General features: G+C 38.7%; 51 protein-coding genes and 1 pseudogene. 19 read left to right on the top strand and 33 right to left on the bottom strand.

Annotated features, from left to right (window positions below; all coding sequences use genetic code 11):
• Positions 1-161: 161 nt before the first annotated feature.
• Positions 162-404, bottom strand: coding sequence for a cold-shock protein (locus H4O18_RS19880; RefSeq protein WP_222942480.1), 243 nt, complete (start codon positions 402-404; stop codon positions 162-164).
• A gap of 482 nt (positions 405-886) precedes the next feature.
• On the opposite strand from H4O18_RS19880, the gene H4O18_RS19875 reads away from it, so the two are divergent.
• Together H4O18_RS19875 and H4O18_RS19870 are read left to right on the top strand one after the other, a co-directional pair.
• Complete coding sequence (locus tag H4O18_RS19875; RefSeq protein ID WP_187587926.1) at positions 887-1,051, top strand: DUF1328 domain-containing protein; 165 nt, start codon at positions 887-889, stop codon at positions 1,049-1,051.
• A 78-nt stretch (positions 1,052-1,129) separates the two neighbouring features.
• Positions 1,130-1,333, top strand: a complete 204-nt coding sequence (locus H4O18_RS19870) for a hypothetical protein (protein ID WP_187587924.1) — start codon at positions 1,130-1,132, stop codon at positions 1,331-1,333.
• 277 nt (positions 1,334-1,610) lie between these two features.
• On the opposite strand, the gene H4O18_RS19865 is transcribed toward H4O18_RS19870, so the two are convergent.
• The 6 genes from H4O18_RS19865 to H4O18_RS19840 all read right to left on the bottom strand — a co-directional run bounded on the left by H4O18_RS19865 (position 1,611) and on the right by H4O18_RS19840 (position 9,460).
• On the bottom strand, positions 1,611-3,548 hold the full coding sequence (locus tag H4O18_RS19865; protein WP_187587922.1) for a heparinase II/III domain-containing protein: 1,938 nt from the start codon (positions 3,546-3,548) through the stop codon (positions 1,611-1,613).
• Positions 3,549-3,938: 390 nt separating this feature from the next.
• Positions 3,939-4,535, bottom strand: a complete 597-nt coding sequence (locus tag H4O18_RS19860) for a DUF6515 family protein (RefSeq protein ID WP_187587920.1) — start codon at positions 4,533-4,535, stop codon at positions 3,939-3,941.
• A gap of 492 nt (positions 4,536-5,027) precedes the next feature.
• Entirely contained in the window at positions 5,028-6,476 is a 1,449-nt protein-coding gene (locus tag H4O18_RS19855) for a CotH kinase family protein (protein ID WP_187587918.1), read from the bottom strand.
• Positions 6,477-6,781: 305 nt separating this feature from the next.
• A complete protein-coding gene (locus H4O18_RS19850) occupies positions 6,782-7,417 on the bottom strand; it encodes an SDR family oxidoreductase (protein ID WP_187587916.1) in 636 nt (211 codons plus the stop codon).
• 247 nt (positions 7,418-7,664) lie between these two features.
• On the bottom strand, positions 7,665-8,486 hold the full coding sequence (locus H4O18_RS19845; RefSeq protein ID WP_187587914.1) for an SDR family NAD(P)-dependent oxidoreductase: 822 nt from the start codon (positions 8,484-8,486) through the stop codon (positions 7,665-7,667).
• Positions 8,483-9,460, bottom strand: coding sequence for an LLM class oxidoreductase (locus H4O18_RS19840; RefSeq protein ID WP_187587912.1), 978 nt, complete (start codon positions 9,458-9,460; stop codon positions 8,483-8,485). Before H4O18_RS19840 ends, H4O18_RS19845 begins: the two co-directional genes overlap by 4 nt.
• A gap of 244 nt (positions 9,461-9,704) precedes the next feature.
• On the opposite strand from H4O18_RS19840, the gene H4O18_RS19835 reads away from it, so the two are divergent.
• Positions 9,705-10,001, top strand: coding sequence for a helix-turn-helix domain-containing protein (locus tag H4O18_RS19835; protein WP_246474479.1), 297 nt, complete (start codon positions 9,705-9,707; stop codon positions 9,999-10,001).
• An 85-nt stretch (positions 10,002-10,086) separates the two neighbouring features.
• On the opposite strand, the gene H4O18_RS19830 is transcribed toward H4O18_RS19835, so the two are convergent.
• Positions 10,087-11,742: a BACON domain-containing protein gene (locus H4O18_RS19830; protein WP_187587910.1), complete on the bottom strand. Its 1,656-nt coding sequence runs from the start codon at positions 11,740-11,742 to the stop codon at positions 10,087-10,089.
• 218 nt (positions 11,743-11,960) lie between these two features.
• Entirely contained in the window at positions 11,961-13,262 is a 1,302-nt protein-coding gene (locus H4O18_RS19825; RefSeq protein WP_187587908.1) for an MFS transporter, read from the bottom strand.
• A gap of 273 nt (positions 13,263-13,535) precedes the next feature.
• Here H4O18_RS19825 and H4O18_RS19820 point away from each other — a divergent pair, with 273 nt between their 5' ends.
• On the top strand, positions 13,536-14,642 hold the full coding sequence (locus tag H4O18_RS19820) for a Gfo/Idh/MocA family protein (protein ID WP_187587906.1): 1,107 nt from the start codon (positions 13,536-13,538) through the stop codon (positions 14,640-14,642).
• Between the two features lie 67 nt (positions 14,643-14,709).
• Here H4O18_RS19820 and H4O18_RS19815 read toward each other — a convergent pair whose 3' ends face one another.
• Together H4O18_RS19815 and H4O18_RS19810 are read right to left on the bottom strand one after the other, a co-directional pair.
• On the bottom strand, positions 14,710-15,180 hold the full coding sequence (locus H4O18_RS19815; RefSeq protein WP_187587903.1) for a RidA family protein: 471 nt from the start codon (positions 15,178-15,180) through the stop codon (positions 14,710-14,712).
• A gap of 18 nt (positions 15,181-15,198) precedes the next feature.
• A complete protein-coding gene (locus tag H4O18_RS19810; protein WP_187587901.1) occupies positions 15,199-16,212 on the bottom strand; it encodes a zinc-binding alcohol dehydrogenase family protein in 1,014 nt (337 codons plus the stop codon).
• 394 nt (positions 16,213-16,606) lie between these two features.
• Here H4O18_RS19810 and H4O18_RS19805 point away from each other — a divergent pair, with 394 nt between their 5' ends.
• Positions 16,607-16,822: a hypothetical protein gene (locus H4O18_RS19805; protein WP_187587899.1), complete on the top strand. Its 216-nt coding sequence runs from the start codon at positions 16,607-16,609 to the stop codon at positions 16,820-16,822.
• A gap of 21 nt (positions 16,823-16,843) precedes the next feature.
• Positions 16,844-17,209 carry an arsenate reductase family protein gene (locus H4O18_RS19800; RefSeq protein WP_187587897.1) on the top strand — a complete coding sequence of 122 codons (366 nt, stop codon included), beginning with the start codon at positions 16,844-16,846 and terminating at the stop codon, positions 17,207-17,209.
• A gap of 86 nt (positions 17,210-17,295) precedes the next feature.
• Here H4O18_RS19800 and H4O18_RS19795 read toward each other — a convergent pair whose 3' ends face one another.
• The 10 genes from H4O18_RS19795 to H4O18_RS19750 form a co-directional block, all read right to left on the bottom strand.
• Positions 17,296-18,399 (bottom strand): acyltransferase family protein, encoded by a 1,104-nt coding sequence (locus H4O18_RS19795; protein ID WP_246474477.1) that lies wholly within the window; start codon positions 18,397-18,399, stop codon positions 17,296-17,298.
• A 196-nt stretch (positions 18,400-18,595) separates the two neighbouring features.
• The gene (locus H4O18_RS19790) at positions 18,596-19,018 is read right to left on the bottom strand and encodes an OsmC family protein (RefSeq protein ID WP_187587893.1); all 423 of its coding nucleotides are present in this window, start codon (positions 19,016-19,018) and stop codon (positions 18,596-18,598) included.
• A gap of 66 nt (positions 19,019-19,084) precedes the next feature.
• The gene (locus tag H4O18_RS19785) at positions 19,085-19,537 is read right to left on the bottom strand and encodes a carboxymuconolactone decarboxylase family protein (RefSeq protein WP_246474468.1); all 453 of its coding nucleotides are present in this window, start codon (positions 19,535-19,537) and stop codon (positions 19,085-19,087) included.
• 160 nt (positions 19,538-19,697) lie between these two features.
• Entirely contained in the window at positions 19,698-20,147 is a 450-nt protein-coding gene (locus tag H4O18_RS19780; protein WP_187587889.1) for a KTSC domain-containing protein, read from the bottom strand.
• A gap of 117 nt (positions 20,148-20,264) precedes the next feature.
• The gene (locus tag H4O18_RS19775; protein ID WP_031444295.1) at positions 20,265-20,459 is read right to left on the bottom strand and encodes a cold-shock protein; all 195 of its coding nucleotides are present in this window, start codon (positions 20,457-20,459) and stop codon (positions 20,265-20,267) included.
• Between the two features lie 320 nt (positions 20,460-20,779).
• Positions 20,780-21,163, bottom strand: coding sequence for a DUF3037 domain-containing protein (locus tag H4O18_RS19770; RefSeq protein WP_187587887.1), 384 nt, complete (start codon positions 21,161-21,163; stop codon positions 20,780-20,782).
• Positions 21,153-21,932, bottom strand: coding sequence for a HipA family kinase (locus H4O18_RS19765; protein ID WP_187587885.1), 780 nt, complete (start codon positions 21,930-21,932; stop codon positions 21,153-21,155). The genes H4O18_RS19770 and H4O18_RS19765 overlap by 11 nt, the downstream gene beginning before the upstream one ends.
• A 111-nt stretch (positions 21,933-22,043) precedes the next feature.
• The gene (locus tag H4O18_RS19760; RefSeq protein ID WP_187587883.1) at positions 22,044-23,594 is read right to left on the bottom strand and encodes an SDR family NAD(P)-dependent oxidoreductase; all 1,551 of its coding nucleotides are present in this window, start codon (positions 23,592-23,594) and stop codon (positions 22,044-22,046) included.
• Positions 23,595-23,642: 48 nt separating this feature from the next.
• The gene (locus H4O18_RS19755) at positions 23,643-24,956 is read right to left on the bottom strand and encodes a DEAD/DEAH box helicase (RefSeq protein ID WP_187587881.1); all 1,314 of its coding nucleotides are present in this window, start codon (positions 24,954-24,956) and stop codon (positions 23,643-23,645) included.
• A gap of 5 nt (positions 24,957-24,961) precedes the next feature.
• The gene (locus H4O18_RS19750) at positions 24,962-26,302 is read right to left on the bottom strand and encodes a DEAD/DEAH box helicase (protein ID WP_187587879.1); all 1,341 of its coding nucleotides are present in this window, start codon (positions 26,300-26,302) and stop codon (positions 24,962-24,964) included.
• Positions 26,303-26,543: 241 nt separating this feature from the next.
• Here H4O18_RS19750 and H4O18_RS19745 point away from each other — a divergent pair, with 241 nt between their 5' ends.
• The 4 genes from H4O18_RS19745 to H4O18_RS19730 all read left to right on the top strand — a co-directional run bounded on the left by H4O18_RS19745 (position 26,544) and on the right by H4O18_RS19730 (position 29,821).
• Entirely contained in the window at positions 26,544-27,239 is a 696-nt protein-coding gene (locus H4O18_RS19745) for a dioxygenase family protein (protein ID WP_187587877.1), read from the top strand.
• A 255-nt stretch (positions 27,240-27,494) separates the two neighbouring features.
• On the top strand, positions 27,495-28,073 hold the full coding sequence (locus H4O18_RS19740) for a TetR/AcrR family transcriptional regulator (RefSeq protein ID WP_187587875.1): 579 nt from the start codon (positions 27,495-27,497) through the stop codon (positions 28,071-28,073).
• A 24-nt stretch (positions 28,074-28,097) separates the two neighbouring features.
• Complete coding sequence (locus H4O18_RS19735; protein ID WP_187587873.1) at positions 28,098-29,096, top strand: NADP-dependent oxidoreductase; 999 nt, start codon at positions 28,098-28,100, stop codon at positions 29,094-29,096.
• Positions 29,097-29,143: 47 nt separating this feature from the next.
• Positions 29,144-29,821: a type 1 glutamine amidotransferase domain-containing protein gene (locus H4O18_RS19730; RefSeq protein ID WP_187587871.1), complete on the top strand. Its 678-nt coding sequence runs from the start codon at positions 29,144-29,146 to the stop codon at positions 29,819-29,821.
• 86 nt (positions 29,822-29,907) lie between these two features.
• On the opposite strand, the gene H4O18_RS19725 is transcribed toward H4O18_RS19730, so the two are convergent.
• Positions 29,908-32,028 (bottom strand): M3 family metallopeptidase, encoded by a 2,121-nt coding sequence (locus tag H4O18_RS19725; protein WP_187587869.1) that lies wholly within the window; start codon positions 32,026-32,028, stop codon positions 29,908-29,910.
• Between the two features lie 134 nt (positions 32,029-32,162).
• Here H4O18_RS19725 and H4O18_RS19720 point away from each other — a divergent pair, with 134 nt between their 5' ends.
• Positions 32,163-32,555, top strand: a complete 393-nt coding sequence (locus H4O18_RS19720) for a DUF2784 family protein (protein WP_187587866.1) — start codon at positions 32,163-32,165, stop codon at positions 32,553-32,555.
• A 76-nt stretch (positions 32,556-32,631) separates the two neighbouring features.
• A complete protein-coding gene (locus H4O18_RS19715) occupies positions 32,632-33,369 on the top strand; it encodes a phytanoyl-CoA dioxygenase family protein (protein WP_187587864.1) in 738 nt (245 codons plus the stop codon).
• 79 nt (positions 33,370-33,448) lie between these two features.
• Here the strand turns inward: H4O18_RS19715 and H4O18_RS19710 are convergent, their stop codons facing one another.
• The 3 genes from H4O18_RS19710 to H4O18_RS19700 form a co-directional block, all read right to left on the bottom strand.
• Positions 33,449-34,837, bottom strand: a complete 1,389-nt coding sequence (locus H4O18_RS19710) for an FAD-binding oxidoreductase (RefSeq protein WP_187587862.1) — start codon at positions 34,835-34,837, stop codon at positions 33,449-33,451.
• Positions 34,838-34,894: 57 nt separating this feature from the next.
• A complete protein-coding gene (locus H4O18_RS19705; protein WP_246474466.1) occupies positions 34,895-35,377 on the bottom strand; it encodes a cupin domain-containing protein in 483 nt (160 codons plus the stop codon).
• A 394-nt stretch (positions 35,378-35,771) separates the two neighbouring features.
• Entirely contained in the window at positions 35,772-36,878 is a 1,107-nt protein-coding gene (locus tag H4O18_RS19700) for a nickel-binding protein (RefSeq protein WP_187587860.1), read from the bottom strand.
• A 159-nt stretch (positions 36,879-37,037) separates the two neighbouring features.
• On the opposite strand from H4O18_RS19700, the gene H4O18_RS19695 reads away from it, so the two are divergent.
• Complete coding sequence (locus H4O18_RS19695; RefSeq protein WP_187587858.1) at positions 37,038-38,348, top strand: MFS transporter; 1,311 nt, start codon at positions 37,038-37,040, stop codon at positions 38,346-38,348.
• Between the two features lie 134 nt (positions 38,349-38,482).
• Here the strand turns inward: H4O18_RS19695 and H4O18_RS22305 are convergent.
• A pseudogene (locus H4O18_RS22305) lies at positions 38,483-38,662 on the bottom strand (hypothetical protein); the annotation flags it as partial.
• 168 nt (positions 38,663-38,830) lie between these two features.
• Between H4O18_RS22305 and H4O18_RS19690 the strand changes: the two are divergent.
• The gene (locus H4O18_RS19690) at positions 38,831-39,670 is read left to right on the top strand and encodes a sugar phosphate isomerase/epimerase family protein (protein ID WP_187587856.1); all 840 of its coding nucleotides are present in this window, start codon (positions 38,831-38,833) and stop codon (positions 39,668-39,670) included.
• Between the two features lie 140 nt (positions 39,671-39,810).
• On the opposite strand, the gene H4O18_RS19685 is transcribed toward H4O18_RS19690, so the two are convergent.
• Together H4O18_RS19685 and H4O18_RS19680 are read right to left on the bottom strand one after the other, a co-directional pair.
• A complete protein-coding gene (locus H4O18_RS19685) occupies positions 39,811-41,799 on the bottom strand; it encodes a heavy metal translocating P-type ATPase (RefSeq protein ID WP_187587854.1) in 1,989 nt (662 codons plus the stop codon).
• 55 nt (positions 41,800-41,854) lie between these two features.
• Entirely contained in the window at positions 41,855-42,268 is a 414-nt protein-coding gene (locus tag H4O18_RS19680) for a Fur family transcriptional regulator (protein WP_187587852.1), read from the bottom strand.
• 262 nt (positions 42,269-42,530) lie between these two features.
• Between H4O18_RS19680 and H4O18_RS19675 the strand changes: the two genes are divergently transcribed.
• The 3 genes from H4O18_RS19675 (at position 42,531) to H4O18_RS19665 (ending at position 44,953) form a co-directional block, all read left to right on the top strand.
• The gene (locus tag H4O18_RS19675; protein ID WP_187587850.1) at positions 42,531-43,838 is read left to right on the top strand and encodes an alpha/beta hydrolase family protein; all 1,308 of its coding nucleotides are present in this window, start codon (positions 42,531-42,533) and stop codon (positions 43,836-43,838) included.
• A gap of 65 nt (positions 43,839-43,903) precedes the next feature.
• Positions 43,904-44,272, top strand: a complete 369-nt coding sequence (locus H4O18_RS19670; protein WP_187587848.1) for a DoxX family protein — start codon at positions 43,904-43,906, stop codon at positions 44,270-44,272.
• A gap of 93 nt (positions 44,273-44,365) precedes the next feature.
• Entirely contained in the window at positions 44,366-44,953 is a 588-nt protein-coding gene (locus H4O18_RS19665; protein WP_187587846.1) for a pseudouridine synthase, read from the top strand.
• 117 nt (positions 44,954-45,070) lie between these two features.
• On the opposite strand, the gene H4O18_RS19660 is transcribed toward H4O18_RS19665, so the two are convergent.
• Positions 45,071-45,769, bottom strand: coding sequence for a protein-L-isoaspartate(D-aspartate) O-methyltransferase (locus tag H4O18_RS19660; RefSeq protein WP_187587844.1), 699 nt, complete (start codon positions 45,767-45,769; stop codon positions 45,071-45,073).
• A gap of 170 nt (positions 45,770-45,939) precedes the next feature.
• Complete coding sequence (locus tag H4O18_RS19655; protein ID WP_187587842.1) at positions 45,940-46,635, bottom strand: 3-keto-disaccharide hydrolase; 696 nt, start codon at positions 46,633-46,635, stop codon at positions 45,940-45,942.
• A 253-nt stretch (positions 46,636-46,888) separates the two neighbouring features.
• Between H4O18_RS19655 and H4O18_RS19650 the strand changes: the two genes are divergently transcribed.
• Entirely contained in the window at positions 46,889-49,186 is a 2,298-nt protein-coding gene (locus H4O18_RS19650; protein ID WP_187587840.1) for a DNA topoisomerase 3, read from the top strand.
• 148 nt (positions 49,187-49,334) lie between these two features.
• On the opposite strand, the gene H4O18_RS19645 is transcribed toward H4O18_RS19650, so the two are convergent.
• From H4O18_RS19645 to H4O18_RS19635, 3 genes are all read right to left on the bottom strand, one after another.
• Positions 49,335-49,763, bottom strand: coding sequence for an FKBP-type peptidyl-prolyl cis-trans isomerase (locus tag H4O18_RS19645; RefSeq protein WP_187587838.1), 429 nt, complete (start codon positions 49,761-49,763; stop codon positions 49,335-49,337).
• A gap of 160 nt (positions 49,764-49,923) precedes the next feature.
• The gene (locus tag H4O18_RS19640) at positions 49,924-51,207 is read right to left on the bottom strand and encodes a serine hydrolase domain-containing protein (protein ID WP_187587836.1); all 1,284 of its coding nucleotides are present in this window, start codon (positions 51,205-51,207) and stop codon (positions 49,924-49,926) included.
• A gap of 412 nt (positions 51,208-51,619) precedes the next feature.
• Complete coding sequence (locus H4O18_RS19635) at positions 51,620-52,075, bottom strand: cold-shock protein (RefSeq protein ID WP_187587834.1); 456 nt, start codon at positions 52,073-52,075, stop codon at positions 51,620-51,622.
• Between the two features lie 488 nt (positions 52,076-52,563).
• On the opposite strand from H4O18_RS19635, the gene H4O18_RS19630 reads away from it, so the two are divergent.
• The gene (locus H4O18_RS19630; RefSeq protein ID WP_187587832.1) at positions 52,564-55,422 is read left to right on the top strand and encodes a TonB-dependent receptor; all 2,859 of its coding nucleotides are present in this window, start codon (positions 52,564-52,566) and stop codon (positions 55,420-55,422) included.
• Positions 55,423-55,574: the final 152 nt, after the last annotated feature.

The raw sequence follows: 55,574 nt of genomic DNA, 5'->3' as shown, positions 1-55,574 counted from the left end.
TTACTTAACACCACAACAGATGCACGGCCAACAAGAGATAACAATGAGAACATATAAATCACAAAAGCTCAACGGCACTATGGCCGTTGAGCTTAATTAACTATTTTTAATCCTATAAACCGTAACGCTATTTCAGGACTAGACAATATGGGCTTAATGTATTACACCACACGTACGTTTACGGCAGATAATCCTTTTTCCCCTTTTTCTATTTCAAATGTTACCTTATCATTTTTTTTGATTTTACCATTGACATTTGATGCATGTACAAAGTATTCTTCATCAGAATCCTTTAGACTTATAAAACCAAATTTTTTGGTTTTATTGTAAAATTTTACAGTACCCTCTTTTATTTCATTACCCTTATTGATATTCAATAATTTATAAAAAAATTGTTTGATCATTATTCCTTAATTTTTTTCAAATTTATGCTTATTTATTTTATATAGCAATTACATCTTCCTTCTTTCCCAAGAAACGTAACATCTTCATATGGTCCCAAATGGCATGATTACTTACCTATTATGATCGCTCACAGGAAAAAAAAGGGACATTACCATTCCACCAAACGGGTATTTTTCCAATGGCTTATCCTTGGTCCATGGGTCTGCTTTATGTTAACAAGCTAAGTAGAAAGCTTTTCCTGTTATTTTGTTACAACCCTTTTATACAACCTGTCCTTAAATCCAACTACCTACTCAGGAGATGTTGCCGAGGATTCTGAAATGGAAAAGTTGCCAAACCCGTCTTTACTTATAACTTGAAAGGCACAAACTATTGATTTGTGCTAATTTTCCATTTGATAGAGATATATTTTTTAATTATTTTCTAATAAATTGGTCCAATGGAGAGTAGTATCTGGAAGTAAGAACTTAAAAGTCTCATCATGTTGAAGTGGACTATTATTTTTGTTATACTGGCCTTTATTGCCGCATTTTTCGGGTTCGGAGGAATTTCGACGGCTACGGAGACCATAGCCAAAATTCTATTCTTTGTCTTCTTGGTATTAGTAATCATATCTCTAATAACCGGAAGAAGCAACAAAGTATAACACCTTGTCAAAAACTACACAAACGGTTATTTATGATAAAGTGTTTGGTCGTTTATTATCAACCTAAAACAATTAACCATGGATGCAGATTCTCTAAGAACCAAAACTTTTATCGAGACCTATAGAATGATGCGATCCAAAAAGCGAATTCCCAGTCTATTTACCGATTTTGATAATTCCGGAACGGAAAATTGGCAACCCCACACCAATGAAAATAATATTGTTCTTCCCCAACCCAAAAACACTTTTCTTACGGCCTACGATCCGCTAGAAAGTTTATAACCAAAGACACGGACCACAACTCCCCTAACGACAATTTATCTTCCATTTAAACCCTTTCAATAGCACCTTATGACCATAATGCTAACAGCTACTGGCACCAACACATTATATTGTTTAGAGAGTGCTATCATCATGGACCTGGATTAATTGGACGGCCATAAAATCAAAAAAAAATAGATTAGAAACTTGAGATATTATATAAAAAAGCCCCCGATATGGGGGCTTTTTGTCTGTACCAGCTAAATCGTTATTCTTCTACATTAGTGTAGGTTGTATGTTATATTTCCGGTTGTACGGTAATATTTAAATCTTGTACAGTACTGTTGCCCAACACCTGAAACCTTATACGATATAACTTCTCTCCCCAGGTAGTGTACAATTTTGAGTCGGTTTCAATGGTTATATTTTCTACCGTAGGTTGCAAAATTTCAGGGTCATACTTCAACGACAAGCCTCCCTTTCGATGTCCAAGTCTTAGCAGGCCGGGTTTTATAATTTTGGGTTCTAGCGCAGCCATAAGATTAAGTTGGGTATCCCCCGTATTTTCCAAAAGGGAATACGAATCGGAAATTTCAAATTTTTCACCTCTAAGCAAAGTATAACTACGTTGCCATTGCTCCACTTTAGCTTCTTTGGGATATGCTCCTGAGATATCTAGCGAATACGAAACTTTATCTTTTTCTGACTTATAGGAACTGTTTTTAGCTTTGTACTCCAAACCGTCTTTTTGATCCATACCATTTATGGTAGGGAGGTTATGATAACCCGATTGCATGGTCCATATAGAATATCTCTCCTTACCAAAGGTCTTGGCGGTATAAGTATCTACTCCAACATCGATCAAAGCAGGCTTACCATTATAGTATAAAATAAAAGTGCCCACATCATTGTGATTGTGGCTTTCTGCGTTATGGCCACCTTTTGCGGCAAAATAAAAACCATCATGGTTTTCCTCTTGTTCACGTGCAGCCATTATCTGCGTATCCGGAAGACAGAAATCCGCCAACAGGGGCTCCACGGCTTTGGCATTTTTAATTTCGTCCAAATTGAATAGGTCATCCAGTGCCAATTCTATTTTACCCTTAAAAGTACTTTCCCCAAAATGTTGTTTTTGGGCCAGAAAAGCTCCAAAACCGGTCATGATCGAATCGTTTATCCGTTTGCCGTAGCGGTAAATAGTGCCGGGCCGCGATTTCAGTTTAGCCGAGGCGTCTGCAAAATTCACAAAATACTCGCCATTGATATAGGCCTTATAAATGTACTTACCTATATTTTGCACAAGCTCTTCATTATAGATATCTATTTTACCATTGCTTCCTTTATACAGTAGTTCCAAATAATCGAACAACTTACCGCCCGCATGGCTCCAGTACGATGGACCTTCCTCACAGCCCCCGTCATCTTTATAATAATTCATAAACTCATCAACGGAAAGCATACTCTTTTGCACATTTATACTTCTGGTAATGGAATCATTCTCCATAAGCATAATACAATTTAGAGCGTTATAGTTACACCAAGGGTTCCAATTGTTTACACTCTCATTGGTATAGCCCATCCACCCAAAATCATTTCTGGTGTAATAAGGCTTTAATACCTTTTTATCGATTTCAAATCTTAACCTTTTTAATATCAATGGGTTCACCTTATTTATTTCCTCTTCTAGAAAATGATGTGTCCATGCCAAATTGGCCGCCACTTTTCCCACACCCAGGTCAATCGTAGGTTCCAAAACATCGGGAAGTCCCGCTCCGGCACGTTGAAGGGATAAATGTGCCGAATTGCCCCAATAGGTTTGTTCACTATAGTAGAATATGCCGTTAATTATGTCCTTTAAAAACCGCCCCTTTCCTTCCATCAATTCGGCCAGCACCAGCGCTTCAAAAGCTTGAATGTTGTCCCTATAAGGTTTCTCCATAATCATTCGGCTTCCACTCTTGGTGAATTCCAAGTAGTGTGAAACTGGAATATATTTCCAGCCGTAATCCAGATAACCCTCCCCTTCCTCTATATAGGCCTCTCTTAGGTTTTGGGGAATCTTTTCCCATTCAGCCCGGTTATTATATCCGGGATAAGGCACCCAAGATTGGTCTTTTACCACATATTTTTTAATGGTATCGTAGGAATAGTTCCTGCTCAATAAATTTCGGTAGGCCTGGGCGTTGGTAAACTGAATGCTGATAGTAAGAATGAAAGAAAATAGTAATGTTCTCATGGTATATTTTGGTTGGTTTTAAGTTTAGAAGAGCAAATTCCATTGCAATCTTCCTGGTCCCTTCTGGAAAGATGGGAATAATAATTTAATTGTCATTAAAAATTTCCGAATTATCGATTTCCAATATCATGAAAAAATCTGTTTGGGGGTTAAAATAGGAAGTATTCCGATCTTTAAGAATTACTTAATTATGAGTTGATATATTGGCTTAAATACAAAACAGTAAATTTCTCCGGGGCAAGCCCACGGAGCATTTTAAAGGAACACGTTTTCAAACTTTAGCCACTTACTAACGAGACAAGTCTCGGGGTATTCACCCCTCTAGAATAAAAAGAGGATAATTATAAAATAATTACCCTCCCTTTCACTAATTAACCAATCTAACTATCCTTATTCCATATCAATAATACCTACAACCTGATATGCCCTGGTACCATCTACCTGTATTTTTTCGTAAATTATATTAGCATATTCGTAATAGGCCAAACCATCTATGGCTATTTTCTCATAATCTTCCGGAAGTTCATAGACTATGGTTCCTATTTCTGGTTCTACAACTTCATAATCATTATTTATTTGAATATAAAATATCCCTTGGGCATTAAAATAATTATGATTATTAAACCTAACCCGTTTATAATTTGGCGGTAAGCTATTAATTCTAAATCCAATTTTTGGAGCAATTACAATATACCGTCCTCTAGATTGGGTGTAATACTTGTTGTTGGCATAATAGTAATCCTGACCTCTATATTTTATAACTTTTCTATTGGGTACCGAACGAACTGACACTACTTTCCGCACTGGAGTTTTATAGGTGACCTTTGTACTTGGCACTCTTTTGTTTACCGTTTTTTTGATCGTTGTGGTTTTGGTAACGCTTGTGGATTTAGAAATTGAGTTACCGCGCGATTGCCCTGAAGCTTGTGTTGCAAAAGCTATTATGACTAATGATGATAAGGTGTATCTTTTAATAAATGTTTTCATAATCTCTAATATTTAAGGTTCAAATTGCTTTCAATTCTTTGACTCCGTTTTCTATTAATAGTTTAAAGATATATGTAGACCACCTATTTAAAAAAGCAAATAGACGTTTGCTGGATTTCTATCTATGAATAATAAGATTTAACAGATTTAAAGGGAAAGGCCCGTTTAAAAGTGATGTGAATTGCTGATTAAGACTTTGTTGATTTTGGTTTGTATTTTTCGGATACCATATATCCCTATTGACTGTAAAACAAAAAGTAAGGGTCGGTCACTTTGTATAGTGTATTAGAAGTTGTCCGCAAAGAAGCAATAAAAGGGTTGCTTGAAACCAAAGGGTTAACAATATTCGCTTTTATTATTTAGCTATAGTAGGAAACCTTTTTTTTGGGCAATGTAAAAACCAAAAAATCCAGCCACTTTTGCAAGTAGCCGGATTTTAATTGGGGGAACTATAAAAATTAATAAACCTGTAGGTTCATCAACTCAAAAAAACTATTTATTTAAATAACTGCTCACTGCTGTGGCACGGGCGCTAACGTGACTATTCAACTGGCTTATGGCAGCTTGAAAATCCGAACTTGAACTAAGAAATGTATAACCGGAAACTTCAAGGTTCGCAAAAGGTTCTACCAATGTCCCATAGGTTACATATTTTGCTTGCATGGTACCAACACTAAAAGCATTATCCACCACTTCCTGTAGATAAGCATCGTACTGTGCCCTATAGGTTGCATCTTGATATAGATAGCCGATCAATGGCCATTCCGTAGCATTTAAGTCAGAGAAATCCAAGGCTAAAGCCCCTTCTCTAGTACCCTCTTGCAAAGCCTCATTATTATCCCAAGGAATCCATGATAATTTTTCCGTATCGGGATTATTGTACAGATAATAATTATGCGTCATTCTTCCGTAAGTATCCCAATTTTGAATGACCGTATTTACCGCCAAATATTTTAAGAAGGTATCGGTATCAAAAACAGTCTCTAAATTGGCACGCCATGTTTCGGGATCCGTTGTTCTGTTCTCTGCATGCAAAGCTGCGAAAACACTCTCTATATCCGAAAAATCGGCCTCATCTTCATTGGTTTTCTTTACAAACACATCTTCGGTAAATGTGCCTTCGGCAAAACTGGCTCCGTCACCATCCGGTTTGTACAGATTACCATCATTATCCGAAAATTGGGTATCGATCACCGTATCGTCCACCTCTTCCACCATGGTGTATACTCCAAAATAAACCGGTCCCTCACCATGATCCACATAAACGGCATAAAATGCTGCGTGCGAACTTGCTATACCGGCATCCCTAAAAATATCCGTGGCAACCTTTTCCCGTAACATAGATTTATCATTGTAATTATTTTTTAAACTCAATTTCTTAAAACCGTAAAAGCGCTGATTGTCTATTTGAGGGTATTGATCTTCAAATTCATCAAAATCCAACTTAAAGGATAGCTTTAAGATGCCTCCCGTCCAGCTGGCCTGTAAACTTGAGTTGCCTTTAAAGCGCACACCAACCCTGTACCATTCTTTGCCGTTGTACAACACCTCTCCGGGTACAAAAATAGGATCCTCATCAACCTCTACCAATCCTCCTCCTCCAGGACCACCTGCACCTGGTCCTCCACTACCACCAAATGTACCATAAAGAGAGGTCATATCGTCCAACATACTCTGCCAACGTTCTTCGGTAATTACAATATCCAATCGCTTTACAGCCTCATCCTCAAAAACTTCATCAAAGTTGGGGTCGGCCGATTTACTATGGGTATCATCTGTCCAATCAGAAGCTTCAAAATCCGTATCCCCATAGGTTTCAACATACGCTTCGCTGTCTATTACTTCTAATTCATCACCCGTTGTTTCTGCAACATCGTCAGAACAGGAAAACACAAACAATAGTTGCATTGCTAAAAAAAATAGTATGCTTACTTTTTTCATTATAAAATTCATTTTAGGTTATTATTACCCTACAAAGATGTGGATTGGAACAACATGAATTTTAAGGAATCAGTGAATGGCCTATTCTTTTAAGTGAAACACAAGGAATATCCAAAGAGTAAAATTTGATGGCCTTAATTGGTATTCTGTAGAAGCTTGATGATGAACAGATTATAATTCTATGAGCATTTGATCAGTATTTTTCAATGTTTTCCAGAAAATGCCAAGGAACCATTTTTGAAGTTCTTGGGTATTTAAAAATTTTTATGAGAACTGTCGCTACCCGTTTAATTAAATTGTGTGACTTATCTGTTGGATATGCTGTCCAACGCCTTACCAATTAAAACATCTCCGGATAATATCTCGAAACTTCTATTGGCTGCAGAATCGTCATGCAAGGTCCGCGTAAGTACCAGGGCAACATCATCCCTGCTAATGGAACCTTGTTTCTGCAAAGCTTGTCCAATTTCTATCTTACCCGTTCCTTTCTCATTTGTGAGGGAACCTGGCCGAACTATGGCATAGGGAACATTGCTTGCTTTAAGATATTCGTCTGCATTGTGTTTTGCCTGTAGATAGTCTTTAAGTTCGGTCGCCTTTTCGGGTTGATCGGCGCCCATGGAACTTAGCATTACAAATTTCTTAATGGTGTGATTTTTTGAGGCGTCGATTATTTTTTTTGCACCTTCCTGATCCACTTCAACAACCTTTTTGCCACCAGATCCTGCCGCAAAAACAACTTTATCGATATTGGACAAAGTATGGGATACATCTTCTTCAAGATTTCCCAAAACTGTTTTAATATCCTGATCTGAGAATTCTTTAATTTGACTTTCTTTTCGGACCATGGCAATAGGTTCAAAATATTGTGATGTCCTTAGTAAATTAACTATTTTTCTTCCTGTAGTGCCCGTAGCGCCAACAACTAGTATATTTTCCATAGTTTTTTTTACAAATTTCAACTTAAGCGACAACATAAATTGATAAAATATAATAAATAATTGCCTCGTATGACCAAGATGGCCATATCTCATCTATTTCAAATTTCAAAACAATCTCTGGGCTTGAAATTATCCATGGGTAAGCCATGATGTATGAAATACCAATAGTCCTTGAAATTTAGAATTGGAAGCGCTCCAAAGGTCAGAAGACAATGGTAGCACAATTAATTTGTTAATATTCTTTTATTTAGTTTATTATACCGGCCATAACTCTATTGGTATAAGCTATAAGTGTGTTTACTTTAGTTTCATCATAGGCATCTGGATGTGCTGCGGAAAAATGACCTCTGTGCTCACCTTTGTCGTTATCAAAATACTTCCCGGAATCGTTTTTAAACTCATCGGAAAGGCTTAAATCCGTTAAAATGTTAACTCCTTTTTCCGCTGGGGCCCAATGTTGCCCATAAGCTTCCTTCGCCATTTTGGTGTTTAATAACGAACCTGGATTTACTGCAATTACTGTAATTGCTGGTTCTTCTTTGGCCAAATTGAAACTCCACATGGTCAAGGCCAATTTGCTCTGTGCATAGGTTTCGTTTTCGGATAGCCGCGTTTTTCCAATTACAACATCCTCTGATACAGCGGATTGAGCAGCAGAGCTTAAATTAATAATTCGTGCTTCTTTCGATTTTCTTATAATGGGAAGAATGGCATTCGTCAACATATAAGGTGCCAGATAATTAACCACTATTCTGGTATCCAATCCATTTTTGTTGGTAGCGGTCTTGCTTTTAAAAATACCGGCATTATTAATGAGAACATCAATTTTGGGGATTTCGTTTTTAATTTGTTCGGCCATTAAAGAAACCTCATCCAGATCTGAAAAATCGGTCACAAACCCTTTTACATTTTCATTTTTTGAAAGTTCTTTAATTTCTGAAATCACCGCAGTGAGTTTTTCTTTATTTCTACCATGTAGGTAAACTTCGTGGCCTTTTTTAGCCAATTGTATAGCGGCCAATTTTCCTATGCCGTCCGTGCTACCTGTAATTACTATTGTTTTGCTCATATTATCGCTTTCTCTTTTTTAGTGGTATGAAATTCCGGCAATACTTTTTCTGCCAGTCGCTCCAAGGTGCCTTCCATACTATTGGAATTGAACCTTAAATTTATACTTACATGATTTACGCCAATAGTTTTTAATTGATGTAAATAAGTATTTAAATAATTAACTCCTGTCCTAAACCCTAAATGAATAGGTTGTGGCATAAAATTATCGTCTTCCTGAAGATCCACATATAAAGGTTGCATAAACGGTTTGTCGAATTCGCCCGATTCGGCCACCAGTGCCCGCCATTCTTCAATTCTGTATTTCTGTTGTCGGGGATCCCTGGGGTAGTACATCCATCCATTTGCGTTTTTGGCGTTCCACTCCAAGGACTGCTGACTAAAACCGGTCATCAACAAAGGAATTTTATGGTTTTTAGCTTTTGGAAGTATATCTATATGCCCTTTTAAATCACCAAAGTTTTTAGTTTCCAATACAGGAAAACTCTCCTGCGACCTACGAATGTATTGGAAGGCTTCCCGAAATAATTCCCCGCGATTATCATAATCGATGCCCATGGCGGGATATTCGTCAAATCGATCACCAGAAGCCACCCCTAAAAGCAACCTCCCGCCTGATAATTGATCTATGGTAGCAGCGGATTTCGCCACATGCACCGGATGGTGCAAGGGCAAAGCGATACTGGAAACACCCAATGCTATTTTCGACGTCTTGCCCGCCAAAAATCCCAAATAGGTAAATGGATCATACATTTGACCCGCATCGCCAAAGGAAGGCACATTAAAAGGTACATCCCTAATCCACAATGATTTAAAGCCTAGATCTTCAATAAGTTCTACACGTTCCAAGTGATGCTCCATGGTAGGCATTAGCCCTTGGTCGTAGTTTTCTATAGGCACTACTATTCCAATGCTCAATTCATCAACTTGAAATACACTGTTGTAGGCTTTATTTATGGGTTCGAATTCTCTCATATTAAATTGTCTTGTTAAAAAGCCAACTATCTACCATAAGCTTATATCTACTATAGAAAGATTTAGCTAACTTACTATGCTATATTAAAAACCAAAATATCAATACTGCAAAGGTGTGAATTGTAAGCTCTTGAATATCAAGAAATCGGCCAATAGCCCAATATCTTAAGTGAATCAAGGCTAATTTCCAATATGTAAAATTTGATGATTATTATTTACCGAGAATATTGATAAGTCCGAGCTATTGAAGGTAGAAAACTTGGCTGATGTTTTTATGATGTCAACGACCTACGTTAGTGAATATTTTAAAAAACAAGTGAATATGCCTTTGCGGGAATACATAATCAAGGCTAAGTTGAAATTGGTAGAAATTCGTTTACTAAACTCCGATTTCACGCTTACCAAAATTGCCCATGAATTAGGATTCACAGATGTTAGCCATCTATCAAAAACCTTTAAAGAATATGCAGGCTCCTCCATACGCGAATTTAAAAACAATGGAGAGTATAGGCTTTTAACGCGAAATGCCTGTACTGCATAACTTTCAATATTCATTCCTGCACATTCTTCATGCCGAAACTTCAAAGTTAATACCAAATGGTATTGTTGTTAAATGCGCTGCCTTATTAATCCAATAATACAGTGGCCAGACTCCACTTGCTTGTCAAATTAGCCTCCTCCGGAGCTTTTAACACCGAATAAAAAGCAGTACCCGCATTATTGAAAAAGCCAAAATGCGCTTCCGAATCATAAATTGAGCCATCTCCGGTGCCATCGGGAACCAAATATCCTGGTAACAAAATAGTCCCAATCATTTCATGATACTCCGCATCAAATATATTGATGATATTGGACGGCACTTCCTGATAAATTGTACCAGTTTCCATTACGGCGCAAATTTTATTTGCAACTGTATGGATATCCAAGGTAGCTATTTTCTGATTTCCCATTAATTGTCCATTATAACGAATATCAGTAGCTTGGTCCTCAGACAATTTAAATATATTTCTGCTTCTCGAAAACAATTTATCACCAGCATCAGACATCCAAATATCACCATCAAAAGAATAATCTCCGTGATAGGGTGAATCGTACAAATAATGGGCGGTCCCAGCATTAATATCATATTTCTCTACATCCGAGGGAGAAACATTGTTATCCGATCCGTAAATAAAATTGCCCGAAGGGTGCAACTTGGCCTTGGTGCCCTCACGTATTTGATTGCCCGTAGAGATGGTTTCGGTTCCAGTCATCATATCTATGCAATGAATCCTTTGCCACTGACCCGACCTAGGAAAAGCATAAGCCCAATTATTTGGGGCCAAAACAATGTCGAAAACATCTGTGGCAACATCAAAAATATTAAGCAATTTCATAGTATTTAAATCAATGTAGGAAACTCGGGCATCGTGACCCACTACGGCAAAATTACCATCCTGGCTTACCGAAAGACAGGTAGGGGTTATGTTTAATTGCAGGGTTTCCATAATCTGGTTCGAAAGGCCGATCTTGCGGATTTCATTAGGCCCAGTTGATACCACTATCAATTTGTCATTTATTCTATCGAACTCCGCATCCACTACTTCTCCACTGATCAACCATTTTTCTTCCTTATAATTTTTATAGGCAACTGGTATTTTAATGATTTGATCCTTATTGTTGCTTATGGATAAATCTAGCTCATGAATGGCGGTGGGCAAGGAACTTCTGTCTAGCACAGCATTGACCAAAACGGAATCTCCCGGCGTTAAATTAGAATTTTGAGGGATAATAGAAATATAGGATTCAGCTAAGGAGGCACTCCAATCTAACACGACATTACCTTCATTTTTCACATAAAAGCTCTTTTCGTCTTCGAAATATCCAAAACTCAGGCTACTCTCAGACAAGCTCATGGAGGCCTTTTCTCCAATACGTAAGGTTACATTTGCTTCTGCCTCAAGACCATTGGACTTTAATTTAATAATTCCATCATATTCACCAGAATTCAATCCTTCAGTAATAGGGTATACATCCAGTACTATGGCTTCTCCCTTAAAAGTACCAGATAGCGAATTGATAGAAACCCAATCCGGTTTGGATATAATTTCCCAGGCCGTTTCCCTAGATGGGACTAGGGATAAAGTTAAAGTACTATTGCCGTTTTCCGAAAGCGTCAGTGATCTAGGGGAAAGTAAAATTGCAGATTCAACTTCAATACTCTCGGTACTGTCAGAGCTACAGCCGGAAATAATCACAATAAACAAGAAGAAGTAAAATATAGTACCAAGATTACCTTTCATAAGATTCATACTTAGTTATAAAGTTTAAATTGGTGGTGAATATTTGTGGTTTATCAGCATCAAATTTAAATTTTTCCTTGAGATATTTATCAAACTGATAAAAATATTCTCTTATTATTTAAATGCCTTCAAATTAACTTTAAAAATACATGCCGACACTTATTTTAGCCCTAATACTTAAAGCTTTACATTAAGTATTTGTGTATTTATTAGACATTCTATTGAGGATTCTTAACCTTAATGGACCCAACAATTAAAAACAGTAAAAAGACCAAGGTGATATAGCTTATATACCTATAAGACCCCAAGGCTGTAAAGCAATAACTAAATAAGCTGGGCGCAATGGCGCTGGCTATAACTAATAAGCTCATCACTTTTCCTGTAATGGAACCCAAATACTTTCTGCCGAAAAAACTAGGCCATGTAACTGCATTGATTACGGCAAATAAACCACCCATGGTACCTAGCCCCCCGACCAATAAATAAACCCCAATGGGATTGGCGAGAAACAATAATCCCAATGAGGCCACTACCCCACCTGCCAACATAATGAATAGATAGAATTTATGCTGGATATAATCACTTAAAATATTACATAGGGTTGATACAGAAATTGCTATTATAGACATAGGCAAAAAAATAGCGATGGCCTCTGCCTTTGTGTAATCCTGACTGCCAAAAATGGAAACTATATGAAATGTAAATCCCGTTACATAAAAACTATTAAAGGCCAATACCAGTCCAAACATCCAAAAGGCCCGAGTTTTTTTAGCTTCTTTTAAGGTAAAGTCGGTCTCCATTTCCTCAGCTTCTTGGTCCACTTCCTTCTTATCATAGCCATCCGGAAGCAAATTGAAATCTTCCGGCCTATTTCTATATAATTGTAAAATACAGATACCAAAAATAAAAAGACACATGGCCATTATTTGCCAACTGCTTGCCCAACCATAGTCGTCAATAAGGCTATTTAGCAATATAGGTGCACTGGAAAAACCCAATGACACGGTAATACTGCTTATGGAATTAATTTTGCCCCTATTTTTCTTAAACCACATCATAATCATATTCCTAGAGGCCATGGTTAATACCCCCTGACCACTAAATCTTATTAAAAAAAACAAAAGGGTAATCAATAAGAATGGAATCAACCAAGAATCAAAATTGAAAAGCGACTTTATGGCCTCACTAATTTCGACGGATACAGAAAATATTAATAAAGACACGCCCAAGAGCAGGGTGGCAAAGAAGGCCACATATCTTGCACCATAGGCATCGAACCAAATACCAGCCCTCGCCACCAAGGCAGAGCTCAACAAAGTACCGATCATATAGGCATTACTAAACTCATTTCTTGTTAACCCCAATGCATCCTTTACTGGATCCGTGAAAACCGAAACCCCTATGGTCTGCCCCGGTATACTCGCTAAAATGCCTAAACTGCCAATAAAAAGTACTATATAACCATAGAAAAAAGGAAACTCCTGAGGCTTTATTAGGGTTATTCTATTTTGATTTTGCATGTGCCTAAAAAATCTGCAAAGGTAAGTTTTTATCACGATCTCCTTTCTTAAGGTTTCAAAAGACGCTAATAAGTCCTTATTAGACGAAGTGAACAGTGATACAAGCCAACTCGGAAATCGTTTAAGGCTCTTATTGACCAGTTGTCCAACTAATTTTTCGTTGTTATTGAGGCCAGATATCAAAAAGCAAATTATTTATGACAAAACATTTCTTTATCTATTGGCGGTATAACTTCATTTTAGCTATTTTTAGGACACACAAATACAATCAATATGGGTTCTAGAAGAGATTTCTTGGGAAAATTAACCGTTTCCGCAATCAGTTTACCAATTTTATATAGTCCAGCACAATTGTTTGCAGCTTCCAGCAAGCCTTATGAGGGGCCCATTTTAAGGGTCGCCATAATGGGACTTGGAAGTTATGGTACTCGGGTTGCCAAAGCCATGGAATCTTGCCAGAGGGCAAAGCTGGTGGGACTTATAAGTGGTACTCCCTCAAAAGTGGTCGACTGGCGTGCCAAGTATGACATACCCGAAAAGAATTGTTACAACTACGACACTTTTGATCAAATTAAAAACAACCCGGATATAGATGCAGTTTATGTTATTACTCCAAACGGATTGCATAAAGACCAAGTAATTAGGGTAGCCAAGGCGGGAAAGCATGTAATTTGTGAAAAACCGATGGGCATCAATGCCAAAGAAGGTCAAGAGATGGTTGATGCCTGTAAAGCCGCAAAGGTGAAATTATTGGTAGGTTATCGTATGCATTATGAGCCCAAGACGGTAGAAGTAATACGGATGCGAAAGGCCGGAGAATTTGGAAAGCTCAAATTCTTTCAAGGACTATCCGGATTTACCATTGGCGACCCCACACAATGGCGATTGAATAAAAAACTAGCCGGTGGCGGTGCTATGATGGATATTGGCATTTACTCCATTAACGGAGCCCGGTATATGCTAGGTGAGGAACCAATTTGGGTTACGGCCCAAGAAACCAAAACAGATCCAGTAAAATTTAAGGAAGGTGTGGATGAAACCATACAATTTCAGATGGGGTTTCCCAGTGGTGCAACGGCCTCATGCCTATCTACCTATGCCATGAGCCATTTGGACCGCTTTTTCCTAAATGGAGAAAAAGGGTTTGCAGAAATGCAACCCTCCACAGGCTATGGCCCTATTAAGGGCAGAACACATAAGGGCGAATTAACCCAACCACATATAACACACCAGACCCTTCAGATGGATGGTATGGCCCAACTTATTTTTGAAGGTGTACAACCTATTGTTCCCGTTGACGGGGAGGAAGGTCTTAGGGATTTGAAGATTATCGACGCCATTTACAAAGCAACAAAAACAGGTCAAAAGGTTGATTTATAATGTATTATACCATTGCATTGCAGCTAATAATTTAAAACTAAAGTTGAGTTTTATTCCAAAACTTCACTTAATCTATCTCGGCAATTAAATAGACTATTACCGGCACATCCAATGGCGATTGATAAATGCCTATTGCCGATCGGGTGTGGATTCCCCTTTCGCCAAACACTTGGTTCATTACGTCCGAAGCACCGTCCAAAACATCAGAGTGGTCCTTAAACCCTTCAGCAGCCTGAATATGGCAATCCAATCGAATAATTTTTTTAACGCGTTCCAGGTCTTTAACCGCGTCTTTTAATTGGGCAATGGCATTGATGGCACAAATACGGGCACAATCATAACCCTGTTTAATATCCAGGTCGCTCCCTACCCTACCGGTATATGCCAAAACACCAAATTCTCCGTCCTTCCAAGGTAATTGACCAGAGGTGTAGAGGGTATTATTACTAATTGTCCAAGAAACATAATTCCCTACCCCCCTTGGGGCTATTTTAGGGACTACAATGCCTAAACTATCTAATTTTTCATCAATGGTCATTTGCTTGAAATTTTTTAACTAATAAAGGATTACCGTTTTACCTATAGATTTTCCGGATTCTTGCATTTCATGCGCGTACTTAAGGTTTTCTACCGTAAATCCATATAATGTAGTGTTCAAGGTGGATTTTAAAATTCCCTCGTCCAACAAATGGGCTACATGATTTAATATATCGTGCTGCCTCTCTATGTCCTCCGTTGTAAACATGGAACGAGTGTACATTAACTCCCACGAAAAGGTAACGCTCTTATTTTTTAACAAATTCAGATTCAAAGGTTTACTACTGCCCGTAATAGAAACAATATGTCCCTGTGGTTTAATAATATCTGTAGCCATTTCCCAATACCCTTCCAAATCCACAAAATCCAAAATATAATCTACTTGGCTATACCCTATTTTTTCCAATTCCGCTTTTAGGTTATGATGATTTACTACAAAATCCGCCCCTAAATCCGTACACCATTTAATGGAGTCTTCACGGGAAGCCGTAGCAATTACAGTAAGGTCGGCCAACTTCTTGGCCAATTGTATGGCGATAGAGCCTACCCCACCAGCTCCTGCCAAGATCAAGGCAGATTTTCCCTTGTCCTTCTCCGCGTCTATTCTAATACGATCAAACAAGGCCTCATAGGCTGTTAGGCTAGTCAGAGGCATTGCAGCCGCCTCCGCTATACTTAGGTTTTTAGGTTTGTAACCAACAATACGCTCGTCTATCAATTGATATTCTGCATTGCTGCCACTCCTGGTAATGTCCCCGGCATAGTATACCTGATCTCCAACACGAAATTTTGAAGTGGTGTCGCCTACAGCCTCCACGATTCCCACAGCATCCCACCCTATAATTTTAGGGGTGTCCAATACCGTATCCTTTGCTGCATTTTGCCTAATTTTATAATCTACCGGGTTTACTGAAATTGCTTCTATTTTAACCAATAGATCATATCCAGTGGGCGATGGTATTTCCGTTTCGAACGCTATAAAACTATCTTTTTCAGAAATGGGTAGTGATTGTTTAAATCCTATTGCTTTCATTATTATTCTTTTAAATTATTTTGAAATCGCTCTACATTGTACTTCAAAGGTAGTTGTCTAGATCTTTAGCATTATAGTAAAAATAATGGGTATCCATGCACATTTAAAGGTTTGTACTACATAAATATAATTGAAATGACCCTAATATAGGGTTTCACCAAAAAATAACCCGATATGAATTTTCATAAACCCTATATAAACTCTTGGGAAGAAAATTTGAAATTATAAATAAGCAATAGTAAGTCCATTATTCATTTCTATTGTCATGAAGAAATAAAATTCGACCAGCTCGGGAAGGATTATTAGACTGTAGATAGCATTTATATGACCATCATCAGAGTTTTAGATTAAAAACTTCTTTATCTTTATAGTATGTAATCAATACTATTGTAAAATGAATGATATAAGAAAAGTATTAGGCCAAATTACACAGCTCACCTCCAATATCGAGACCAATTACCCCGAATTATATCGTTCTCTGGATGAAAACCCTATGACCATTCCTGCAAAAAATCATCCTCATGTAGATAAGGAAGCTTTGCAGGATTATTTGGAGAGTTTAAAGCAATTACTAAAACATCATTTGGAGACCCATAAAAAAAATGGGTAATGCAGTTCTAAAAAAAAGAATATGGGAGAAATAGCTACATCGGAAAGACAGATTACCTTATTTTACAGTTCCAAATCTACAAGGGCCAAGCAAACCCTGGCCTATGCCAAGGCTGAGGGCCTACCAATACATGAAATAGACATCTTAAAAGTAACCCTTACAGGCACCCAGATAGTGGAGTTGGCAGACAAATTGAATATTGAGGTAAAGGACTTGGTAAATCAGGAACACCCAACTTATAAGTCACATTTTGACCATCATGAATTTTCTACCGACGACTGGATCAAAATGATAAGACAGAACCCTGAGATTATGAAGCAACCCATAGCACTACGTGGCAAAACGACCATTTTAATAGAAACTCCTACCGATATAATTAAAATATAATATTACTAAATCCTTATAAGAATTGTTTGGTAGATAGTTGAAATAATGGAAGGTTGTTTAGCCTAACTAAAAATAGTTTAGTGCTATTATACTTTAATATAAATCCTCTTTTTATCCAACCAAAACCCAATAAGCCAACAAAATAGCATAAAAATAAGGGCAAAGGCCAATGACCCATAATAAGGTCCTATCCAGCTGAAGCCTTTTTCATAGATATAACTGTACAAACTTTGATTTTCATCAACACGAAGAAAAAGTAAAGTAATGGCCAGGTATTCCGACAATAAATATATGAACAGTGAATTTTTTCCAAAAACCTCGAAAAACTTATAGTTTACAGGTTTTTTAATAAAATCTATAGAGTAGATAAGTATGGCTAACACAATTATATCAAGGCCAATGGTTAGAATTACAAATGAACTCGTCCATAATTTCTTATTTACAGGGAAACTTAAATTCCAGAAATAAGCGACAGCCAATAAGCCGGCTCCTAACATCAACATTTTAGCTAACTTTTCATAATTGATTCCCCCTTGAATAACAAATTGCCCTATAAGATATCCCGCAATAACATTGCAAATCGCTGGTAATGTACTCAGTAAACCTTCAGGGTCGAACGGAATTCCATCACCGCCATATAAATGACCATCTCCAAGAAGTAGCCTGTCAATTGTTCTTACTAGATTGCCCTCCAAGGTATAGTCACCAAAGCCACTTAACAGCCCCCAATACCCAAGTAGGATGAGTGCAGAAGCTATAATTAGCTGGCGGTTACTAAGAAAATAAATCATGGTTGCACCAATAAAATAACAAATCGCTATTCGCTGTAACACCCCCAATATCCTCGTTTCACTAAAAGAAACAAAGGCAAGGTCTCCAGATTCTGTCCATGATACAAACGGAAACCAGTACATTATATACCCGAGTAAAAAGATAATCAAAGTCCTTTTAATTATTTTCTGAAAAACTTCGGACAGGGGTTTATCGGCCCATCTGGTCTTAACGAATGCAAAAGCATTTCCAACCGCAAAAAGAAAAGAAGGAAAGACCAAGTCGGTCGGAGTAAACCCATGCCAATTGGCATGAAGTAGCGGAGCGAAGGTAAGGTCCCAATCTCCTGTAGAATTAACTATGATCATTAGACAAATCGTCAATCCGCGGAACACGTCGAGTGCTTTGAATCTTTTCATAGTAAATTGCATGTTATTTGGCATCTAAGTTAAACAGTACTGCTGTTCTACCAAATAATTTGCCCATTTTCATTGATTCTTTTTAAATCCTCGATATACGACCCTTAACATTGCAAAGTATTGTATGGATATACAAAAAAGTAACCCCGATGAAATACCGGGGCTACTTTAATTGAATATGTATTGAAATATTAATCTATGCTTCCACATGCTGCGGTTGTGCCGATTCCTGAAATTCCCATTCTCCCCTGACCAGTCGGGTAACATAACAATTGTCGGCCTCCTTGATCAATAGCTGTTGTTGCTCCTCGGTGAGATTACCTTGGATTTGAATGTTGGATTCCACTTTGGTAATAAAGCTGTCATTGGGTTGGCGTACTGCCGTTTGTTCCAATTGTGCGTCCACCTCCCCTATTTCCCAACCTTTTCTTCTGGCAACATTTCTAATTGTGGCCACTTTGCACATTGAGATTCCCACCAAAACCAATTCCACTGGGGAAAACCCCAAATCCGTACCTTTGGAGGGGATTGGCTCGTCCCCTATAATAGCGTGTTTTCCATTGCTTATTACTGATTGGTAGCCTACCGGTAAATTCTTGATGTTTATTTTTGTACTCATTTTGTAGTTTATTTTAGACCCCTTGAATTTATTGACACCCAAGGGTGTTTATTGACTAACGCTGATTTATATGACTGCTGTTTGTAGTTCTTCCGCTAAAGGAAAATCTATTTCAAAATCGGCCAAATTGTGAATTAGATTACTAATGGTCTTGTCTCCAATAACTATAACCACATCGATCAAATTGGCTTCGGTATATCCTGCAACAAAGAACTGTTCCTTAACCGCTTCAGAGGCCCTTCCTCTATTTTCAACTGTAGATAATACAAACTTGGCCAAGGCATCAAGCTTACTATCAAAACTAGCCTTACCAGTCCTGACCTCCAAAATTTGATCTTCGGTAAAACCATTCATTTTACCAATTTGTGTATGGGCGGATAAACAGTAGTTACATCCATTAAACTGACTCACCACTAGATTAATAACTTCCTTTTCCTTTGTCTTTAAGGTAGTTTTACGATTCTGTAATGCTAGGTAATCTCCTAAGGCTGTCTCGTTCTTTGCGTAATAGGCGTACAAATTGGGGACGAATCCTACTATTAAGCATGCTTCGACAAAACAACGTTCCAACCCCCCTTAAAAAAAGAGAAAGCCCAATGGGCTTTCTTTTTTTACGTTATATAGATAACCAATGTATTTGGCAAAATTGGCCAAGTAATTGTTATGTAGCTTAAAGCATTTACGCTTCTTGAAGCTGTTTTTTAGATTGTCTATAGGTGTATTTAGGATAGATCATACGTTTAGCAAAACGATTAACGGTATTGGAATTAACCATCTTGATATAAACTTGTTTGGTAACGCCAAAGTACTCATAAGTAGACCCATCCATAAAAGTAATTTCCAATAAAAGGCCTTTGTGATGGTAATCGGCAATACCAGAATTATTTATAGTTTCAGTATATGCCTCAAGATTTGCAGCTTTTGTTTCAGGAGCTATACTTACTAAAAAATGGTAGCCGTCTATAATCTTGCGACTATTTACTTCAGCTTCCTCACGTTTAATATCTCCTTCTTGAAATTTATCCGGATGCCATTCCTTTACCAAGTCGCGGTAGCTTTTCTTCAGCAACTTAAGATCGATCTCCTTTTCTATTCCAAATAATTTCTTGTACTCATTTATGCGCTTCATACACCAGTTTTTTACAGGGCGCGAAACTACGCCTTATTTCTTAAAATTCGTCGTTTTTTGAACATAAAAAAGCCCATCATAACTGATGGGCCTTTTCTTTAAACATGGAAGTATATATTATATAACTTGTACGTTTACTGCGTTTAATCCTTTGTTACCTTCTTTAAGATCAAAAGATACTTCATCGCCTTCGCGAATTTCATCGATTAATCCAGAGATGTGTACAAAATGATCTTTTTCAACACCTTCTTCAGTGATAAAACCAAAACCTTTAGTGTCATTGAAAAATTTTACTGTTCCTTTACTACTCATTGTAATGTAATTAAATTTATTATAATATTATTTTGCAAATATCGTGCTAATAATTTAAAATACAGCGAATTAGTTCATTTATATTTACTAACAATATTTTTAGGAACATAAAACTGGGCGTTTTTACTTAAACAATTGCCCATTTGAAAACGCTGTATCCTGCTATAAGCCTGACCGTTATACCTTTTCTCTGGATTAAGCCCGAAGGTAATATATAAGCTCGTAGTGGAATCAATAAACTTTAATTACCGGATATGAACTCCCTGTTTTAAGATTGATCATTAAATTCATTTTTTCCCTACTCTACGCCATTGTTCCTACTATAAAACGTAGCTTTCGAATAGATTTTCCAATTCTTTTTTAGGATCTTGGCATAGACCTGAATGAGTTTCTGAACTCTGAATCATTGTACTCCTAGAGGCTGTTAACCACCGAAATCTATCAGGTAAATCCAGTTTGCCGATTGCTCCTCCGGAAGGTGCTCCTTTACATACCAATGTCCAGGCCTTTAAATATTCATCTATAGCATTAATATCAATTTCATTTGAGAAACATTTCAATTTTTTGGGGTCTACTAAATATTTTACTTCCAAAAATTTCTTCCGTCTTGAAAAAAGTATAACCCCAATATTAAAGAATTCTGCACGCTCCACTTTAGGAACAAGTCTAATAATTGCGTATTCGTATTTGTCTTTATCTTGCATTTTCAGACTCTTTAACCAATGTATCGATCATGGCAAGTTTGGCATATATATATTCAATATAGGCCGCTCTAATTTCATCGGGATTTAAATCATCGGCCTCGTTCAACAACCATTCCTCAGGTATTAATCCTATGATTTCAGCAATTTTATCGGTATTAAGTGATTCTTTGATTACCAATGCAGCCTCTTTTAACTTTGTGGCAAACTCTAAAAGCACGTGGTCTTTTATTAGCGGAAAGGTTCTGGTAAGATGATTTTTCCATGTTTCCCAATTATGGTGAAAATAAAAGCTTGCACCATTATCAATTACCCATAATTCATTGTTCCATTGCAATAAGTTGGTGTTTTTTGCCGTCCTGTCAATATTACTCATAATGCTATCCAGCAGTACAACTTTTGATGCGATCAAAGCATCAACCGTGGAAACCAACGGGTCATAAGTTATGGCACTGGACAAAAAATGCAAACCTAGGTTCAGCCCTACACTAAATTTAAGTAAGTCTTGAACTTCCTCATCCGGTTCTGTCTTGCTAAATGAATCATCTAGATTCATAAAAACCAATTCAGGCACCTTAAGTCCGACAGCCCGCGCCAATTCGCCTCCAATTAGTTCCGCTATTAACGCCTTTTTTCCTTGACCTGCCCCTCTGAATTTTAAAACATATAAAAATCCATCGTCGGCCTTTACAATCGCCGGCAGGGAACCACCTTCACGTAAAGGTTTTATATATTGAACAACATCAACTGTTCTTATATCTATTGAATTCATAAGCACGAAGATAAAAAAAGTTAATTGTGTAAAATAGAATTTGTATTCCCGTGAATTGGTCTGCTTTTTTCAGATTGAAGTAAATTCAAGTTTTAATTTGCCTGGATATAATTACCAATCAATTGGAAAGTAATCCTTCAGGAATTTGCCGGACCAATGTTTTCCAGTATTAATTCCGTCTATTAACGGGTCCATCACCCTGGCAGCACCATCCACTATATCCAAAGGCGGTTGAAAATCATAGACTTCCTGTTTCATTTTAGATAGTTCAGCGGGGTCTTCATCCGTAACCCATCCAGTGTCCACGGCATTCATAAATATTCCTGCTTTGGCCAATTCCCCTGAAGCGGTATGGGTAAGCATATTTAAAGCGGCCTTGGCCATATTGGTATGTGGGTGACGTGATTCCTTGAAAGAACGATGAAACTTCCCTTCCATTGCCGAAACATTAATGATATGTTTTTGTCCTGTGTTCTCCTTCTTCATTAATTCAGCCAAACGATTGCACAATACAAAAGGGGCAACAGCATTTACCAATTGTACTTCCAACATTTCAGTAGTTTCAATTTCTCCCAGTTTAAGTCGCCAACTGTTTGTTTTGCGTAAATCTACCTGTTGAAGATCGGCATCCAATTCCCCTGTGGGAAATACTTCCTGTGCCACTAAGACATTGTCAAAACTATATGGAATTTGCGATAATTTGGCAGAAGCCCTTATTCCGATTCCTGCTTCCGGTCCATGCCAGGTAACCGGCATATTCTGATTGGGAGACGCTCCCGAGGTTAGTTCTTTTAATTCCTGTAAACAACTTGTATGATCGCTCAAAACTTTTTGTGCATCTGGAGGAAGAAATGTTATAGGGCTTTCTTCTTTGGACATCAAATGATGGTAAAAGCCAGCGGGCCGTCTAACCGTCTGGGCTGCATTATTTATAAGAATATCCAATCGGTCATATTGCCGCTCTATATAATTACAAAATATTTCCACACTTGGGATATGACGTAAATCCAGACCGTGTATTTTTAATCGATGCCCCCATTCCATAAAATCTTCCTCCTTGGAAAAGCGCAATGCCGAATCAACAGGAAACCGGGTCGTAGCGATTACAGTAGCGCCACCACGTAATAACATTAAAGTAATATGATATCCAATTTTTAATCTAGAGCCAGTTACAACGGCAACTTGCCCTTTTACATCAGCTGTTTGAAAACGCTTGGCATAGTTGAAATCACCACATTTTATGCACATGGTATCATAAAAATGATGTAATTCGCTAAACTCCGTTTTACAAACATAACAGTTTCTTGATACCTCCAGTTCCTGTTTTTTATGATTGACCAATTCTGCAGTAGGCAAAAGTTTAGGGGCAACAAATATGTGGGCCTCTCGTGCATTTCTAATACCTGTTTCTTTCCGAGCCTTTTTGTCCCTTGCTTCTTTTTTACGTAGGGCACTTTTCTTACCGTCTTTTTTTCTTCTGGAAAATTCTTCCCTATTGGGTCTGGAAAATTGGCCCGATACCTTTATTAAAGCAGTTCTTTTTTCTTTTGGAATATCAAATATCTGATCTGTATGGTCCACTAATTGCTGCAAGAGTGCAATACAATTATCAATCTCCGCTGGAGTGATTGCAGCTTTATTCCCTTTTAGATTTTCTTTCATTTTTAATATATTCCAACAGATAAATATTTAGTTTTTACTCCAAAAAAACTAGAGAATCGTAATGCGAACTTTTTTCTTTTTTAAACGTGAATTGTTCAATTTTTCCACCAATTGATTGGCAATCGACAAAGGAACGGCAACAAATGCGCAGTCCTGTTTTAATTCTATGTCGCCCAATTGGTCCTTGTTGATATTCCCTTGCTTAAAAAACAGCCCAGCAATATCACCCTTGGAAATTTTATCCTTTCTTCCTCCCGAAATAAACAAGGTTTCCCAAAACTGTTTCATAGGTGCCCCTTTTTTGGTGATATCCATATCGCCAGTATCCTTTATAAACTCAGGCAATCGCTCCTTTTCCCATTTTAACACATAGGCAGTACCTTTGGCATTTACCCTTGCCGTTCTCCCATTTCTATGGGTAAACTCCTCCGAAGAATGTGGAAGCTCGTAATGAATTATATATTTTAACTCCGGGATATCTATTCCCCTGGCCGCCAAATCAGTGGCGATTAAAATTTGACTGGTTCCGTTTCTGAATTTGATAAGGGAACGCTCCCTATCCTTCTGTTCCATTCCTCCGGAAAAGCAAGTGTGCCCTATTTTATTTTTCTCCAATAAAGAACTCACTTCCTCTATACTATCCCTGAAATTACAGAAAATGATTCCCGGCTGATTTCCCAAGTGTTGCAACAGCTCCAGTAGCCTTGGCAATTTATCCTTGGCAGGCGATAACACGATCTTAATTGCTAATTTTGAACCAACTTCTTCCTCTAAATAATCGATAAGTACTGGCTGATCCAATTTCACAAAACTTGGAATCTCAACTCCCTGTGTAGCGGAAGTCAAGATCCTTTTTTTAATATTGCGCAATTCACTTAGAATTCCCGCCATTTCCTCCTCAAAACCTATTTCCAGAGACTTGTCGAACTCATCCAGCACCAAGGTTTTAATACTTTCCTTTGAGAACCGGTCACTATCAAAATGATCCAAAATACGCCCTGGTGTCCCTATTAAAATAGAAGGATTATGTTTAATTTCAATCTTATCCTTGGACATAGGGCGTCCGCCATAAACGGCATTTACCTTATAACCAGTCCCCATATTTCTAACCACTTGTTCAATTTGTATGGCCAATTCACGCGTAGGCACCAATATCAGTGCCTGTACTTCGTCAATATTGGGATCTAGAGTATCTATCAATGGCAACAAAAAAGCCAAAGTTTTGCCCGTACCTGTTGGTGACAGAATAATAGTGTTGGTAGTTTTTCCAATTAGGGCAATAGCTTCCTCCTGCATGGGATTCAACTGCTGGATATTTAGTTTTGCTAAAACATCCTCCTGGTCTTTTATATTATTTGCCATGGCTACTATTTATTTTTTTTCTTTTTGGGCGTTTCTACTTTTGGACTGTGACCCGTAGATTGCGCCAAGTAATTCGCCAATATCTTATCTATAAGTTCCTCTTTTGTCAAATGATGGAAAACTGTTCTTATTTCTTCCCTAAACTCTTGGGAAATATTTCGGTTGGGTTTGGTCTTGAATATTTTGTTGGCCCATATCAAGGCATTGTTTTCTTCAATACTTTGGGCATCCGCCTTTTTAAATTCCTTAAAATCTATACCCAACTCCTTTTCAAAATCGGCAATATCCTCCACTTCCTCTTTTTGGATAATGCTTAATGAAAATCCTGCTGCCCCTGCTCTAGCGGTACGTCCACTTCTATGAACATAGGTATCATAGGTGTCCGGTAAATGATAGTTTACCACATAGGATATCTCCTTAACATCGATACCACGGGCAGCCAAATCGGTTGCTACCATAACATCTATATTACCTTCCCTAAATTGTCTCATCACCCGATCTCTAATTCCTTGGGTTAAACTGCCGTGGATGGCACCTGATCGGAATTTATTGATGGCCAAATTTTTCCCCAATTTATTGACCGCCGCTTTCGTCTTGCAAAAAATAATTCCCCTTTCGCCTTCCCTGGACTTTAAAAAGTGTAACAGAACTTCCAATTTCTCTATAGGTTCCACTACAACATACCTATGCTCTATGCCCTGATGCCCTACGGTAGCCATGTCCGCTTCTATCTGAACCACATGTTTGGACATATAATTCTGGATCAATTGTTTTAAGGCTCCCGGCATGGTGGCGGTAAACAATAATGTTCTTCTGGTTTTAGGAATTTCTGAAATAATATTATCCAGGTCCGCCTTTAAAGCAGTTACCATTTCATCGGCCTCATCCAAAACCAAATACTTGATATCTTTAATATTGATGGCCTTCCTATTCACCAAATCCACCAGGCGGCCTGGTGTGGCTACTACGATATGGGTAGTACTCTTTAAACGTTCAATTTGAGGTTTAATAGGGATTCCTCCACATATGGAAGCAATGGAAATAGACGGACTATGGGTGGAAAAGGAAACCAGATTTGCATAAATCTGTTGCCCCAGTTCCCGTGTAGGCGCCAATATTACCAATTGTATATTGCTATTATTTTTATCTATCAATTGTAATAAAGGCAACCCAAAAGCAGCTGTTTTACCGGTTCCTGTTTTTGCCAGAGCGACTACATCTTTATTTTGCTCCAAAATCACAGGAATTACCTTCTTCTGAATATCAGTGGGCACTGATATTTGCTGGTCTATTAAACTTTGAAGTAGGTGTTCGTTAATTCCTAAATCAGAAAACTGCTTTGACATATAATAATTTTCGGCAAAGATAGCCACAGTTTTCTAGGGAATGCCAGTAATTGGTATATATTCCTATTTTTAAAGAGCCTAGTTGCTTAAGCTCATAATTAATGGAGGCTCCTATATTGACAATACATAAGAAAATGGAGATTTAACTTTCCATAATTCTCACGATTACACAATTCTTTCTATTTTCTTCATTTAGACCTACTTTTTGAATAACTTTAGTAAAGTCTAAACTTCGCTGGAAATGAAAAGGAACGATTTTCTAAAAAAAGGATTGTTGGGAATAGGAACCCTTGTTGCCGTTCCTACAGTTGTACATGCCTGTTCCAAGGATAGCAATCCAAAGGGCGATGTAGCAATAATTGAGGATTGTGAGTTATCTCCTAGCGAGACGGCGGGGCCTTTTACAATAAAGACGCCAGCGGATTTAATGAGGGCCAATATTGTCTCCGATAGAACCGGTGTGGCCATGCTTATTACGCTAAAGGTGCTGGACCAAAGCAACGATTGCAAACCTCTTTCCAGTGCTTTTGTAGATGTATGGCATTGCGATGCCGAAGGTTACTACTCCGAATATGGTGGAATTGCATTGCAACCTACCGATTTTACCAATGCCCATTTCTTAAGGGGACGCCAGACTACGGATGCCAACGGTAACGCTTCCTTTATTAGTATTTTCCCTGGATGGTACAGAGGGAGGGCTCCCCATATACATCTTGAAGTGTTGGATAAAAGTGAAAAATCCATTAGAACAACCCAAATTGCTTTTCCAAAATCCGTTTGTGATACGGTGTATGCCTCTACATACTATAAAGGTGAAGCGGACACCTTGAATACCCGTGATAATGTGTTTTCCAACAGTATTGATGGTAATATGGCCGATTCCGTGAGCGGCAATAATACAGACGGTTACACACTTTTGAAAACCATTGTAGTTTAGAAAAGGTCATCTAGATCCTATGGTACTTAGTTTTAAAAAGAAAATTGTTTTCTAATCCCAGTGTTCCACTTACCCGCTAATCATTAGTGGAAATTGGCCAATCTCTTAAAAGCCGCGTATTCGCTTCCACTCTAATAAGTATAAAGATTAATTCTTTGTTAAAAAAAAGAATGAACGTTCATTTTATGACTATCTTTGTACTGAATTTTATCATGGATGTTAAATCGCGTCCAACAAATAAACCTAAAACATATAATGGCACAACTACAAAAAAGTATTGAAAAGCGAAATGCTTTGGTAAAGGCTACCATTCACCTCGTTAACAATAATGGGTTTCATGCCACGCCAATGTCCAAAATTGCGAAAATGGCGAGTGTTTCCCCGGCTACGATTTATTTGTATTTCGACAATAAGCAGGATTTGGTAAATAAGGTATATATAGAGGTAAAGGCCGCCTTTACCGCTTATGCCTTCAAAAATTATAATACGGATATTCCTGTAGCGGAAGGTTTTGAGATAATTTGGAAACGCATTGCCGATTTTAAATTAAAAGAAGTGCAAGAAGCTATGTTTTTGGCCCAGTGCGACAATACCCCTATGATCGATGAAACTAGTAGACAAGAAGGCCTAAAACACCTTCAACCATTACTTGACCTTTGGGAACGAGGCAAGCAAGAAGGTATTATTAAGCCTTTGTCGCCCTACCTATTATATGCCTACTCCATAAATCCCCTCTCCTTTCTAATGGTAATGCAACAACGTGGTGTATTTCAATTAAACCAAGATCATTTGGAAGACGCCTACCGAGCTGCTTGGGACAGTATAAAAAAATAAAACTCAATAAACTAATATCACATTATGATTCAGACAATAATATTAAAACAAAGACCGGTAGGAAAACCTACCCTTTCAGATTTCGAATTTATTAAAGAGGATACTGATTTAAATATTGAAAAAGGTGAAATACTTTTGGAGGCCACCTACATCTCCGTAGACCCTTATTTACGGGGAAGGATGAGCGATGCCAAATCGTATGTAGCGCCCTTTGAATTGGGTAAGCCCATTACCTCTGGGGTAATAGCAAAAGTAATCGCCTCCAAGAATGACAAATTTACGGAAGGTGATTTTGTTTCTGGAATGATGGATTGGAAGACCCAACAAATTTCAAAAGGTGAAGGACTATTAAAAGTAGACAAGGACAGAGCTCCACTTAGTGCTTATTTGGGTATTTTGGGAATGACAGGATTAACTGCATATTGTGGGTTAACCCAAATTGGTAAACCCAAAGCCGGGGAGACCTTGGTAGTTTCAGGAGCAGCTGGAGCCGTAGGTAGTGTTGTAGGACAAATAGGGAAAATTTTGGGGTTATATGTGGTAGGAATTGCCGGTACAGATGAAAAAGTAGAAATGCTTACCTCTAAATTTGGATTTGACCATGCCATAAACTACAATACCACAGATGACATGAAAGCAGCCCTTAGGACAGCTTGTCCCGATGGTGTGGACGTCTATTTTGACAATGTTGGGGGGACTATTTCAGATGCCGTACTTTATAATATTAACAAATTTGCCAGAATGGTTATCTGTGGGGCCATTTCGGTATACAACAATACAGAAGCGCCCAAGAGTGTCAGCGTTCAGCCATTTTTGGTAAAAAACAGCGCATTAATGCAGGGCTTTATAGTCTCGAATTATATGGATAAATTTCCAGAAGCCATGAAGCACCTATCTGGGTGGTTAGCGGAAGGTAAGTTAACATACAGCGAGACCGTTGTAGAAGGATTTGCAAATACCACTCAAGCATTTTTGGATTTATTTGACGGTAAAAACAAGGGTAAGATGATCGTAAAAGCCTAAGGCAACGATTGCTAACCCTATTATTTAACATTTAAAAAATTAATAAAATGAAAATACTATTTGTATTAACATCTCATGATAAATTAGGAGATACTGGAAAGAAAACGGGATTTTGGATCGAAGAATTTGCTAATCCATATTATACCCTATTGGATAAAGGAGCGGACATTACCGTGGCAACGCCAAAGGGCGGTGCTGCACCAATTGACCCCAGTAGTGACACTCCTGATGCCAGCACGGAAGCTACTGAGCGATTTAAAAACGATAATGTAGCTCAGGAAATAATTAAAAACACCCTTGTCTTGGCAGACATTAATGCCGGTGATTTTGATGCGGTATTTTACCCAGGTGGTCACGGCCCCTTATGGGATTTGGCAAATGATGCCAAGTCCATTAAACTTATAGAAACCTTCAACAAACAGAAAAAGCCAATTGGCTTTGTATGTCACGCTCCGGCCGCTCTGAAAGACGTTAAAAATGAGGATGGCTCCCCGTTGGTAAAAGGTAAAAAAGTTACCGGATTTACCAATTCGGAAGAGGAAGCTGTGCAATTGACAAAAGTAGTGCCCTTTTTAGTGGAAGACATGCTCAAAACAAATGGAGGTATCTACTCCAAAAAAGAGGATTGGGCTGCATATGCTGTGCAGGATGGTAATTTGATTACAGGACAAAATCCGGCATCCTCAGAACTGGTTGCTGAAAAATTATTGGCATCCCTTAACTAAGGCATAAAATATAATCAATGATTAAAGCCTACAAACCACTGGTTTGTAGGCTTTTTTTTTATCCATCAAAAATATTGTGATATCAATTATTGCAGCCCCCTAGCTTTTAACATGGGTTCAATTGTTGGATCCCCGCCGCGCCAATCCTTGTACATTACCTCCAATGGCAAGGTATTTCCACGGGAAAGAATCATATCCCGTAAACGCTGACCGTTTTCCCTAGTAAGTCCACCATGTGTTTCAAACCAATTGTATGCATCATGGTGCAGCATTTCTGTCCACAAGTAGGAATAGTAACCTGCGGCGTAACCACTGCCAAAGATATGAGCAAAATAAGTAGACCTATATCGGGGTGGGACAGCAGAAACCACATCCAATTTAGTTTTATGCAAGGCCTCTTTTTCAAAGGCATTTGCATCCTCTATTTTTGTGTCCGATTCAATGGTATGCCATTGCATATCCAAGTTGGAAGCCGCCAAATTTTCGGTTAGACTATAACCTTGATTAAAAGTGCCCGATTTCTTAATCTTATCTATAAGCTCTTGTGGAATTTGTTTCCCGGTTTTGTAATGCAGGGCATAGTTTTTCAGTATTTCAGGATACAGTGCCCAGTTTTCATTAAATTGGGAAGGAAACTCTACAAAGTCGCGCGCCACCGAGGTACCTGATAAAGATGGGTATTGTTGATCGGCAAAAAAGCCGTGCAGCGCATGACCAAATTCATGGAACAGGGTCTCCACCTCATCGTATGTAAGCAATGCCGGGTCCCCTTCGGTTGGTTTGGGGTAATTACAAACATTATAAATTACAGGTTTGTTATTGTACAATTTGGATTGGTTAACAAAGTTGCTCATCCAAGCCCCTCCCCGCTTACTGGGGCGGGAAAAAAAATCGCCATAGAACAATCCCAATTGATCTCCGTTCTCTTCAAAAAGCTCATAGACCAACACATCCTCATGGTAGGTAGGGATATCCGTCCTGACCTTATATGTAATTCCGTATAATTTTTCTGCAGCATAGAACACCCCTTTTTCCAGTACGATCTTTAATTCAAAATAAGGTTTTATCTGATTTTCGTCCAAATCATATTTTTCCTTGCGCACCATTTCAGCATAGTGGTTCCAATCCCATGGGGCTAAGATGAAATCCCCTCCCTTTTTCTGTATCATTAATTGAATTTCGTCTGCCTCTTGCTGCGCTTTAGCTGTGGCGGCAGGAATAAGTCCGTTAAACAATTTATTCACATTCTCGGGCTTTTTGGCCATGGTGTTTTGCAGGCTCCATTCCGCATAATTGGCAAAGCCCAACAAGGCTCCTTTTTTTGCTCTTAATTCCGCAATTTCTGTGATAATGGCCTTGGTATCATGAGTTGAACCATCTGTCCTGTACCAGGCAGCTTTAAATATTCGCTCCCGTGTTGCCCTTTTTTCGAGCGATTGCAACAAAGGCTGTTGGGTAGTATTCTGAAGCGGTAACTTCCAACCCTCATCTTCTTCATTTTTTAATGATTTCAACTCGGATTCAGAGATTCCGTCTAGTTCGGATTTATCCGTGAACAATAAGGCTCCGGCATTATTTGCCTCCAATAGCGTTTTATTAAAGGTATTGCTTAGGGTAGCCAAGCGCGAATTATAGGTTTTCAGTGTTTCCTTGTCTGCTTCCGATAAGTTGGCTCCGGCAATTTCAAAATCTTCAAAATAATTTTCCAATAATTTTAAGGATTCCGCATCCAAGTCCAAACTTTCCTTTTTATTGTATAAGGTTTTTACACGCTGAAACAATTTATCGTTTAGATAAACGGCATCCCGAAGTTCTGAAAATTTAGGCGCCATTTCTTCTTGTACGGCTTGCAGGGTATCGTTGGTATGTGCCCCTGTTAGGGCCGAAAATACGTTTTGAACACGTTCTAAAAGACTACCGCTCTTTTCCAGCGCCAGTATGGTATTTTCAAATGTTGCCGCTTTCTTACTACTTGCAATTTTTTCAATGATTTCTCTTTTTTCGTCCATTCCTTGCAATAATGCTTCATTGAAATGATCGTTTTTAATTTTGGTGAAATCGGGAGCGCCATATGGCAAGGTACTTTCGGCGAGCAATGGATTATTGGAATTCATGGAATTTTGGGAGGTTGGATTATTCTGGGTGTTGGAGTCCTTACATGCGGAAAACAAAACCGTTAATAGTAACACAGAACAAACTTTTTTCATTCACTTATCAATTTAAAATTTGAGTGCAAAAGTAATGAAACCAGTAGAAAGGAGAATGGGCACCACCAACAATTAGGTAAAATTCCGAACCCTAAAAATTGACTACCTTTTAAAGAAATTAACCATTGTTCCTTATGGATGAATTATTTTTAAGGATAGCGAATACTTTTTTCTATATTTTCCATACTGTTCTCATAATTTTTAATCTGTTCGGATGGATATTAAAACGTACTCGAAAATTTAATCTTATCACCTTACTCTTAACCTTTGGGTCTTGGGTTTTGCTAGGGATTTGGAAAGGTTGGGGATATTGTTTTTTAACCGATTGGCATTATGAGGTCCTAAGACGCTTGGGTGAACACAATCTACCAAATAGCTATATTGCCTTTTTGATTAAAAAAATCACGGGTTGGGTGCCCAATACCGAACTAATAAATTTCTTTACCCTTGCCATGGCAGTTTTGGCTTTGTCATGTTCACTGTGGGCAAACCTCATATCCCGAAGAAGAAAAAGAATACCCCGATAAATGCTGCAAGAAATATTTTTTTGATATTTATATCGTATCTTTTTTAGCTTGAAATCATTTATTAATAAACCTAAGCATGCTCACAAAAGAGGAAATTGAAATATTGGATAGTCAAGGATATTTGTCTTTGGGCAAACTGTTGACAGACGACCAAGTAAAAGCCATTAACGATAGAATTGAAGTCCTCATGTTGAATGAAGGCCAGACTGCGGGATCGGAATTGGCCGAATCCAAATATATAAGGCATCCCAAGGAAGAAGGTGCCGATCGCTTGGCGGATCTGGTTAACAAAGGGGAGGTTTTTGATGTTTTTTACTCACATCCCAGAGTTCTGGCCGGTATAGCAGCCGTTCTAGGCCCATCCTTTAAATTATCCTCCCTGAACTACAGGGCTGCAAAACCTGGACTTGGACATCAGAATTTACATATAGATTGGGGCAATAAAATGGTGGAAGGTGTCTACAAAGTATGTAACTCCATATGGTTATTGGATGATTTTACCGAAAATAACGGTGCAACCCGCATTGTACCAGGAACCCATAAACTAGGGATCTCGCCTAATGAAAAAATGAAAGATCCCAGCCTTCCCCATCCTGATGAAATAATCATCACCGCTCCGGCCGGATCTGTTTTTATTTTTAACTCACACGCCTGGCATGGGGGGACTACCAACCGAACTACAAAATCGAGAAGAAGTATCCACAGTTATTTTTGTACTTTTGACCAGCCCCAACAGATAGATCAAAAAAAATATATTACCGAGGAAACCAAACAACGTGTAGGTACACAAGCCCAAAAAATATTGGATGTTTAGTGGCTTAAAGACCTCGATGGGACACATATCCTTGTTAGGCAAGCCAATTAGATGGCTTGCCCAAATTGCTCCCTGACCCTTAACTACTAGGAAGGATATTCTGATTTACCCTAAACAAGTTATTGGGGTCATAATGTTTTTTTATACGGGCCAATCGTTGGTAGTTATGCTTATAACTTGCTTTTACCCGTTCCTGACCTTCATCCATCATAAAATTGGAATAGGCACCTCCAGAGGAATGTGGATGCAATTCATTGTAATAATCCTTGCACCAATTAGTGATTTTGTCGGCATTTGCCGGATCCGGATCCACCCCTACAATTACACCTGCGTATTTGGCATCCCTATATGCCCATGGTGTATCTTTATCTCCAACCCTAGCTGCAGCTCCGCTAATGGGATATAAATGCATTTGCGAAAGTGGCGTTGGAATTTTTGATCCGTATTTTAAATGCCCAGCCCTAACTTCTGGACCTAGTTTATTGAAAAAGTCGGCCCTCCAATACCATTGCATTCCAGGAGGCATAAGTCCATCAAACATCGTTTGAATGGAAGGATAGGGCATTTCACCAACATGTTGGAACAAGGGTTTCTTGGCCAAAACTGGTTTAAAGATTTCTTCAAATTTGTCTGGATGCCCCGTATAGCACCATACAACTCCACAGAATTGCTTATTGTGCAAATGTTCGGGAAATGGCGGACCTGGAATAATCATGGTTGCTATAAACCCATTTAAATCCTCTGGGGCTTTATGAATAAATTCATCATACCAAGCCATTATTTCCTCAGTTTGCTCTATTGGCCATAAGGTAGGTCCTCCAATTACATTTTTTAAAGGATGGGCCTGAAATTTAAAAGAAGTTACAATCCCAAAATTTCCCCCGCCACCACGAATGGCCCAAAAAAGATCAGGATTCTGCTTTGCGTTCACGGTAACAAAAGAACCATCGGCCAACACCATATCGGCCTCCAACAAATTGTCTATGGTAAGTCCGTATTTCCTGGAAAGATAACCTACACCACCTCCCAGTGTTAATCCTCCTACTCCTGTTGTAGAAATCATTCCACTCGGAATTGCAAGCCCAAAAGCATGGGTGGCATGATCTACTTCTCCCCAAATGTTGCCTCCCCCAACGCGTACCGTATTATTGGACGTGTCCACGTTAATAAACTTTATTCCTGATAAATCTATAACCATTCCATCTTCGCACAAACCCAAACCACCTCCGTTATGTCCACCGCCCCGGACAGCAATCAACAATTCGTTTTCCCTACCAAAGTTTACGGAAGCTATTACATCGGCTACATCCACACACCTGACGATCATGCCGGGATGTTTATCAATCATAGCATTATACACCTTACGGGTACTATTGTATGCGCCATCAGAAGGCATTACTACCTCTCCTCGTATTTCTTTTTTAAAGGATGCAATAAGACCGGCATCCATACCTATTACCATTTCCATAATCTTGATTTTAAATTAATATTTTTTACTTCATATTCTATAAATGTGTATTTACCATTATTCTTTAAGTACCATTGGAAAAGCGTCCAAAGGTTCCTCAAAGGCAATGAAAAGCACACATGGATCTTTATCACCGCATTTCGCGGTATGAGGTTTAGTTGAAGGACCAAAAGCGTAGGATCCAACTTTCATTATTTGTTCCTTTTCCCCCTCATAGGTAACATGCAATTCGCCAGAAACAAGTATCATACGTTCAGCAGAACTATGCCAGTGTTCAGGTATTTCATAGCTGGCAGGTACTTTAAAAAAGACATCCACATTATTTTTGGAGGGATTACCATGCAATACCGATATTGTGCAGCCTTCGGGCATAAAAGATGGACATGGGCCCCATTGCAAATCTTTATCCGTGTGTGTCCTAACCAAGGATGTTTCCAATTCGCCTTCAAGGTTGCCTTGTCCAAAAAAGGACGGACTAGCCAATAAGGTGAAAAATAACATGACAACTTTTATCTTGTAGAAATTAAGTGCGCTCTTCATGACTTAAATGTTTTAAGGTTAATAATTATTACTATCAAAAAAGTAAATTCCAGTATCCAGTCCTACCACTTCAACCTAATAATGGAGCGTAGAAGTCTTGCCAATTCCGTATCCTTTAAAATTCATCCACTACCTGTGGACAAAAAGTTGGAAAAGGGAAAAATTAGTAATTGGTTATTTAAATCTTAAATCGAGGGGGGTGCGTTTGTGAAAAACAAAGCAGTATTGATCAATAGACTGCTTTATGTTCTTGATAAGGCCACAAAGACAATTTGCAAACGTGGATTATCAAATTATTCAAAGTAAAAGTAAACGAAATAAATCCCAAAGACCTCTACTTTTAATTCAAAAAATTACAAAATTCAAGCATGGGGAGAATTACAGGACATAAAGGCTATACAGCATAATTCTGGACATATTTTGACGGTAGGATCCCAAAATTATCCATAAAACATTTAGAGAAATAGGCTGGACTGTTAAATCCGGTATTAAAGGCGGTTTCAGAAATATTATTCGAATTTTTGTTCAATAATTGCAGGGCTTTTTCCAAACGATAATCCTTGATAAAGGTATTGGGTGACTTCCCGGTCAGAGCAATCATTTTCCTATATAGTTGAGATTTACTGTATCCTAGGTTTTTACTAAATTCATTGGAATTGAATGCAGCATTGGTCCATTCCTTCTCCGTGTAATCCACTAATAGATTGACAAATTTTTCGTCTCCAACATTAAGGGATTTTATATTTTCATGGTCCAGTTTAATGTTACGATTCTCACTTTCATACAATTCCCTTACTTCAGGGGATATAACGATTTTTCCATGGATAATATCACAAAAGCGTTCCGCCATTTTAATGGTATCTTCAAAAATACCATCCTTCTCCGTAACAGGAACCCCTGCATGCAATCCAATATTCAATTGGAAATATTTATTGTAGTCCTTTGAAATTGCACTTAGATTGGTATAAACTTCCTGCGCACAAAGTACTGCATTGGTAACGGAATTAAAAGATAACAAAAAATGATCCGATTTTTGTTTTACAATTCTTCCTAAAAATTTCTCTATCGATGTAAGAATGACTTTGTTGAGCTGCAGGATTTCCTCTTTTAAGCCCTCTGAATCTATGCCTGAAAAGGAAACTTTTCTTAAATCAATGACCATTATGGTTCTAAACGCGGGGTCGTTAATAATATTTAATTCTGTCTTTTGTGATTTTTCGGGATCCTCTATCCTACCAAGAAACGATTCTACTATTGACCCCTCCACCTCAATAATTCTATGGGGAACTTCGCCATGTGCATGATTGTGCATATCCTGGATTGCCTTTTTATTGGGCGCCTGAATTAAACAAAAGGCCGTTCGCCTTTTTTCATCGCACCAATACGTCATACCCTTGCAACCATAAAGATGCTCTATTTTTAGGTCTTCCCGATGCATTTGTGCCACATGCGCCGCAGTGATTTCCTCGGGAATATCGTGACGATCCATGTAAATTGGCATAGTGTTATTTTTTTATACAAGTTAATGATTTTAAACAAGTTAAAATGAAATATATCCATATTCTTTAAACTAAAAATTGGGAATATTTGATAAACGTTTTTATTACATTATCTTGAAGCTCAATATAATTGACTATAAATTACTGGCCGAAGTAAGTATATGAAACCAATCCGCTGGACAGAGAAATTATATGATTATTTAAACAATGAGGAAGATGCCCGTATCTGTAAGGACATCGATGAATCAGCCTGCCAAAACACCCCAAAAAATTACTTTCTTATAATGCTGAGTAATACGCTGACAAAATTGGGCGATACATTAAGTAATCCTAAAACGGTTCTGGCGTGGGTAATGAGTTATGTGAACGCACCAATTTATTTAATTAGTTTTATAGTTCCTATCAGGGAATCGGGGTCCATGCTTCCCCAAATAGTCATTGCGAGTTATATTCGCACCAAAGAAAAACGTAAATGGGTGTATGTTCTTGGAGCAATTCTTCAATTTGCATCCATTGCCGCCATAGGTTTTGTTAGCCTATATACCCAAGGCGCAACGGCCGGGTGGCTTATCATCCTTTTCCTTGTGACCTTTAGTTTATCACGTGGATTGTGTTCGGTAGCCTCCAAGGATGTACTGGGAAAGACCATTCCCAAGACTAGGAGAGGAAAATTGAAAGGTTATACGGTGGCCGTGTCCGGGATTTTGGTATTGCTAGCCGGACTTTATATGGTCTATCAATCCAAAAGTGATGCAAGTATCACCTTTTATAGTTACACCCTTTTCTTTGCGAGTACCATGTGGTTAATATCGGCTGTTATCTATATGGGTGTCCAAGAGTTTCCTGGGGAAACCTCCGGAGGGAGGAATGGATGGAAGGAAGCAATGGAGCGTATATATTTAGTAAGAAGCGATAAAAATTTTAGACGTTTTATCATTGCTCGGTCCCTACTACTTTGCTCCGCCCTAACAGCACCCTTTTATGTGATACTGGCACAAACCTATCTGGGTAAGGAAGGCTTTCTGCTAGGGCTATTTATAATTGCAAACGGACTGGCCTCTATTTTAAGCGCGCCTGTTTGGGGAAGAATGGCCGATGTAAGCAGTAAAAATGTAATGACCTTTGCAGCGATTATTGCTGCCTTAATGGGAATAGCAATGTTTGTGCTTATAAGTTTCGTGCCCAATGCCAAAAACGCGTATTGGCTTTATCCTGTTGCTTTTTTTATATTAGGAATCGCCCACAGTGGTGTACGCTTGGGAAGAAAAACCTATATCGTAGATATAGCTAACGGAAATAAGCGGACGGATTATGTAGCAGTTAGCAATACCATTATAGGGTTTATTCTTTTGATTACGGGTGGCATAAGCGCCGCCGCTGCAATCATTTCTACAGAGGGTATCATACTGGTTCTATCTCTTTTTGGACTCGCTGGTGCTTATGTGAGTTATCAATTGCCCAATGTTGAGTAGAATTAAAATCGTTTTAGAATTGGAACTATTATAATCCAAGGCATTCATATCCCTCAACTGTTAATAGTTCATTCTCTTCAACACCCGGTGAATTCCATCATTATAGGGATAGGGTCGATTATGGAATATGGAAACTAAGCCAGCAATCTCCAAATTTGGGCCACTAAAAATGTCACCACAAGTCCCATAATTACAGGTAATATTGAAGCTACTACGGTCCTTTTTACACTTTTGGTCTCTTGATATATAGTATAAATGGTGGTAGTGCACAGATTGTGCAACAAACTGAATAACAGATTAACAGCTGACAATAATCTCTAACCTCGGCTCCACATAGATCTCCATATACAATTGCTGAATCCATTTTTTATATATCCATCGGAGCCTACTTTAAAATGTTGCTCAAAATTTTTTATCCATTTTTTTATAGGATATTTATTAAAACAAATATTACTTTTAGAAAAATATTATTCCAGAGTATTATGAAAAAATCATTGTTCACCCTAATATTAAAAAAATTAATTCTGCCAGTTCTGATTTTTGGCATGTTTACAGCCAATGCCCAGCAAAAGGTTGGTGGTCTGGCACTCTATACTGTCCGGGATAATATGGGTGCCGATGCCAAAGCCACTCTTAAGGCAGTTGCTGATGCCGGTTATAAAAATATTGAAGCAGCAGGATACAGGGATGGTAAATTTTACAATATGGCCCCAATGGAATTTAGCAATCTACTTAAAGAAGTGGGGCTAAAACCAATTAGCACACATCAGGGCGGGGTTACGCTTGAGAATGCGGATACCATGATTGCCGATGTTAAAGCGGCCGGCTTCAAGTACTTTGTAATTCCAGTACCACCCATGGGATTGAGGGACGACTATAAACAACTCGCTTCCGTTTTGAGCACCCTTGGTGAAAAATGTCACAAGGCGGGATTGGAACTTCTATACCACAATCACGATTTTGAATTCAAAAAAGGGGATGATGGTGTTGTTACCATTGATTATTTGCTGGAAAATACCGATTCAAAATATGTAAATTTTCAGATGGACCTTTATTGGGTAACCAAAGCTGGCGAGGATCCTGTGGCTTATTTCAATAAATATCCAGGTAGGTTCATAATGTGGCACGTGAAGGATATGGACGATCAAGGCAGATTTGCCCCTGTAGGTAACGGTCAAATTAATTTTTCCAAAATCCTTGCGCAAAAAAAGCTTTCCGGGATGAAGTATTACATGGTTGAGCAGGATAAAACTTTTGACATGACACCTTTGGAAGCTATAAAAATTAGTCATAAGGGCATCATCAAAATAGGATTTAAATAAGAATACGACCAATTTCAGCTGCCGATAAATATGGTGTTGATTAAAAATTGGTTTTATTATAGCCAAACGGCTGCCAGGGTCTATCCATGGCAGCCGTTTGTTTTTCTACTCTCCACCTCTATTAACACTCTCTGCAAGGCTTAATCAAGATTAAACCTTAAAAGCCGTAGGGCATTGATTACCACCAACAAGGTAGACCCTTCATGAATGGCTACAGCAATACCTATATTGGCAAATCCTAAAAGGGTGGCCGGAATTAAAAAAGCCACAACGCCCAAACTGATCCAAAGATTTTGTTTGATAATTGATTTTGATTTTCTACTCAACCCGATTACAAAAGGAACGCTTTCTATCTTGTCCGACATTAAGGCTACGTCTGCGGTTTCCAAGGCTACATCGCTCCCTGCAGCCCCCATTGCAATACCTACCGTACTGCTGGCCATTGCAGGTGCATCGTTTACGCCATCACCTACCATGGCAATTTTTACTCCCTTATTCTGAAACTCCTGAATAGCCTTTACCTTGTCTTCCGGAAGCAAATTTCCTTTGGCTTCGGTAAGTCCAATTTGTCCGGCAATGGAGTCGCCCACGTTTTGATGGTCCCCGGTCAGCATAATCATTTGTTTTATCCCTATTTCCTTTAGTCGCTCCAAGGTAGAAGCGGCACTTTTTCTGGGAAGATCCATGACACTCAACAATCCGATTATTGTTTGCTTATAACCCACCAACATAACTGTCTGCCCGTCATTGTGCCATTGGCTAATTTGATCATGGGTTTCAGATGAAATTTGGATTCCCTCCTCCTCCATCAATTGCACATTGCCAATAAAAATATAATCACCGTTATATTGTGCCTTTACCCCTTTTCCCTGAACGGCCTGCATATTGGAGGAACGGTGTTTGCTTTCAATGTCATATTTTTCTATAAGATCCTTCGTAATGGCCTTTGCCAAGGGATGATTGCTTAAACTCTCTACGTCTGCCACCATATCAAGAAACTCATTTTTATCAAATCCATTTTTGGGAAGGGCATTTGTCAATCTCGGTTTTCCTTCGGTGAGTGTCCCTGTTTTATCAAAAGCTATGGTGGTAAGGCTACCCAAATCTTCGAGGGCACGTCCCCCTTTAATGAGCACTCCTTTTTTGGCCGCCCTGGCAATGGCGCTCAATACGGCACTCGGTGTTGAAATAGCCAAGGCACATGGACTGGAAGCTACCAATACGCTAATGGCCCTATAAAGACTTTCTTTCACCGTCTCGTCTATGACCAAATAAGCAAAACACAAAACAACGACCATAACAATGACCGCAGGCACAAACCATTTCTCAAATTTTTTGGTCAGTAATTGGGTGGGTGATTTTTTGGTTTCCACCTCGCTTACCATTTTTACCAATCTGGAAATGGTAGCATCCTCATTCAATTTTAAAACTTGAATCTCCAGCATAGCATCCCCGTTAATGGTACCCGTAAAGACAAGGTGGGATTGTTCTATTTCACTAAATTCCGGAAGATCCTTGGCATTGGAAACTGCTGTTTTGTCCACAGGAATACTTTCTCCTGTTATAGGTGACTGATCTATACTACTACTCCCCTTTACAATAACTCCATCTGCCGATATTTTGGTATTTGGTTTTACCACTATTATATCGTTCAACTTCAAATCCTCTACCGGAATTTCCTTAATATCCTGCCCATTTTTCAATAATGCAGTCTTGGGGGAAAGCTCCGCTAAGGCCTTTATGGATTTAGTGGCCTTGTTCATAGCATAATGCTCCAACGCATGCCCTAAACTAAATAGGAACAATAATAAGGCACCCTCTCCCCAACTATCTATATAGGCAGCTCCCAAGGCGGCAACGAGCATTAAAAAATCAATTTCAAATTCCCCTTTCCGAATCTTGGCAATTGCCTCGAGCAGAGTAAAATATCCTCCAAAAAAGTAGGCCGCTATATAGCTCACCAATGGAGCCCAATCCGGGGCATTAAATATGGTAGACAAAACCAATCCCGTTAAAAAGAATACCCCACTTAAAATAGCAAAATAGAGTTCTGTCTTTTCACCAAAAATCCCACCATGGTCGTGTTCATGATTGTGGTCCTCACCCTTGTGATCATGCTGATCCTTCATAAATAAGTTATTTAAAAGCAAAATTAACCGTTATGCCCTTGCAATGTATGTGCATTTATTGGTTACAGTGCTCGCAAATACCCTTTACCAGCATATTTACATCTTCTGGGATGAATTTTTCCGGCAGATTTATTTGAGGAATCCGATGCTCGGTTAAGCAAGTGGTTTTATTACATTTTGTACAATGAAAATGCAAATGTAGGTCTGAGTGCCTTGCCATACCTTCATCATGATCGCAGAGTGCATATTTGGGGATTCCTGTTCCATCGTCTATTTGATGGACAATGCACTTCTCCTCAAAAGTCTTTAAAGTCCTATATAGGGTAGTCCTATCCGATTTTTCAAAATTCTCCTCCACGGTGGTAAGGCTAACCGCCGACTGCTGCAAGGCCATAAACTGATGCACCAAAATGCGCATAGCTGTAGGCCTGACACCAAATTTCTTCAGTTGTTTCTCGGTTTCCTTCATAATTTCGTTGTGCTCGTTCTAACCTTCCTAATTATTTCTTCATTTTCAATTATCGTTCCTCAATCACCAAGGTATTATTTTCTAATGTATCCTTAAAATACAAACCCTTGAAGTTTTCATAATTATAATAGAAACCCTACGCCAATTAATGATAGTTGAGTATAGTAATAAGGCACAAATAGTCCAATTCATTTGTGTAAAAGCAATTTCGGATTGAATAGTTGAAGTTATATTTTGTATTTTTAAGCTAAACCAAAAACTCATGATCAAACCAACTCTTTTCCGTTTTGCCCATCTTCAAATATTACTTTGTTTTCTCGTTTTCAATTCTGTATTAAACGCCCAAAACGAATCGTTCCTTTACGGGGATGCTATGCCGGACGCTCCAGAACTATCGGCACGTGGTACTTATAAAATTGGAGTACGAACTATGGATTTTGTCAACAAAGGACAAGCAGATGTTTTAAATTCGAAAAACGGCATAGACCCTATTTATGATCGACCATTAAAGGTTGAAGTCTGGTATCCAGCACTATTGGCCAATGGAGCAACAGAGTCTGTTACATATAACGAGGTCATGGGCACGGCCCATGATACACTACGACCTTTGACTCCCATTACTTTTAAAGGTAGGGCATCCCGCGATGCCGCCCCACTGACCACAGATGGTCCTTTTCCACTTTTAGTAGTAGCCCACGGGTATGTTGGCTCAAGATACCTTATGACCTATCTAACGGAGAATTTGGCTTCCAAAGGCTATGTTGTAGTGGCCATAGATCATACGGATTCCACATTTAAAGATGCCTCTCCCTTTCCAAGTACTTTAGTGAACCGGGCCAAGGATATTTCCTTTGTGCTAAACCAAATGGCAAATTTGGGCAAAGCTAAAGACAAAAACTTTTTATCAGGGTTGGTAGATTCTGAAAATATTGGCATCATAGGGTATTCCATGGGAGGCTATGGTGTATTAAATGTGGCGGGAGCTGGTTATAGCGATGGCCTCGTAGGTTTCTTTTCAGGAATGAGCGGTGGTAGCAAAGCCATAGCAGAGTTGGCCATGAGCAACCCAAAATTCCCAAAAGTAGACCCACGAATCAAGGCGGTTGTGGCCTTTGCTCCTTGGGGAATGGAGCGTGGGGTTTGGGATGCGGAAGGCTTAAAAGGGCTAAAAGTTCCTACCTTTTTTGTTGCAGGAAACCAAGATGACATTTCAGGCTACGAAAAAGGAATTAAGGCAATATATACAGGAGCTGTTAATGCCGACCGATATTTACTTACCTATAAAAATGCAAGGCACAACGTAGCCCCTAATCCACCCCCGATAGAATCCTTAAAACCAGGGCTCCATATAGATGAATATTATAGGTATGCAGAACCCAGCTGGGACGAAAGGAAAATTAATAATGTAAATCAACATTTCCTGACTGCCTTTTTAGGGATACACCTAAAACAAAAGGATTATTCAAAATTCTTGGAGGTTCAGGAAAATTCCAATGAAAAAGACTGGATCGGATTTAAGCCCCGATCATCAACAGGCATGGAACTGCTACATGAAAAACCTACTCCTTAAAGACTTCTTATTCGGGTACTTCCTTAACTCAATATTTATTTAACATTTTTCAAAACAATTAGGCCATGAAGCTATTTTGGACCATCCTTAAAATTCTCTTGGCCCTTTTTATGATATACGCAGGGATACAACATTTTTTAAAGCCATCCTTCTACCTTTCCTTCGTACCCTATTTTTTACCTTTTAAAATGTTGGTCATCTATTTGTCAGGAGTATTGGAAATTGTTCTAGGAGTACTGCTCCTCCTTCCCAAATACGCTAAATTGGGAGCTACCGGGATATTATGGCTTATGATCATTTTTCTTCCCATCCATATTTGGGATGTATTTTTGGACCAACCTGCCATTGGAAGCCATGAGGCTGCTATGATTCGTTTGCCGATACAATTTGTCATAATAGGCCTGGCGTGGGCTGTTCGAAAATACGCTACTTGATTGGGATTTGGATTGATATTTTAAAAAGTGGCATAAAGAAAAAATTATAACTTTGGGGTCTCAACCCTGTCCAAAATATAGTACCCTCGATCCATGCTGGAACCTGCACATCTTCACTTTAAAATATACAAGCCTTTCGAAATGCTCAGTCAATTGCATTCCAATGACGCCAAGGAGTTGCGCAACAAACGTTTCTTAACGGAGCTTCATAATTTTCCTGAAGGCATTATGCCCATCGGTCGTTTGGATGAAAAATCGGAGGGATTGCTTCTGCTAACTACAGATGGTAAACTGAGCGATCTGATCAACCGTTCGGGCGTGGAAAAGGAATATTATGTACAGTTGGATGGAGAAATAACCAATGAAGCTATAGAATTATTACAGCATGGAGTGGAAATAGGATTCCATGGCAAGAAATATACCACAAAAAACACCTCTGTTCATAGATTGTCCACCCTCCCTGTTCTACCCGACCCGGATAAAAAATTAAGAATTGGAAGGCATAGGCCCAATTCCTGGATCAGTATCACCATCACTGAGGGGAAGTTCCGTCAGGTCCGGAAAATGACTGCAGCCGTAGGATTTCCGACACTAAGATTGATCCGCATGCGGATTGGGGACATTGAGTTGACCAATTTAATCCCTGGAGAGGTAATCCCCATTCACCACCTATCTATTTAGGTATCATATATTACTACTTAAGGCAAATCAAGATTAACATAACCCAGGGCAAGTACACTTATTTCTTGACATGAAACCCTTTTATCATCAGTAAAGTCCATATCAACCCCAACTTTTTTATTCATTTCTGGTAAAGGGTACAAACCGAACTGGAAACAATTTTTTGGTAATGATCCTATCATTACTTTTAGTGACCTTTACCAAGTAGGTAACATCATCGTTTGGCCCTACTGGAATCACCATATGTCCCCCATTCTTAAGCTGATCTAACAAAGGTTTAGGTATGGATTCCGCTCCTGCCGTGACCATAATGGCATCAAAAGGGGCTTTTTCTGGCCAACCGTGATAACCATCTCCCCATTTAACAGTGACATTATCAAAACCTAAATTCTCCAATCTACTTTTGGCGGACATGGCCAAATCTTTTATTATTTCAATCGTAAAAACAGAATCCACTATTTTGCCCAGTACTCCTGCTTGGTATCCCGAGCCTGTTCCAATTTCCAAAACTTTATCAGTTGATTTTAATTGTAATGTTTGAGTCATAAACGCCACTATATAGGGTTGGGAAATGGTTTGGTCGTTGCCTATTGGCAAGGCACCATCCTTATAAGCATGGTCGACCAGGTTTTTGGGTACGAATTCATGCCGTGGCACATTCAGCATGGAATAAAGGGTTAGAGGGTCTTTGATACCCCTAGCTTGCAGTTGTGTTTTTACCATCTGCTCCCTTTTTATGAAATGATGGTTTTGGGCAATAAGTACACTCGAAAAACAAAGCGCAAGCCCATAAACGAAGAAAGATCTATAATTCATTGCTCTTGCTTTTAAAACATATCTTATTAATAATTAATAAGATATAAAATAAAACCCAAGCATTCTGCGCCCCTATGTTAAAAGAATACGCCTTTTAGATCACCCATTCTATAATAGGATCAAACCAAAATGTAGAAGTACCCAAGGTGGGACGAGCAAGACATTGTTTATCACGGCGCTGTTTCACTGAGCTTGTTAATAGGTGTGAGCATAACTTTTCGGAATTCTACTTCCGCACCTTCCGCCTGTAAGGCAATATTTCCACTACTTACTGTGGCATTGTAACCATGGTTTACCAAATCGCCATTTACCCATACCTTTATTGAGTTATTAAGGCACTCAATGGTCATGGAATTCCATTCACCCAAAGGTTTTTCCGAACCATCGGTCAAATTTTTTATTCTTCGCAATTTGCCTTCGGTAATTCCCCATTCTTCTTTAGGCCCACGTCTTTCCAACATATTGTCCGTCTCAATATCCTGTACAATACACCAAAAATCGCCGGCATTTTCATGCATCATTTGAACCTCTATAGATTTGGGAAACATTTCATATAGGGATCTAGGAGTTGAAGCAAATACCAACACACCACAATTACCAGGTTTCCCAGCAAAACGATACTCCACTTCCAACCTAAAGTCCTGATAAATGGCATCCGTAATAAGATGGCCCTGTGGTTCTCCCAAACTCACCAACATACCATCCCTTACTATAAAGGGATTTATAGCATTGGGATCATTGTCCATTTTGGGTACATCTACATGCCAACCATCCAAATCCTTTCCATTAAAAAGACTTTTGGCAGCTTGGGAGGTACAAGAAATTAAAGTAAAGAAAGTAAATATAATAACGATCGTATTTTTCATCCTGCTAGTTTTATTATTTAATGTTGGCAATATTGGTAGAATTCACAACTGTGCCCTATAAATATATCATTTTACCACGATATTCCACCTAATATAATTATCAATTGGCATTTTTAATATTGGAAAACATAGTCCGGTTCTATTACAAGTTGAGTACTCCATTCCAAATATCATTGGAATAGAAAATCCTTTTTTCTAGGAATAAGACAGTTTAAATTAAGTAATTTGCAAGCCTTATTAAACCCCTTTTGAAGTGAAAGTCTGTATTGCGGAAAAACCCAGCGTAGCTAGAGAAATTGCACAAGTTTTAGGAGCAAACACTAAGCATGATGGGTATTTTGAAGGAAATGGATATGCCGTAACTTTTACCTTTGGACATCTGTGCACTTTATTTGAGCCCAGTGACTATAAGCCTTATTGGAAAAGTTGGGATTTGAACAATTTACCCATGCTCCCCGAAAAATTTAAAACAAAAGTGGTGGACAATGCGGGAATCCAAAAACAGTTCAATATTGTAAAAAGTCTTTTTGATAAGGCGGAGGTGGTTATAAACTGCGGGGATGCCGGTCAAGAAGGAGAACTTATTCAACGTTGGGTAATGCATCAGGCCAACTATAAGGGAGAAGTAAAGCGCTTGTGGATCTCTTCCTTAACAACCGAGGCCATAAAAGAAGGGTTTACTAAATTAAAGTCCTCCCAAGATTATGACAATCTCTATTATGCTGGCTTTTCCCGTGCCATAGGGGATTGGCTTTTAGGGATGAATGCCACGCGCCTTTATACGGTAAAACACGGCGGCTATAAACAGATGTTGTCCATAGGTCGGGTACAAACCCCCACCTTGGCCATGGTGGTAAATAGGTATTTGGAAATAGAAAACTTTAAGCCCCAACCCTATTGGGAATTGCAAACCCTATACAGGGATACGGTCTTTAATTATGAGGAAGGCCGATTTTTAAAAATGGAGGAAGGGGAAATCCTGGCCAAGCAGGTTAAGGAACACGATTTTGAAATTGTCTCCATTGCCAAAAAGAAAGGTAAGGAATATGCTCCCAAACTATTTGATCTAACGGGCCTACAAGTATATTGCAACACTAAATTTGGTTTTACAGCGGATGAAACACTGAAGATCGTCCAAAAATTATACGAACAAAAAGTGGTTACCTATCCTAGGGTGGACACCACTTTTTTACCCAATGACGTATATCCCAAGGTATCAGGAATACTTCGGAATCTAAGTAATTATGAGCCTTTGACCTCGCCCCTGTTGGCCAAAAAAATCAGAAAATCAACAAAGGTTTTCAATGATAAAAAAGTAACGGACCACCATGCCATTATTCCTACTGGGGTTGAGATAAAACTAGGGGTGGCCCAACAACAGGTATACGATAGTATTGTTCGGAGATTTATCGCCGTATTCTATGATGATTGTGAAGTTTCCAACACAACGGTAACAGGAAAGACTGCCGATATCCCATTTAAAACTACGGGCAAGGAGATACTCAAGAAAGGCTGGCGTGTTATTTTTGAGACGGCCAATTCCAAAGAAAAAAAGTTACCCGGTATATTACCAAATTTTGTGAAAGGTGAAAAAGGTCCCCATGAGCCTTCATTTTTGGAAAAACAGACCAAGCCTCCAAAACAATTTACCGAAGCTACTTTACTAAGGGCAATGGAAACGGCCGGCAAACAGGTTGACGATGAGGAAATGCGTGAATTTATGAAAGAAAACGGCATAGGAAGACCATCAACTAGAGCCAATATTATTGAGACCTTATTTAGGCGTAAGTACATAGAAAGAAATAAAAAGCAAGTACTGGCTACCCAAACAGGCATCCAATTGATCAATACGATTCAAAACGAATTGCTGAAATCTGCGGAACTAACAGGTTTATGGGAAAAGCAGTTGAAAGATATTGAAAAAGGCAATTTTAGTGCTGCATTGTTCATCAATAATATGAAAAAAATGGTGGACGAATTGGTTTACGAAGTAAGGAGTGAAACAAAGCGTGCCAATATCTCCAATGTCATTGCCGACCAAAAGAAAGAAACCCCAAAACCAAAAAAAAGTTCAAAAGGCATTACGGATGAAACCTGCCCAAAATGCAAGAATGGGAATCTTATACAAGGGAAGTCGGCCTATGGCTGCAGTGGGTACAAAAATGGCTGTGATTTTATACTTCCATTTGTTGTTCACCATAAAAAAATCTCTGAAAAGCAGCTGATGAGGTTGCTTCAAAAAGGTTGTACCGTAAATTTAAAAGGGTTTGATTGCGAAGGGGTTAAGGATGTTGAAGGTCTCGTACGCTTTGATGAAAATTATAGGCTGATTCTGGAACCTAAGAAAAAGGCGAATACCGATAGCCCAAGTTGTCCCAAATGCAAAAATGGAATGATTGTAAAAGGAAAAACCTCATACGGTTGCAGCGAGCACCGAAACGGTTGCGATTTCAGGTTCACCTTTGAGGAGGTAAAAGCCAAAGCTGCCGATAGACCTTTGACCAAAGCCCTAGTTCTTAATATCTTGAATGGCAATCATAAGCAAGCATAACAAAACTACTAGCCCATATTAGCCATAGTCTTTTATATCTTTTAAAGAAAATTGGTGTATAAAAAGCAAAAGACCGTCCCAAATTAGACGGCCTTTGTAATTCAATAGCATTATCCACTAGTAGTGAAAATGCTGTTTTATTTAAGCTTTATAAAATAGCTACCAATTCCAACTCAAAGGTAAGGTCCTGTCCTGCCAAAACGTGATTGGCATCAATAACAATACTTTCCTCCTTAACATCTGTAACTCGCAATTGGTTTTCTGTACCGTCCGGATTTTTTGCAACCAACATCATTCCTATTTCAGGTTTAATGTCTTCAGGAAGCTCCGCTTTCTTAATTTCATGAAACAATTCCTCCATAATATCTCCGTAAGCTTCTTCCTTGGGCACGGTAATCGTTTTCTTTTCATTGACCTCCATATTCACCAATTCCTTTTCAAAACCTGGAATAAGTTGGCCTTGTCCCAAAGTAACTTCGATTGGCTCTCTTTCCAAAGAACTGTCGAATATTTGACCGGTTTTTAATTTTCCAGTGTAATGTACTTTTACCTTGTCATTTTCCTTAACTCTACTCATAAAATTCAGTATCTCTAATTTTTAATCTGACTATTAAAGTGCAAACCTATGGGATATAGATTTTTTAGAAGAATAGATTGTCCTAAAACCGCTAAAATTTACAATATCTTAACACTTTTTCTTTAAAATCATGTGTTTTCAACAATATACAGTGGGTGGTTTACTCCAAAATGGCCTGATATACCAAACTTCTCAACTTAGCGTGATCGTCAATTCCGTTGGTAGGTATTAGTTGTTTAAAATATACTACAACCAGGTCCTCCACGGGGTCTGCCCAATAAGTAGATCCATAAGCTCCTCCCCACTCAAAAGTACTGACAGAACCAGGTTCTCCCCTTTCCCCCACGTTTTTGGTAATGGAGAAGCCAAGTCCAAAACCTGAACCCTTTCTACTGCCATAGGGAATGCCACGAACATCAACATGATCTGCAATCATTAATTCAACGGTTTTTGGGGATATAATCCTCTGCCCGTTAAACTCACCTCCATTCAACATCATTTGTAAGAATTTGGCATAGTCCATGGCCGTAGAAAGTAGACCGGCGCCACCGGAAAAACTTTTACGGGGTCCCTTAACATAATGACCTTGACCAATTCCCAAGCCGGGATCGGGAGATCTTTCCAGAGGCTTGCCTTCATAGGCCATATAGGAAGTAGCTAGTCTTTCAGTTTTATTTTTAGGCAAATAGAAATGAGTATCCACCATTCCTATCGGATCCAAGATCCTTTCCTTTATAAATGCATCCAGTGATTTTCCAGAGGCTTTTTCTACAATTACCCCAAGGATATCCGTATTGTAACCATATACAAACTTTTCTCCAGGCTGGGCATCCATTGGCAATTTTGCCATACGCGCAACAGTTTCGGCAATAGGTTCGTTTCGGTCTGCAAAATACCAGTTCTGTATACCGGCCTCTTCCCATTCCTTTTTTGCAGGTCCATGTCCATATCCAATACCAGCAGTATGGGTCAACAAATCCCTTATGGTTATGGAGCGATTTGCTTTTACCACATCATATCCCCCGTCATCACGTATTTTGGCAACAGTAGTTTCTTTCCATTCTGGTAAATATTTTCCAATTGGATCTGCTATCAAAAGTTTTCCTTCTTCCTGTAATATCATTGCAGCTACGCTAACTATGGCCTTCGTTTGTGAAGCTATCCTAAATATGGCGTCATTGCCCATCTTTTTCCCGGTCTCCAAATCACTCGCCCCAAAGGCATGCTGATAAATTACTTTGCCCTTTCTCGCAATGAGGGCCACATTTCCGGCCATTTTACCCTCTTTTACATACTGTTCAAGTGTGGCAGATAATCTGTCCAAGCGTTCTGATGACATCCCTACTTCCTCCGGAAGTGCTGTAGATAGGTCTTGAGCATGTGTAAAGGATATCCATAACAGACAGCCTAATAAAAAAATGTAAGCTTTAAATAATTTTACCATTGTACTTTAAAATTTGATTTGTTATCCTTTTTTACGAATCTTAAAAGTTATTGCTTTTTTTGGTTATACAAAACAGTAAATGGTTTTCGATTATTTTTTATCTAGAAAAGTAAGATCAAAGTACATAGAAGAAAATATAAATATGACTTATATCTTCGGAATACCATCAAATTTCAAAAAAAGTTGTTGTATTGACTACTATAGCATTTGATGGAATTTATATCCATCAACGATAGCCCCCGTTAAGAACAAAATTGAAAGTTTGGCTTGGGGAATCTATAAACGGGGCTCATTTACCCAAATTATGGCAAAAAACAAGGGTAGTACATAAATCCATACAAAGTTGAATTTATCTGCACTACCCTAAATATTATATAGGTGCGCAATTCCATTTTAGGAATTGACTTAGAAACTAGATTTTCTTTACGCGAACGGCATTCATACCTTTCTGACCTTTTTCAAGCTCAAAGGAAACCTTATCATTTTCCGCGATTTCATCAATCAGCCCACTAACGTGGGTAAAATATTTCTCTTGATTTTCGGTATCTATGATAAATCCAAAACCTTTTGAAGTATCAAAAAAGGATACTTTCCCATTTCTAACAGGGTCGAATTCCTCTACATCACTATCATCCCTTTTTGGAACACCAATTTCTATGGTAGAGGCATCAACTTTTATTTTTTTGGATGGATCTGGTGGGGTATCCGTTAAATTCCCATCATGATCAACGTAGGCAAATTGGATACCTGGCCCATTTTCCTTCGACTCCAATTTACGAGCCTCTTTTTTCTTTTGCTTTTCCTCACGCTTTTTCAGGCGCTTCTTTTCCTTTTCACTTTTACTATAAGTTTGTTGCGATTTTGCCATTGTTTTTTTTAAAGTTATAAATTGTAAATCTCGTTTGAGCAGCGGTTGAAATACTAAACGAGTGTTGAAAAAGAAAAATGAATCTAATTTTATTTACCCAAGGATTTAGTAGCAGCAATGGTGATTACAGGTCAAAGCGCAACTCTTAAAACTACAGCAAATATAAGGCTAGTATTTTAATTTATTTAATTTCGTCCTGCAATTTTTTATCCCTTTCACATAAAAACACACATGATTTTCAGGATTTTGGGATTATAAACAAGAAATTTCACCTAATGTTTTATTCTGTCATTAAAATTAGCTGGCCAAAACCACATTGTACTAGCTGTTAATGGCTTGGATGACTTAACCCCAACTCTTTCAGCAGGTAATTACTGCATTCCTATTTTTCTCAAAATTAAGCTATTAGCTCACTTTTTAGTAATTTTTCTTACATCTTGACCTAAAATTCCTTAACTTCTATGCTTATAAACTCAAAAAACTCATATATGAAAAAGTATTACTTTATTGCTTTGATTTTCATTTATGGGATGGTTGGTTTTACCAACGCCCAAGTAACGGGATCAGTTGTGGATGAAGAAGGCACTCCGTTGCCCGGTGCATCTATCGTAATTAAAGGAACCACTACAGGTGCTACCACGGATTTTGATGGGAATTTCACCATTGAGGCCACAATGGGCGACATTTTAGTGGTTTCCTATATTGGATTCCAAACCTTACAAGTTACAGTCAACAGTACCAACATGGCCATTCGACTTACGTCTGGTGTGGCATTGTCAGAAGTAATTATTGTTGGTTCGCGTAATCCAAACAGAACGGCTACAGAGAGCACTGTTCCTGTAGATGTTATAGACATGAAGGAACTTAACAATATGGCCCCCCAGGTAAATTTAAACCAGATATTGAATTATGTGGCTCCTTCCTTTACCTCAAATACCCAGACCATATCGGATGGTACAGATCATATTGATCCAGCTTCGCTTAGAGGATTAGGTCCAGATCAAGTATTGGTCTTAATTAATGGTAAAAGAAGACACACCTCCTCTTTAATAAACGTAAACGGGACTTTTGGTAGAGGAAGTGTTGGTACCGATTTAAATGCGATACCTGCAGCTGCTATCCAACGTATTGAAGTATTACGCGATGGTGCCGCAGCACAATATGGTTCGGATGCCATTGCCGGGGTTATCAATATTGTATTGAACAAAAGTGTAAACGAACTTACCACCACAGTTACTACAGGTGCCAATTTCACTAAAAACGCCAATGACCAAACCGGGGGTGTGGACGGTGAAACCACCAATATTTCGGCCAGTTACGGTATTCCACTTGGAGATAATGGGGGATTTATAAATCTTTCTGGGGATTTCGACGTTCGTCAAGAGTATAGCCGAATGAAAGAATGGGAAGGTTCTATATTTAATTTGTACAATACCGTTGAAAGAGTAGCTGGTTCAGACGGATACGACATCTCTAATTTATTGGATGATGATGTAGCCGATGTAATCCAATACACCGATCAGGCTGGAATTGACCGGAATGGAGCAACCACCAAGGAAGATTTGAGAACAATTCTTGGTGCGGATGCAACTACTGCGGAATTGGCGGCCCGAGGGCAACAAAGAAGCGACTACAATATGCGGGTAGGACAGTCTGCCTTGCGTGGGGGCCGATTATTTGCAAATTTCTCATTGCCCCTGGATGATATCGGCACTACCCTATACTCTTTTGCAGGAATTAGCTCGAGAACTGGTAATTCAGCAGGATTTTATAGGTTACCTAACCAAAGTAGAACATATACGCCCGCCTACGTTAACGGTTTTCTTCCTGAAATAAACTCCAATATAAAGGATCAGTCCATTGCCATAGGAATCAAAGGGTTGGTTGGGGATTGGAGTGTTGACTTGAGCAATTCCTATGGTAAAAACTCATTTTTGTATACTATAGGGAACACCTTTAATGCCTCCATGCAAAATGCCTCCCCAACATTTTTTGATGCTGGTGGATTTTCTTTCCTTCAAAATACCTCCAACCTGGATATTACGCAATTCTTTGACGATGTTATGTCTGGTTTAAATATTGCGTTCGGAGCGGAGTATAGAGTAGAAAACTATAATATTGTTGCTGGAGAAGAAGCTTCTTATGCCCAATATACTGCCAACGGTCAACGTATAACTCTAGCCTCCCAACAACCTTCACAAGATTTCTTTGGAAATTCCAGACCTGGTGGTTCTCAAGTTTTTCCAGGATTTGCCCCTTCAAATGAATTGTCGAGAGGACGAAGCAGTGTAGCTGGATATTTTGATGTAGAAGCTGATTTTTCAGAAGCCTTTTTGGCAAGTTTCGCTACTCGGTATGAAAATTACAGCGATTTCGGAGGCACCATCAATTTTAAATTGGCTGGAAGATTAAGGGCTACCGATAATATAAATATTCGTGCAGCATTAAACACAGGCTTTAGGGCTCCTTCCTTACACCAAATCAACTTTAATTCCACCTCGACCATATTTGACAACCAGGGCAACCCACAGGAAGTAGGTACTTTTGCTAATGACAGTAGGGCAGCCAAACTCTTGGGTATTCCGCAATTAAAGGAAGAAACATCGTCAAGTGTTAGTTTGGGGCTTACGGCCAAAATACCGGACGCTAATATCACTTTGACAGTGGATGGTTATTTTGTAAAAATCAACGACCGCGTAGTATATACCGGTCAGTTTTCCGGACCAGGCACAGGAACTGAATTGGATAATCTGTTAAGACAAGCCAATGCTACCGCAGCCTCATTCTTCGCCAATGCCATTGATACAGAATCTAAAGGCTTGGATGTGGTGGTAACCCACAAAACGGACTTAGGCACTAATTGGAGACTCAAGTCGGACTTAGCTGGCACATTCTCTAAAACCAAAAAAGTAGGTGATATAAATGCATCTGACGTATTAAGGAATGCAGGATTGGTAGGTACATACTTTCCGGAGGATAGTAGGGTTTATTTGGAACAAGCCGTTCCCAGAACTAAAATAAACCTTTCCAACAGCCTTACCTCCGATAAATTTATCATTTTTCTAAGAAATGTATATTTTGGAGAGGTTACCGAAGCTACCACCACTTTAGCCAATCAGCAGGTATTCAGCAACAAGCTCGTAACCGATCTTTCCGTAGGTTATAAAGCAACGGATGCCCTAACCTTTACCCTTGGAGCAAATAATCTGTTCGATATTTATCCAGACAGAGCCAAGGATGAATTTGGTAATCGTAGCGACGGCCGTTTCGATTGGTCCCGTAGGGCACAACAATTTGGAATCGGAGGTAGGTTTCTTTTTGCAAGAGTGAATTTTACGCTTAAATAGACCTAATCGGAATAAGTATCTGAGTCGTCCTAAAATAGGTTGACGGTTTTTAAAGAATATATATTAGACCTGTGAAGTTAACTTCACAGGTTTTTTGTTATGTATAAAATTAGGTGTTTTATAATTAAGGCTCAAATGTGGTCTTCTGTTGT

Source organism: Arenibacter arenosicollis (genome assembly GCF_014397245.1).
GTDB lineage: Bacteria > Bacteroidota > Bacteroidia > Flavobacteriales > Flavobacteriaceae > Arenibacter > Arenibacter arenosicollis.
The sequence above is the reverse complement of the archived record's forward strand: the minus strand, read 5'-3'. Positions and strand labels throughout refer to the sequence as shown.

What these genes read in the sequence shown, in the direction of transcription:
- H4O18_RS19865 (WP_187587922.1), bottom strand. Translation starts at nt 3,548, where the DNA reads ATGAGAACATTACTATTTTCTTTCATTCTTACTATCAGCATTCAGTTT.
- H4O18_RS19715 (WP_187587864.1), top strand. Translation starts at nt 32,632, where the DNA reads ATGCTCACAAAAGAGGAAATTGAAATATTGGATAGTCAAGGATATTTG.
- H4O18_RS19695 (WP_187587858.1), top strand. Translation starts at nt 37,038, where the DNA reads ATGAAACCAATCCGCTGGACAGAGAAATTATATGATTATTTAAACAAT.
- H4O18_RS19635 (WP_187587834.1), bottom strand. Translation starts at nt 52,075, where the DNA reads ATGGCAAAATCGCAACAAACTTATAGTAAAAGTGAAAAGGAAAAGAAG.
- H4O18_RS19770 (WP_187587887.1), bottom strand. Translation starts at nt 21,163, where the DNA reads ATGCAAGATAAAGACAAATACGAATACGCAATTATTAGACTTGTTCCT.
- H4O18_RS19630 (WP_187587832.1), top strand. Translation starts at nt 52,564, where the DNA reads ATGAAAAAGTATTACTTTATTGCTTTGATTTTCATTTATGGGATGGTT.
- H4O18_RS19800 (WP_187587897.1), top strand. Translation starts at nt 16,844, where the DNA reads ATGGGAGAAATAGCTACATCGGAAAGACAGATTACCTTATTTTACAGT.
- H4O18_RS19680 (WP_187587852.1), bottom strand. Translation starts at nt 42,268, where the DNA reads ATGAAGGAAACCGAGAAACAACTGAAGAAATTTGGTGTCAGGCCTACA.
- H4O18_RS19870 (WP_187587924.1), top strand. Translation starts at nt 1,130, where the DNA reads ATGGATGCAGATTCTCTAAGAACCAAAACTTTTATCGAGACCTATAGA.
- H4O18_RS19860 (WP_187587920.1), bottom strand. Translation starts at nt 4,535, where the DNA reads ATGAAAACATTTATTAAAAGATACACCTTATCATCATTAGTCATAATA.
- H4O18_RS19850 (WP_187587916.1), bottom strand. Translation starts at nt 7,417, where the DNA reads ATGGAAAATATACTAGTTGTTGGCGCTACGGGCACTACAGGAAGAAAA.
- H4O18_RS19705 (WP_246474466.1), bottom strand. Translation starts at nt 35,377, where the DNA reads ATGAAGAGCGCACTTAATTTCTACAAGATAAAAGTTGTCATGTTATTT.
- H4O18_RS19740 (WP_187587875.1), top strand. Translation starts at nt 27,495, where the DNA reads ATGGCACAACTACAAAAAAGTATTGAAAAGCGAAATGCTTTGGTAAAG.
- H4O18_RS19700 (WP_187587860.1), bottom strand. Translation starts at nt 36,878, where the DNA reads ATGCCAATTTACATGGATCGTCACGATATTCCCGAGGAAATCACTGCG.
- H4O18_RS19765 (WP_187587885.1), bottom strand. Translation starts at nt 21,932, where the DNA reads ATGAATTCAATAGATATAAGAACAGTTGATGTTGTTCAATATATAAAA.
- H4O18_RS19810 (WP_187587901.1), bottom strand. Translation starts at nt 16,212, where the DNA reads ATGAAAGCAATAGGATTTAAACAATCACTACCCATTTCTGAAAAAGAT.
- H4O18_RS19875 (WP_187587926.1), top strand. Translation starts at nt 887, where the DNA reads ATGTTGAAGTGGACTATTATTTTTGTTATACTGGCCTTTATTGCCGCA.
- H4O18_RS19720 (WP_187587866.1), top strand. Translation starts at nt 32,163, where the DNA reads ATGGATGAATTATTTTTAAGGATAGCGAATACTTTTTTCTATATTTTC.
- H4O18_RS19640 (WP_187587836.1), bottom strand. Translation starts at nt 51,207, where the DNA reads ATGGTAAAATTATTTAAAGCTTACATTTTTTTATTAGGCTGTCTGTTA.
- H4O18_RS19855 (WP_187587918.1), bottom strand. Translation starts at nt 6,476, where the DNA reads ATGAAAAAAGTAAGCATACTATTTTTTTTAGCAATGCAACTATTGTTT.
- H4O18_RS19755 (WP_187587881.1), bottom strand. Translation starts at nt 24,956, where the DNA reads ATGGCAAATAATATAAAAGACCAGGAGGATGTTTTAGCAAAACTAAAT.
- H4O18_RS19780 (WP_187587889.1), bottom strand. Translation starts at nt 20,147, where the DNA reads ATGAAGCGCATAAATGAGTACAAGAAATTATTTGGAATAGAAAAGGAG.
- H4O18_RS19825 (WP_187587908.1), bottom strand. Translation starts at nt 13,262, where the DNA reads ATGCAAAATCAAAATAGAATAACCCTAATAAAGCCTCAGGAGTTTCCT.
- H4O18_RS19665 (WP_187587846.1), top strand. Translation starts at nt 44,366, where the DNA reads ATGCTGGAACCTGCACATCTTCACTTTAAAATATACAAGCCTTTCGAA.
- H4O18_RS19750 (WP_187587879.1), bottom strand. Translation starts at nt 26,302, where the DNA reads ATGTCAAAGCAGTTTTCTGATTTAGGAATTAACGAACACCTACTTCAA.
- H4O18_RS19760 (WP_187587883.1), bottom strand. Translation starts at nt 23,594, where the DNA reads ATGAAAGAAAATCTAAAAGGGAATAAAGCTGCAATCACTCCAGCGGAG.
- H4O18_RS19730 (WP_187587871.1), top strand. Translation starts at nt 29,144, where the DNA reads ATGAAAATACTATTTGTATTAACATCTCATGATAAATTAGGAGATACT.
- H4O18_RS19655 (WP_187587842.1), bottom strand. Translation starts at nt 46,635, where the DNA reads ATGAAAAATACGATCGTTATTATATTTACTTTCTTTACTTTAATTTCT.
- H4O18_RS19645 (WP_187587838.1), bottom strand. Translation starts at nt 49,763, where the DNA reads ATGAGTAGAGTTAAGGAAAATGACAAGGTAAAAGTACATTACACTGGA.
- H4O18_RS19815 (WP_187587903.1), bottom strand. Translation starts at nt 15,180, where the DNA reads ATGACCATTGATGAAAAATTAGATAGTTTAGGCATTGTAGTCCCTAAA.
- H4O18_RS19820 (WP_187587906.1), top strand. Translation starts at nt 13,536, where the DNA reads ATGGGTTCTAGAAGAGATTTCTTGGGAAAATTAACCGTTTCCGCAATC.
- H4O18_RS19675 (WP_187587850.1), top strand. Translation starts at nt 42,531, where the DNA reads ATGATCAAACCAACTCTTTTCCGTTTTGCCCATCTTCAAATATTACTT.
- H4O18_RS19745 (WP_187587877.1), top strand. Translation starts at nt 26,544, where the DNA reads ATGAAAAGGAACGATTTTCTAAAAAAAGGATTGTTGGGAATAGGAACC.
- H4O18_RS19725 (WP_187587869.1), bottom strand. Translation starts at nt 32,028, where the DNA reads ATGAAAAAAGTTTGTTCTGTGTTACTATTAACGGTTTTGTTTTCCGCA.
- H4O18_RS19710 (WP_187587862.1), bottom strand. Translation starts at nt 34,837, where the DNA reads ATGGAAATGGTAATAGGTATGGATGCCGGTCTTATTGCATCCTTTAAA.
- H4O18_RS19790 (WP_187587893.1), bottom strand. Translation starts at nt 19,018, where the DNA reads ATGAGTACAAAAATAAACATCAAGAATTTACCGGTAGGCTACCAATCA.
- H4O18_RS19805 (WP_187587899.1), top strand. Translation starts at nt 16,607, where the DNA reads ATGAATGATATAAGAAAAGTATTAGGCCAAATTACACAGCTCACCTCC.
- H4O18_RS19795 (WP_246474477.1), bottom strand. Translation starts at nt 18,399, where the DNA reads ATGAAAAGATTCAAAGCACTCGACGTGTTCCGCGGATTGACGATTTGT.
- H4O18_RS19690 (WP_187587856.1), top strand. Translation starts at nt 38,831, where the DNA reads ATGAAAAAATCATTGTTCACCCTAATATTAAAAAAATTAATTCTGCCA.
- H4O18_RS19670 (WP_187587848.1), top strand. Translation starts at nt 43,904, where the DNA reads ATGAAGCTATTTTGGACCATCCTTAAAATTCTCTTGGCCCTTTTTATG.
- H4O18_RS19880 (WP_222942480.1), bottom strand. Translation starts at nt 404, where the DNA reads ATGATCAAACAATTTTTTTATAAATTATTGAATATCAATAAGGGTAAT.
- H4O18_RS19830 (WP_187587910.1), bottom strand. Translation starts at nt 11,742, where the DNA reads ATGAAAGGTAATCTTGGTACTATATTTTACTTCTTCTTGTTTATTGTG.
- H4O18_RS19735 (WP_187587873.1), top strand. Translation starts at nt 28,098, where the DNA reads ATGATTCAGACAATAATATTAAAACAAAGACCGGTAGGAAAACCTACC.
- H4O18_RS19660 (WP_187587844.1), bottom strand. Translation starts at nt 45,769, where the DNA reads ATGAATTATAGATCTTTCTTCGTTTATGGGCTTGCGCTTTGTTTTTCG.
- H4O18_RS19685 (WP_187587854.1), bottom strand. Translation starts at nt 41,799, where the DNA reads ATGAAGGATCAGCATGATCACAAGGGTGAGGACCACAATCATGAACAC.
- H4O18_RS19775 (WP_031444295.1), bottom strand. Translation starts at nt 20,459, where the DNA reads ATGAGTAGTAAAGGAACAGTAAAATTTTTCAATGACACTAAAGGTTTT.
- H4O18_RS19840 (WP_187587912.1), bottom strand. Translation starts at nt 9,460, where the DNA reads ATGAGAGAATTCGAACCCATAAATAAAGCCTACAACAGTGTATTTCAA.
- H4O18_RS19845 (WP_187587914.1), bottom strand. Translation starts at nt 8,486, where the DNA reads ATGAGCAAAACAATAGTAATTACAGGTAGCACGGACGGCATAGGAAAA.